General features: G+C 72.4%; 58 protein-coding genes (1 of these 58 running past the window's edge). 23 read left to right on the top strand and 35 right to left on the bottom strand.

What is annotated here, in order from left to right:
• On the bottom strand, positions 1-248 hold the 5' portion of the coding sequence (locus OG439_RS00855) for a DUF885 domain-containing protein (RefSeq protein ID WP_326947432.1). The gene continues 1,438 nt to the left of window position 1, outside the view; only the first 248 of its 1,686 coding nucleotides appear in the window; its start codon is at positions 246-248; its stop codon lies beyond the left edge, outside the window.
• 42 nt (positions 249-290) lie between these two features.
• Positions 291-1,175 (bottom strand): methylenetetrahydrofolate reductase, encoded by an 885-nt coding sequence (locus tag OG439_RS00850; RefSeq protein WP_326947431.1) that lies wholly within the window; start codon positions 1,173-1,175, stop codon positions 291-293.
• A gap of 135 nt (positions 1,176-1,310) precedes the next feature.
• Here OG439_RS00850 and merB point away from each other — a divergent pair, with 135 nt between their 5' ends.
• The 5 genes from merB to OG439_RS00825 are packed head-to-tail and all read left to right on the top strand — an operon-like array spanning position 1,311 to position 6,334.
• On the top strand, positions 1,311-2,000 hold the full coding sequence (gene merB / locus OG439_RS00845) for an organomercurial lyase (protein WP_326947430.1): 690 nt from the start codon (positions 1,311-1,313) through the stop codon (positions 1,998-2,000).
• 60 nt (positions 2,001-2,060) lie between these two features.
• The gene (locus OG439_RS00840; protein WP_326947429.1) at positions 2,061-3,152 is read left to right on the top strand and encodes a polyprenyl synthetase family protein; all 1,092 of its coding nucleotides are present in this window, start codon (positions 2,061-2,063) and stop codon (positions 3,150-3,152) included.
• Between the two features lies 1 nt (position 3,153).
• Positions 3,154-4,626, top strand: coding sequence for a phytoene desaturase family protein (gene crtI, locus OG439_RS00835; RefSeq protein WP_326947428.1), 1,473 nt, complete (start codon positions 3,154-3,156; stop codon positions 4,624-4,626).
• On the top strand, positions 4,623-5,549 hold the full coding sequence (locus OG439_RS00830; RefSeq protein WP_326947427.1) for a phytoene/squalene synthase family protein: 927 nt from the start codon (positions 4,623-4,625) through the stop codon (positions 5,547-5,549). Before crtI ends, OG439_RS00830 begins: the two co-directional genes overlap by 4 nt.
• Positions 5,546-6,334, top strand: coding sequence for an LLM class F420-dependent oxidoreductase (locus OG439_RS00825; RefSeq protein ID WP_326947426.1), 789 nt, complete (start codon positions 5,546-5,548; stop codon positions 6,332-6,334). Before OG439_RS00830 ends, OG439_RS00825 begins: the two co-directional genes overlap by 4 nt.
• A gap of 55 nt (positions 6,335-6,389) precedes the next feature.
• On the opposite strand, the gene OG439_RS00820 is transcribed toward OG439_RS00825, so the two are convergent.
• A complete protein-coding gene (locus OG439_RS00820) occupies positions 6,390-6,926 on the bottom strand; it encodes a CGNR zinc finger domain-containing protein (RefSeq protein ID WP_326947425.1) in 537 nt (178 codons plus the stop codon).
• 22 nt (positions 6,927-6,948) lie between these two features.
• Between OG439_RS00820 and OG439_RS00815 the strand changes: the two genes are divergently transcribed.
• Positions 6,949-8,169: an MFS transporter gene (locus tag OG439_RS00815; protein ID WP_326947424.1), complete on the top strand. Its 1,221-nt coding sequence runs from the start codon at positions 6,949-6,951 to the stop codon at positions 8,167-8,169.
• On the opposite strand, the gene OG439_RS00810 is transcribed toward OG439_RS00815, so the two are convergent.
• Positions 8,105-8,473: an Rv2175c family DNA-binding protein gene (locus OG439_RS00810; RefSeq protein ID WP_247062933.1), complete on the bottom strand. Its 369-nt coding sequence runs from the start codon at positions 8,471-8,473 to the stop codon at positions 8,105-8,107. The genes OG439_RS00815 and OG439_RS00810 overlap by 65 nt on opposite strands.
• 103 nt (positions 8,474-8,576) lie before the next feature.
• Between OG439_RS00810 and pknB the strand changes: the two genes are divergently transcribed.
• The 5 genes from pknB to OG439_RS00785 all read left to right on the top strand — a co-directional run bounded on the left by pknB (position 8,577) and on the right by OG439_RS00785 (position 14,704).
• On the top strand, positions 8,577-10,592 hold the full coding sequence (pknB, locus tag OG439_RS00805) for a Stk1 family PASTA domain-containing Ser/Thr kinase (protein WP_326947423.1): 2,016 nt from the start codon (positions 8,577-8,579) through the stop codon (positions 10,590-10,592).
• Positions 10,589-10,798: a hypothetical protein gene (locus OG439_RS00800; RefSeq protein WP_326947422.1), complete on the top strand. Its 210-nt coding sequence runs from the start codon at positions 10,589-10,591 to the stop codon at positions 10,796-10,798. Before pknB ends, OG439_RS00800 begins: the two co-directional genes overlap by 4 nt.
• Positions 10,799-10,853: 55 nt before the next feature.
• A complete protein-coding gene (locus OG439_RS00795) occupies positions 10,854-12,368 on the top strand; it encodes an SPFH domain-containing protein (RefSeq protein ID WP_326947421.1) in 1,515 nt (504 codons plus the stop codon).
• Positions 12,369-12,504: 136 nt separating this feature from the next.
• A complete protein-coding gene (locus tag OG439_RS00790; protein WP_326947420.1) occupies positions 12,505-13,206 on the top strand; it encodes a hypothetical protein in 702 nt (233 codons plus the stop codon).
• Positions 13,207-13,462: 256 nt separating this feature from the next.
• Entirely contained in the window at positions 13,463-14,704 is a 1,242-nt protein-coding gene (locus tag OG439_RS00785; protein ID WP_442792274.1) for a wax ester/triacylglycerol synthase family O-acyltransferase, read from the top strand.
• Between the two features lie 3 nt (positions 14,705-14,707).
• On the opposite strand, the gene OG439_RS00780 is transcribed toward OG439_RS00785, so the two are convergent.
• The 4 genes from OG439_RS00780 to gltB form a co-directional block, all read right to left on the bottom strand.
• On the bottom strand, positions 14,708-16,099 hold the full coding sequence (locus OG439_RS00780) for a class II 3-deoxy-7-phosphoheptulonate synthase (protein WP_247062925.1): 1,392 nt from the start codon (positions 16,097-16,099) through the stop codon (positions 14,708-14,710).
• Positions 16,100-16,650: 551 nt separating this feature from the next.
• On the bottom strand, positions 16,651-17,817 hold the full coding sequence (locus OG439_RS00770) for a macrolide family glycosyltransferase (protein WP_326947418.1): 1,167 nt from the start codon (positions 17,815-17,817) through the stop codon (positions 16,651-16,653).
• A 78-nt stretch (positions 17,818-17,895) separates the two neighbouring features.
• Positions 17,896-19,404, bottom strand: coding sequence for a glutamate synthase subunit beta (locus tag OG439_RS00765; protein WP_326947417.1), 1,509 nt, complete (start codon positions 19,402-19,404; stop codon positions 17,896-17,898).
• A complete protein-coding gene (gene gltB, locus OG439_RS00760; protein ID WP_326947416.1) occupies positions 19,397-23,950 on the bottom strand; it encodes a glutamate synthase large subunit in 4,554 nt (1,517 codons plus the stop codon). The genes OG439_RS00765 and gltB overlap by 8 nt, the downstream gene beginning before the upstream one ends.
• Before the next feature lie 333 nt (positions 23,951-24,283).
• On the opposite strand from gltB, the gene OG439_RS00755 reads away from it, so the two are divergent.
• Positions 24,284-25,069 (top strand): SDR family oxidoreductase, encoded by a 786-nt coding sequence (locus OG439_RS00755; RefSeq protein ID WP_326947415.1) that lies wholly within the window; start codon positions 24,284-24,286, stop codon positions 25,067-25,069.
• Positions 25,070-25,073: 4 nt separating this feature from the next.
• Here the strand turns inward: OG439_RS00755 and lgt are convergent, their stop codons facing one another.
• From lgt to OG439_RS00740, 3 genes are read right to left on the bottom strand one after another with little or no spacing between them, the layout of a single operon-like run.
• On the bottom strand, positions 25,074-26,102 hold the full coding sequence (gene lgt / locus OG439_RS00750) for a prolipoprotein diacylglyceryl transferase (RefSeq protein WP_326947414.1): 1,029 nt from the start codon (positions 26,100-26,102) through the stop codon (positions 25,074-25,076).
• Positions 26,103-26,128: 26 nt separating this feature from the next.
• Positions 26,129-27,304: a M20 metallopeptidase family protein gene (locus OG439_RS00745; RefSeq protein WP_326947413.1), complete on the bottom strand. Its 1,176-nt coding sequence runs from the start codon at positions 27,302-27,304 to the stop codon at positions 26,129-26,131.
• The gene (locus OG439_RS00740) at positions 27,301-28,425 is read right to left on the bottom strand and encodes an amidohydrolase family protein (RefSeq protein WP_326947412.1); all 1,125 of its coding nucleotides are present in this window, start codon (positions 28,423-28,425) and stop codon (positions 27,301-27,303) included. Before OG439_RS00740 ends, OG439_RS00745 begins: the two co-directional genes overlap by 4 nt.
• Before the next feature lie 101 nt (positions 28,426-28,526).
• Here OG439_RS00740 and OG439_RS00735 point away from each other — a divergent pair, with 101 nt between their 5' ends.
• Entirely contained in the window at positions 28,527-29,885 is a 1,359-nt protein-coding gene (locus tag OG439_RS00735; RefSeq protein ID WP_326947411.1) for a glutamine synthetase family protein, read from the top strand.
• On the opposite strand, the gene OG439_RS00730 is transcribed toward OG439_RS00735, so the two are convergent.
• The 8 genes from OG439_RS00730 to OG439_RS00695 form a co-directional block, all read right to left on the bottom strand.
• The gene (locus OG439_RS00730) at positions 29,877-30,530 is read right to left on the bottom strand and encodes a peptidoglycan recognition protein family protein (RefSeq protein ID WP_326947410.1); all 654 of its coding nucleotides are present in this window, start codon (positions 30,528-30,530) and stop codon (positions 29,877-29,879) included. The genes OG439_RS00735 and OG439_RS00730 overlap by 9 nt on opposite strands.
• 47 nt (positions 30,531-30,577) lie before the next feature.
• Positions 30,578-31,150: a Uma2 family endonuclease gene (locus tag OG439_RS00725; protein ID WP_326947409.1), complete on the bottom strand. Its 573-nt coding sequence runs from the start codon at positions 31,148-31,150 to the stop codon at positions 30,578-30,580.
• A gap of 134 nt (positions 31,151-31,284) precedes the next feature.
• Positions 31,285-31,665, bottom strand: a complete 381-nt coding sequence (locus tag OG439_RS00720; RefSeq protein ID WP_326947408.1) for a MerR family transcriptional regulator — start codon at positions 31,663-31,665, stop codon at positions 31,285-31,287.
• Between the two features lie 33 nt (positions 31,666-31,698).
• On the bottom strand, positions 31,699-32,490 hold the full coding sequence (trpA, locus tag OG439_RS00715; protein WP_326947407.1) for a tryptophan synthase subunit alpha: 792 nt from the start codon (positions 32,488-32,490) through the stop codon (positions 31,699-31,701).
• Positions 32,487-33,719, bottom strand: coding sequence for a tryptophan synthase subunit beta (trpB, locus tag OG439_RS00710; protein WP_326947406.1), 1,233 nt, complete (start codon positions 33,717-33,719; stop codon positions 32,487-32,489). Before trpB ends, trpA begins: the two co-directional genes overlap by 4 nt.
• On the bottom strand, positions 33,698-34,507 hold the full coding sequence (gene trpC, locus OG439_RS00705; protein ID WP_247062897.1) for an indole-3-glycerol phosphate synthase TrpC: 810 nt from the start codon (positions 34,505-34,507) through the stop codon (positions 33,698-33,700). Before trpC ends, trpB begins: the two co-directional genes overlap by 22 nt.
• 124 nt (positions 34,508-34,631) lie before the next feature.
• A complete protein-coding gene (locus OG439_RS00700) occupies positions 34,632-35,159 on the bottom strand; it encodes a Trp biosynthesis-associated membrane protein (protein WP_326951458.1) in 528 nt (175 codons plus the stop codon).
• A gap of 58 nt (positions 35,160-35,217) precedes the next feature.
• On the bottom strand, positions 35,218-36,777 hold the full coding sequence (locus OG439_RS00695; RefSeq protein ID WP_326947405.1) for an anthranilate synthase component I: 1,560 nt from the start codon (positions 36,775-36,777) through the stop codon (positions 35,218-35,220).
• Between the two features lie 78 nt (positions 36,778-36,855).
• Here OG439_RS00695 and OG439_RS00690 point away from each other — a divergent pair, with 78 nt between their 5' ends.
• Complete coding sequence (locus tag OG439_RS00690) at positions 36,856-37,488, top strand: TetR/AcrR family transcriptional regulator (protein ID WP_326947404.1); 633 nt, start codon at positions 36,856-36,858, stop codon at positions 37,486-37,488.
• Here OG439_RS00690 and OG439_RS00685 read toward each other — a convergent pair.
• The 8 genes from OG439_RS00685 to hisF form a co-directional block, all read right to left on the bottom strand.
• Positions 37,485-38,303 carry a DUF3592 domain-containing protein gene (locus tag OG439_RS00685; protein WP_326947403.1) on the bottom strand — a complete coding sequence of 273 codons (819 nt, stop codon included), beginning with the start codon at positions 38,301-38,303 and terminating at the stop codon, positions 37,485-37,487. The genes OG439_RS00690 and OG439_RS00685 overlap by 4 nt on opposite strands.
• 9 nt (positions 38,304-38,312) lie before the next feature.
• Positions 38,313-39,392, bottom strand: coding sequence for a DUF3592 domain-containing protein (locus tag OG439_RS00680; protein ID WP_326947402.1), 1,080 nt, complete (start codon positions 39,390-39,392; stop codon positions 38,313-38,315).
• Positions 39,393-39,486: 94 nt separating this feature from the next.
• Complete coding sequence (locus OG439_RS00675; protein WP_326947401.1) at positions 39,487-40,044, bottom strand: hypothetical protein; 558 nt, start codon at positions 40,042-40,044, stop codon at positions 39,487-39,489.
• 102 nt (positions 40,045-40,146) lie between these two features.
• The gene (locus tag OG439_RS00670) at positions 40,147-40,914 is read right to left on the bottom strand and encodes a hypothetical protein (protein WP_326947400.1); all 768 of its coding nucleotides are present in this window, start codon (positions 40,912-40,914) and stop codon (positions 40,147-40,149) included.
• Positions 40,915-40,958: 44 nt separating this feature from the next.
• Positions 40,959-41,321 (bottom strand): DUF1304 domain-containing protein, encoded by a 363-nt coding sequence (locus OG439_RS00665; protein ID WP_326947399.1) that lies wholly within the window; start codon positions 41,319-41,321, stop codon positions 40,959-40,961.
• The gene (hisI, locus tag OG439_RS00660) at positions 41,318-41,683 is read right to left on the bottom strand and encodes a phosphoribosyl-AMP cyclohydrolase (RefSeq protein ID WP_326947398.1); all 366 of its coding nucleotides are present in this window, start codon (positions 41,681-41,683) and stop codon (positions 41,318-41,320) included. The genes OG439_RS00665 and hisI overlap by 4 nt, the downstream gene beginning before the upstream one ends.
• A complete protein-coding gene (locus OG439_RS00655; RefSeq protein ID WP_326947397.1) occupies positions 41,680-42,057 on the bottom strand; it encodes a hypothetical protein in 378 nt (125 codons plus the stop codon). Before OG439_RS00655 ends, hisI begins: the two co-directional genes overlap by 4 nt.
• Positions 42,054-42,827, bottom strand: a complete 774-nt coding sequence (gene hisF / locus OG439_RS00650; RefSeq protein WP_326947396.1) for an imidazole glycerol phosphate synthase subunit HisF — start codon at positions 42,825-42,827, stop codon at positions 42,054-42,056. The genes OG439_RS00655 and hisF overlap by 4 nt, the downstream gene beginning before the upstream one ends.
• 38 nt (positions 42,828-42,865) lie before the next feature.
• Between hisF and OG439_RS00645 the strand changes: the two genes are divergently transcribed.
• The gene (locus OG439_RS00645) at positions 42,866-43,474 is read left to right on the top strand and encodes a TetR/AcrR family transcriptional regulator (RefSeq protein ID WP_326947395.1); all 609 of its coding nucleotides are present in this window, start codon (positions 42,866-42,868) and stop codon (positions 43,472-43,474) included.
• Between the two features lie 78 nt (positions 43,475-43,552).
• On the opposite strand, the gene OG439_RS00640 is transcribed toward OG439_RS00645, so the two are convergent.
• Complete coding sequence (locus OG439_RS00640; protein ID WP_326947394.1) at positions 43,553-45,181, bottom strand: hypothetical protein; 1,629 nt, start codon at positions 45,179-45,181, stop codon at positions 43,553-43,555.
• Positions 45,182-45,475: 294 nt separating this feature from the next.
• On the opposite strand from OG439_RS00640, the gene OG439_RS00635 reads away from it, so the two are divergent.
• Positions 45,476-45,973: a SigE family RNA polymerase sigma factor gene (locus OG439_RS00635; protein WP_326947393.1), complete on the top strand. Its 498-nt coding sequence runs from the start codon at positions 45,476-45,478 to the stop codon at positions 45,971-45,973.
• Complete coding sequence (locus OG439_RS00630) at positions 45,970-46,950, top strand: hypothetical protein (RefSeq protein WP_326947392.1); 981 nt, start codon at positions 45,970-45,972, stop codon at positions 46,948-46,950. Before OG439_RS00635 ends, OG439_RS00630 begins: the two co-directional genes overlap by 4 nt.
• On the opposite strand, the gene OG439_RS00625 is transcribed toward OG439_RS00630, so the two are convergent.
• Positions 46,940-47,887, bottom strand: a complete 948-nt coding sequence (locus OG439_RS00625) for a hypothetical protein (RefSeq protein ID WP_326947391.1) — start codon at positions 47,885-47,887, stop codon at positions 46,940-46,942. The genes OG439_RS00630 and OG439_RS00625 overlap by 11 nt on opposite strands.
• Positions 47,888-48,027: 140 nt before the next feature.
• On the opposite strand from OG439_RS00625, the gene OG439_RS00620 reads away from it, so the two are divergent.
• The 3 genes from OG439_RS00620 to OG439_RS00610 are packed head-to-tail and all read left to right on the top strand — an operon-like array spanning position 48,028 to position 49,872.
• Positions 48,028-48,741: an ABC transporter ATP-binding protein gene (locus OG439_RS00620; protein WP_326947390.1), complete on the top strand. Its 714-nt coding sequence runs from the start codon at positions 48,028-48,030 to the stop codon at positions 48,739-48,741.
• Entirely contained in the window at positions 48,738-49,472 is a 735-nt protein-coding gene (locus tag OG439_RS00615) for an ABC transporter permease (protein WP_326947389.1), read from the top strand. The genes OG439_RS00620 and OG439_RS00615 overlap by 4 nt, the downstream gene beginning before the upstream one ends.
• Positions 49,473-49,485: 13 nt before the next feature.
• A complete protein-coding gene (locus tag OG439_RS00610) occupies positions 49,486-49,872 on the top strand; it encodes a PPOX class F420-dependent oxidoreductase (RefSeq protein WP_326947388.1) in 387 nt (128 codons plus the stop codon).
• On the opposite strand, the gene OG439_RS00605 is transcribed toward OG439_RS00610, so the two are convergent.
• The 5 genes from OG439_RS00605 to OG439_RS00585 form a co-directional block, all read right to left on the bottom strand.
• Positions 49,856-50,332 carry a GNAT family N-acetyltransferase gene (locus OG439_RS00605; protein ID WP_326947387.1) on the bottom strand — a complete coding sequence of 159 codons (477 nt, stop codon included), beginning with the start codon at positions 50,330-50,332 and terminating at the stop codon, positions 49,856-49,858. The two genes, OG439_RS00610 and OG439_RS00605, sit on opposite strands and share 17 nt — an antisense overlap.
• 48 nt (positions 50,333-50,380) lie before the next feature.
• Positions 50,381-50,722 carry a DUF1330 domain-containing protein gene (locus tag OG439_RS00600; protein WP_326947386.1) on the bottom strand — a complete coding sequence of 114 codons (342 nt, stop codon included), beginning with the start codon at positions 50,720-50,722 and terminating at the stop codon, positions 50,381-50,383.
• A gap of 74 nt (positions 50,723-50,796) precedes the next feature.
• Positions 50,797-51,534: a bifunctional 1-(5-phosphoribosyl)-5-((5-phosphoribosylamino)methylideneamino)imidazole-4-carboxamide isomerase/phosphoribosylanthranilate isomerase PriA gene (priA, locus tag OG439_RS00595; protein ID WP_326947385.1), complete on the bottom strand. Its 738-nt coding sequence runs from the start codon at positions 51,532-51,534 to the stop codon at positions 50,797-50,799.
• Positions 51,535-51,570: 36 nt separating this feature from the next.
• Positions 51,571-52,191 carry an imidazole glycerol phosphate synthase subunit HisH gene (gene hisH, locus OG439_RS00590; protein WP_326951457.1) on the bottom strand — a complete coding sequence of 207 codons (621 nt, stop codon included), beginning with the start codon at positions 52,189-52,191 and terminating at the stop codon, positions 51,571-51,573.
• Between the two features lie 32 nt (positions 52,192-52,223).
• Positions 52,224-53,099: a hypothetical protein gene (locus OG439_RS00585; protein WP_326947384.1), complete on the bottom strand. Its 876-nt coding sequence runs from the start codon at positions 53,097-53,099 to the stop codon at positions 52,224-52,226.
• A gap of 171 nt (positions 53,100-53,270) precedes the next feature.
• Between OG439_RS00585 and OG439_RS00580 the strand changes: the two genes are divergently transcribed.
• The 3 genes from OG439_RS00580 to OG439_RS00570 are packed head-to-tail and all read left to right on the top strand — an operon-like array spanning position 53,271 to position 55,248.
• A complete protein-coding gene (locus OG439_RS00580) occupies positions 53,271-53,459 on the top strand; it encodes a hypothetical protein (RefSeq protein WP_326947383.1) in 189 nt (62 codons plus the stop codon).
• 48 nt (positions 53,460-53,507) lie between these two features.
• Positions 53,508-54,680, top strand: a complete 1,173-nt coding sequence (locus OG439_RS00575; protein ID WP_326947382.1) for an acyl-CoA dehydrogenase family protein — start codon at positions 53,508-53,510, stop codon at positions 54,678-54,680.
• Between the two features lie 37 nt (positions 54,681-54,717).
• On the top strand, positions 54,718-55,248 hold the full coding sequence (locus OG439_RS00570; RefSeq protein ID WP_326947381.1) for an NIPSNAP family protein: 531 nt from the start codon (positions 54,718-54,720) through the stop codon (positions 55,246-55,248).
• On the opposite strand, the gene OG439_RS00565 is transcribed toward OG439_RS00570, so the two are convergent.
• Positions 55,234-55,803 (bottom strand): NUDIX hydrolase, encoded by a 570-nt coding sequence (locus OG439_RS00565; protein WP_326947380.1) that lies wholly within the window; start codon positions 55,801-55,803, stop codon positions 55,234-55,236. The two genes, OG439_RS00570 and OG439_RS00565, sit on opposite strands and share 15 nt — an antisense overlap.
• Positions 55,804-55,876 lie beyond the last annotated feature (73 nt).

Here is a 55,876-nt window from a genome sequence, read left to right as displayed (position 1 = left end):
CCGATCCGCTCGGTGAACACGGCCTTCGCGGACCGCTCGCCGGCGTCGGCGGGCTCGGCCGCGGTCACCGCGGCGTGCGCCCGCGCGGCCAGCTCGGCGCGCTCGTCGAACCCGGCGGGCGAGTAGTCGGTCAGCCGGTGATCGTGGCCGATGATGCCGAAGGAGGTCGCGGCGACCGGGTCGGCGGCCGCGTAGTCGTCGACGTAGCGGTCGCAGATCCCGTGCACGCCATCGGAAGAAGAAGCCATGCGCCGCACGCTACCGGTCCACTGAGGGGGTGCGGTACGGACTTAAGTGCGGGCCGGCACCAAGCCCAGCCGCGCGATCACCTCGCGTGTCGCCTTCGACCGGTTGAAGGTGTAGAAGTGCAGGTTCGGCACGCCCTCGGCGATCAGCTTCTCGCACAGCTCGGTGATCACGTCGATGCCCGCGGCGCGGAACGCCTTGGGGTCGTCGGCGAGGGGTTCGAGCCGGTCGAGCAGCTTCGCCGGGGCCGGCGCGCCGGACAGCTTGATCGTCGTCTGCAGGGTCCGCAGCGTCGTCAGCGGCATCACGCCGGGCAGCACCGGGACGTCGCAGCCGGTCGCCGCGACACGGTCGCGCAGGCGCAGGAAGTCCTCGGCGTCGTGGAACAGCTGCGCGATCGCGAAATCGGCGCCCGCGCGCAGCTTGCGGACCAGGTACTTCGTGTCCGTTTCGAGGTCGGGCGAGCGGGGGTGGCCGTAGGTGGACGCCGAGACGCCGACGCAGAAGTCGCCCAGCTCCCGCACGAGCTGGACCAGCTCCTCGGCGTAGTTCAGGCCCTCGGGGTGCGGGGTCCACTCGCCGTAGACGTCGCCGGGCGGGTCGCCGCGCAGCGCGAGGATGTTGCGGACGCCGACCGAGGCGTACCAGCCGATCACGTTGCGCAGCTCGGCGACGGAGTGGTTGACGGCGGTCAGGTGCGCCATCGGCACCAGCGTCGTCTCGGTCGCGACGCGGGCGATGCTGCGGATCGTGCCGTCGCGGTTGGAGCCGCCGGCCCCGTAGGTGATCGACATGTAGGCCGGGTCGTACGGCTCGAGCTCCCGGACGGCCTTCCACAGGACGGCCTCGTCCGCCGTGTCCCGGGGTGGGAAGAACTCGATGGAGAACTTCGGCCCGTCTCCTCGCAACCGCTCGATCACCGACGTCATACCCGAATGTTAAGGGCCAGTGCCCGACATCCGGGAGCCCCCGTCCGCTTTCCGAGACGGAGAGTCGAGTGGTTTTCGAGTGTGGTTCGTGCGGGCGGCCCGACTAGACTGGGCAGCCACCGTGGGGAGCGAGCGATGAGGGACGACGCGAGCTGGGACGAAGACGTGCGCCTGGCCGTCTACCGCGCCTTCGCCGCCCATGGCCGCGCGCCGACGGCGCCGGAGCTGGCCGACGCCGCGGGCGGGTCGCTCGCCGTGGCCAAGCAGGCGCTGCACCGCCTCGCCGACGCCCACCACCTGGTGCTCGACGAGTCCGAGCACGTCGTGCTGGCGCACCCGTTCGCCGCGAAGTCGCTCGGCTTCTCCGTGATGGGCGCGCGCACGCTGTGGTGGGGCGGCTGCGCCTGGGACTCGTTCGCCATCCCCCACCTCGTCGACGACGAGCCGGAGGTGCTGGTCGCGACCCGGTGCCCCGGCTGCGAGCAGCCGCACGCGCTGGTCGTCGGCCGCGCCGAGCCGCCGGCGGGCTCCCAGGTGGCGCACTTCCTCGTGCCCGCCGCGCGGATGTGGGACGACGTGCTGCACACCTGCGAGCACCAGCGGCTGTTCTGCGACGAGTCCTGTGTGGACGAATGGCTCACCGCGACCGGGCAGGCCAAGGGGGACGTGCTGGACCTCGGGACGCTCTGGCGGCTCGCCCGCGGCTGGTACGCGGGGCGGCTGGAGCGCGGCTACCGGCGGCGCGAGCCCGGTAGCGCCGTCGCGTACTTCGCCGAAGCCGGGCTCACGGGCCCGTTCTGGGCGCCGCCCGCGACGAGAGTCTGATTCACCACATCCGGGCGCCCCGGCGGCCCGGCCGCGGCCGGGTTCGGCGAGGATGAGGGCATGAACGTGCCCGTCTCCGACGTCGATCTGCCCGCCAACGTCGAGCGCGCGCTGGCCGGGTTCCTCGGCCGGGCGGGCGAGCGGATCATCGAGACCGAGCCGACGGTGGCCGCCGGGATCGAGGCGCTCAGCGGGTTCGTGCTGACGGGTGGCAAACGTTTGCGGCCCACGTTCGCGTGGTGGGGCTGGCGCGGCGCGGGCGGCGACCCGGCCGGGCCGGACGCCGAGGGCGTGCTGCAGGCGGTGTCCAGCCTGGAGCTGATCCAGGCGTGCGCGCTGATCCACGACGACCTGATCGACTCCTCCGACTCCCGCCGCGGGTTCCCGACCGTGCACATCGCGGGCGCGAAGCTGCACGCCGACCGCGGCTGGCTCGGCTCCCCCGCGACGTTCGGCCTGGCCACCGCGGTGCTGGTCGGCGACCTGGCGCTGGCCTGGGCCGACGACATGTTCGCCGACGCCCCGCTGCCCGCCGAGACGCTCGCCGCGGCGCGGCCGGCCTGGCGCGCGATGCGCACCGAGGTGCTCGCCGGGCAGTACCTCGACGTCCGCACGCAGGCCACCGGCGACGCCTCCCCCGAGGCCGCGCTGAAGATCGACCGGCTCAAGACGGCCGCCTACACCGTGCAGCGGCCGCTGCACCTGGGCGCGGCGCTGGGTGGAGCGTCCCCCGAGCTGATCGAGACGCTGCTGGAGTTCGGCGGCGAGGTCGGCATCGCCTTCCAGCTGCGCGACGACCTGCTGGGCGTCTTCGGCGACCCGTCGGTCACCGGCAAGCCCGCCGGCGACGACCTGCGCGAGGGCAAGCGCACCCTGCTCGTCGCGCTCGGCCTGCAGCTGGCCGCCGAGAAGGGCGAGGAGGCGGCCGCCACGGTCATCGCGGACGCGATCGGCGACGCCGACCTGTCCGACGAGGGCGTCGAGACCGTCCGGATGGCGTTGCAGCAGGTCGGCGCGGTCGACGCGGTCGAGCACCGGATCGACGAGCTGACCACCGCCGCGATGGCCGCGCTCGAGCGCGCGCACCTGGCCGAGCCGGCGCCCGCCGCGCTGACCGGGCTGGTCGTCAAGGCCACCCAGCGGACGTACTGACGTGCGGCGCGTGGAGGGGCCGACCGACCACGTCGTCGTCATCGGCGCCGGGCTGGCCGGCCTGTCGGCGACCCTGCACCTGCTCGGCGCGGGACGGCGGGTGACGCTGCTGGAGCAGGCGGACACCCCGGGCGGGCGCACCGGGCAGCAGCGGTTCGGCGGCAACGCCGTGGACACCGGCGCGAGCGTGCTGACCATGCCCGAGCTGCTGGACGAGGCGTTCGCCGCGGTCGGCGAGCCGATGGCCAAGAACCTGCGCCTGACCCGGCTCGACCCGGCGTACCGGGCGCGGTTCGCCGACGGCAGCGCCCTGGCTCTGCACACCGACGGCGACGCCATGGAAGCCGAGATCCGCGCCTTCGCCGGCGCGCGCGAAGCCGCGGGCTACCGGGCGCTGCGGCGCTGGCTGACCGAGCTGTACGCGGTGCAGAAGGACCGCTTCCTCGGCACGAACTTCGACTCGCCGCTCGACCTCGCCCGGCCCGAGCTGGTGAAACTCGCCGCGCTCGGCGGGTTCGGCCGGCTCGGCCCGCGCGTCGCCCGGTACCTGCGCGACGAGCGCGTCCGGCGCCTGTTCTCGTTCCAGGCGCTCTACGCGGGCCTCGACCCGGCCCGCGCGATCGGCGCGTACGGCGTCATCTCGTACATGGACACCGTCGGCGGCGTGTACTACCCCGAAGGCGGGATGGGCGAGATCGGCCGGGCGCTGACCGGCGCGGCGACGCGGGCGGGCGCGGACGTGCGGTTCGGCACCGAAGCGGCGTGGCTCGAGCGCGTCTCGTCCCGGGTGCGCGCGGTCCGCACGCGTTCGGGCGAGCGGATCCCGTGCGACGCCGTCGTCCTCGCCACCGAGCTGAGCACGGCCTACCGGCTCATCGGCGCCCGGCCGAAGCGGCCGGTGCCATTGCGCTACTCGCCGTCCGCCGTCGTCCTGCACGGGCGGACCACGAAGGCGTGGGACCTGGGCCACCACACGATCTACTTCGGCGCCGCCTGGGAACGGACATTCGCCGAGATCATCCGCGAAGGACGGCTGATGAGCGACCCGTCACTGCTGGTCACGCGCCCGACGGCGACCGACCCGGGCCTCGCCGGGAACGGCGGCGAGATCGTCTCCGTGCTGGCGCCCGCGCCGAACCTGAACCGCGGGCCGATCGACTGGGCGCGCGTCCGCGGGCCGTACCGCGAAGAGCTGCTTCGCACGCTCGAAGCGCGGGGGCTGACCGGGTTCGGCGACGAGTTCACCGTCGACGAGACGCTCACCCCGGCCGACTGGGCGGCCCGCGGGCTCGCCGCCGGGACGCCGTTCTCGCTGGCGCACACGTTCACCCAGACGGGCCCGTTCCGGCCGGCGAACCTGGTGCGCGCGGCGGGCAACGTGGTGCTGGCCGGCTGCGGCACGACACCGGGCGTCGGCATCCCGCCGGTGCTCATCTCCGGACGGCTCGCGGCGGAACGGATCACCGGGAAGTGAACGAGCTCGACGCCGCCGGCATCACCGACCCGGCCCTGCGCGCCTCCTACGCCGCGTGCCGCCGGCTCAACGCCCACCACGGCCGCACGTTCTTCCTCGCGACGCGCCTGCTGCCGGCCCGCGCCCGGCCGGCCGCGCACGCGCTGTACGGCTTCGCGCGGATGGCCGACGAGCTGGTCGACAACCCCGAACCGGGCACGGACCCGGCGGCCGAGCTGGACCGCGTCGCAGCGATGGTCGAGGACGTCTTCGCCGGCGGCAGCCCGGACGACCCGGTGCTCGCGGCGCTGTCCGACACGGTCCACTCCTACGGCATCGCCCAGGACCTGTTCGACGCGTTCCTGCGCTCGATGCGGGCGGACCTGAAGCCGGTCGAGTACGCGACGTTCACCGATCTAAGTGCGTACACGTACGGGTCGGCGGCGGTGATCGGGCTGCAGATGCTGCCGGTCTTCGGCACCGTCGGACCGCTGGCCGACGCCGAGCCGGGGGCGATCGCGCTCGGCGAGGCGTTCCAGCTGACCAACTTCCTGCGCGACGTCGGCGAGGACCTCGACCGCGGCCGGCTGTACCTGCCGCTCGACGAGCTGGCCGCCTTCGGCGTCTCGCGTGAGCTGCTGGAAGCCCGCCGCCCGGACCCGCGGATCCGCGCGGCGATGGCGTACTTCGTGGCCAGGACGCGCGCGGTGTACCGGCGGGCCGAAGCCGGGGTTCCGTTGCTGCGCCCGGAATCCCGGCCGTGCGTGCGGACGGCGCTGACGCTGTACGAGGGCATCCTGGACGAGATCGCCGCACTGGACCACGACGTCCTCACGCGGCGGGCGGTGGTGCCGAAGACGCGCCGGCTGGCGGTCGCGCTGCCCGCGTTCGCCGCGGTCTGGGCGCGCGGGACCCTCGGGGCCGGTCGTAGGCTGCGATCATGACCTCAGCAGCAAAGCGACCGATCCGGATCGGGCTGCAGCTCCAGCCGCAGCACGCCGACTACGACACCATCCGGCGCACCGCGTCCGCCGCCGAAGAGCTCGGCGCCGACATCGTCTTCAACTGGGACCACTTCTACCCCCTCTACGGCGAGCCCGAGGGTCAGCACTTCGAGTGCTGGACCATGCTCGGCGCCTGGGCGGAGTCGACGTCGCGCGTGGAGATCGGCGCGCTCGTGACCTGCAACAGCTACCGCAACCCCGAGCTGCTGGCCGACATGGCCCGCACCGTCGACCACATCTCCGGCGGGCGGCTCATCCTCGGCATCGGCTCCGGCTGGTTCGAGAAGGACTACGACGAGTACGGCTACGAGTTCGGCACCGCCGGCGGCCGCCTCGACAACCTGGCGGAGTCGCTCCCGCGCATCGAGGCCCGCTTCGGCAAGCTGAACCCGGCGCCGACGCGCAAGATCCCGGTGCTCATCGGCGGTGGCGGCGAGAAGAAGACCCTGAAGCTGGTCGCCAAGCACGGCGACATCTGGCACGGCTTCGGCGACCCGGAGGTCGTCGAGCGCAAGGTCAAGATCCTCGACCAGCACTGCGCCGACGTCGGCCGCGACCCGGCCGAGATCGAGCGCTCGTGCGGTGTCCAGGGTGAGCCGGACGAGCTGGGCCCGAAGCTGCTGAGCCTGGGCGTCTCGACGTTCACCGTCGGCGTGGGCGGCCCGGACTACGACCTGGGCCTGCTCAAGTCGTGGATCGCCTGGCGCGACAAGAACAACGGCTGAGTCCTTTGGTCCGTGAAGGCCTCCTTACCGGCTCTTATGGCCGGGAAGGAGGCCTTCACGGCTTTCCGGGGTGCCGGCCGGCGCGGTGGGCGGCGACGCGCTCGCGCGTTGCGCAGCGGGGTGAGCAGTAGCGCTTCGGGCTGCCGCCGCCCAGGTGGGCGAACGGTTTACCGCACGACGGCGACGCGCACAGCCCGCCCGGCGGGCCTTGGCGGTCCGCGAGCAGCGTCGCCAGGCCCAGCGCCGACGACGTCACCAGCCAGCGGTCCCACGGGCCGTCGTCGGCCGCGTCGAGGTGCAGGTGCCAGCCGTAGCCGTCCTCGTGGTCCGTCAGGCGCGGCGGGCCCGCGTAGCGCGCGAAGAGGCGGTTGAGCGTCGAAGCCGCTTCGGTGACGTCGGACGCTGCGAAGACGTCACGGAGTTCTCGTGCTGCTTCGCGCAGCTTCGCCAGTTCGCTCGGTGAGAGCGTCGTGGCCGGTTCGCCGTGGGCCTGCAGGACGCGCTCGACGTCGGCCGCGCCGGTGTCCGGGGGCAGCAGCACGGCGAGGAGGTCGACTGCGCGCTGGACGGAATCCCGGTGCGGAAAGGCCATGCCTCACTGTAACGTCTCGATCATGTCGAGCCGTTACAGACTCGCCGGGTACCTCACCGGGGCGACGCTCGCCCGGACCGGCGACGAGCTGTCCGGGCCCGCGCTCCTGCTGCTGGGCCTGACCGCCGGCCCGCACGCGGGGGCGGCGCTGCTGGCGGGCCTGACCGCGGCGGCCGCGGCGGGTGGCCCGGTGTTCGGGGCCCTGCTGGACCGCAGCCCGGCGCCGGGAAGGCTGCTCGCCGTCGCGCTGGCCGGGTACGCGGGCGGGATAGCCCTGGTGACGGCGGTGTTCGGGCACCTGCCGCTGTGGTCGGTGGTCGCACTGGCGGCGCTGACGGGCCTGCTCAACCCGGCCATCGCGGGCGGCTGGACGGCTCAGCTGCCGTCGGTCGTGAGTGGCCGGTCGGCTCAGCTGCCCTCGGTCGCGGGACCCGTCCCCGCCACCGCCAGCCGTCTCGATGCGTTGACCTTCACCGCCGCGGCCCTCGCCGGACCCGGGCTCGCCGGTCTCCTGGCCACCCTCGCCGGTGCCCCGGTCGCCCTGGCCGTGGCGGTCGGCATGGTCGCCGCCGCGCTTCCGGTCGCCTGGACTCTCCCCACCAGACCCCGCCCGGCGACGACCCGGCTCGGGAAACAGCTCGTGGACGGCTTCGGCGTTCTCCTGCGCAACACGCCGCTCCGGCGGGCCACCTCGACGTCCACGCTCTCGTGCGCCGGGGTCGGGATGGTCACCGTCTGTTATCCCCTGCTCGGCGCCGCGCACCTCGGGAGCGCCGCGGACGGCACACTGCTCATGACCGTCCTCGCGGTGGCGTCACTGCTGGCCAACGCCGTCTTCGCCGGAAAACGGCTCGCACCCGACACGGTCGTCTGGGCGAGCACGCTGGTCCTGGCCGCGAGCTGCGTCGTCGCGGCGTCAGCGACCGACGGGAAACTCCTGGTCACGGCCGCGGCGCTGGCCGGATTCGCCGAAGGACCTCAGCTCACGGCCCTGTTCGCGATCCGGCACCGGGAGACGCCCGCACGCGTGCGGGCTCAGGTGTTCACGACGGCGGCGAGCGTCAAGATCACCGGTCTGGCCGCCGGGGCGGCACTGGCCGGCCCGCTGGCGGCGCGGTCGATCCCGGCGTGCCTGCTCACGGCCGCGGCCGTTCAGCTGGCGGCCGCGTTGTGCCAGGTCAGAAGGCCATCGCCTGGGCGCGCCGCTTCACCTCGGTGCCGTGGCTCGTGCGCAGCGCGTTGACCGGCGTGTTGCCCGGCAGCGACTCGTCGACGGTGAACAGCCAGCGGAGCATCTCGGTGCGGCTGAACCCGGAGTCGTCGAGCACGGTTATCGTGCCGGACAGGCCCTTGACCACGCCGTCCTTGACGAGGAACGCGCTCGGGACGCACAGCTCGCCGCCTCGTTTGAGGGCGATCAGCTCGCCCTCGCGCAGCAGCTGGCGGACCTTGTTGGTCGACGTCCCGAGGGCGGTCGCGACCTCCGGCAGCGGCAGCACCGCGATGTCGGCGGCCAGGACGTCTTCGGCGACAGGAATCCCACTCACAGGTGACACTGTGCCACATTCGCCCCCCTCTCCCGCTAGTGCGCACGGGTGACCCGCGAGGTCTCCTCCACGCGGCGTGCCGGGTTCCGTACGATCCCTACTCGTGACACGCACCCACCCCAGCCTGGTCGGCACGCTGCTCGAGCGGCGCTACCGGGTGGACCGGCTGCTCGCCCACGGCGGGATGTCGTCGGTCTACCAGGGGACGGACACCCGGTTGGACCGCCAGGTCGCGATCAAGATCATGGATCCGCGCTTCGCGGACGACCGGTCGTTCGTGGACCGGTTCGTGCGGGAGGCCCAGTCGGCCGCCCAGCTGCACCACCCGAACGTCGTGGCGGTGCACGACAAGGGCGAGGAGGGCGGCCTCGCCTTCCTGGTCATGGAGCTCGTCGACGGCGGCACCCTGCGGGACCTGCTGGACGAGAAGGGCCCGCTCGACATCGCGCTCGCGCTGAGCGTCGCCGAGCCCGTGCTGTCGGCGCTCGCCGCCGCGCACCGGGCCGGGCTGGTGCACCGCGACGTCAAGCCCGAGAACGTGCTGATCGGCCGGTCCGGGCCGCACACCGGCGGCGTCGTCAAGGTCGCCGACTTCGGTCTCGTGCGGGCCGTGGCCAGCGCCGGGACGACGAGCGCGAGCGTCATCCTCGGCACCGTCGCCTACCTCTCCCCCGAGCAGGTCACCACCGGCGCGGCCAACGCGCGCGGCGACGTCTACTCGGCCGGGATCCTGCTCTACGAAATGCTCACCGGCCGCGCGCCCTACACCGGTGACACCGCGATCTCGGTGGCCTACCGGCACGTCAACGACGACGTCCCGCGGGCGAGCGAGCTGCGCCCGGACCTGCCGGCCGCGCTCGACGACCTGATCACGCGCGCGACCCGGCGCGACCCCGAGCTGCGGCCCGCCGACGCCGGGGAGTTCCTCACCGAGCTGACCGCGGTGCGCGCGCAGCTGGGCCTGCTGCCGGTCACCGTGCCGGTCCCGGTGTCCCACGGCCAGGGCGACATCGCCGACACCGAGCGCACGCTGCCGCGGATCCCGCAGGTGCAGCCCGACACCGGGAAGACCATGCCGGTGCACCGCCCGAACGCGACGCGGGCGCTCAGCCACCCCGGCCACCCGGGCACCCCGCCGCCGGGGATCCCCGCGGCCGGGAACGTCCCGCCGCGCCCGCCCCGCCGGCGGGCCGAGCCGGAACCCGAGAAGCCGGCGGACAACCGCAAGCGGATCGCGCTGATCGCCGGGGCGGTGCTGCTGTTCGGCGGGCTGATCACGGCGTTCATCTTCATGCTGACCGACACCGGCGGCGACAAGACGTCGACGGTGCCGAAGCTCGTCGGGCTGAACCAGGCGGCGGCGGGTGACGCCCTGCGCTCGGCGAAGTTGACGCCGCAGTTCAGCCAGGAGTTCGACAACACGGTGCCGTCGAACACCGTGCTGCGCAACGAACCCCCCGAGGGCACCACGCTGACGCCGAACTCGACGGTGTCGGTCGTGCTGTCCAAGGGCCGCCCGGCCGTGCCGGACATCCGCCCGGGCACCGCGTTGCCCGACGCCGAGCAGGCGATCAAGACGGCGCAGCTGACCCCGGTCCGCGGCACCGACGACTTCGACGCCGACGTCCCGCAGGGCGCGGTGATCCGCACCGAACCCGGCGCCGGCAGCCAGCTGAACATCAACGGCCAGGTCACGATCATCGTGTCCAAGGGCCCGATCCCGCTGCCGCCGGTCCCGGACGTCGCCGGGAAGAGCAAGGACGAGGCGTTCCAGCTCCTGCAGCAGGCCGGGTTCGAGCCGTTCCAGGCGGGCGAGGAGTTCAACCAGAACGTCCCGGGCGGCGCCGTCACGCGGACCGATCCGGGGGCCAACTCGCAGGCGACAGCGAAGCGGATCGGCGTGTTCCTCAACAACGCCGTCCAGGTGCCGGACGTCCGGTTCCGCTCGTTCGACGACGCCCAGAAGCTCCTCGAGCAGGCCGGGCTGCAGGCCGACCGCGACGGCGGCCGCGGGCGCGGCGGGGGCGGCGGGTTCGACTTCGTCTTCCAGCAGGACCCGCAGCCGGGCACGTTCGTGCAAAAGGGCTCCAAGGTCAAGCTGAAGGGCTTCGGTGGATGATCGGCAGCCGCGGGCGCGTGACCGGCACGATCGGCCCCGGCCTCATCGGTGAGGTGCTGCTGAGCGTCCGCGGCGGCACCGAGGCCTTCTACGCCTACCCGATCGACCCCGAAGCGACCTTCGCCTCGGGCACGCAGGTGCTCGTCGTGGACTTCGAACCTCCCCGCACGGTTTATGTCGAACGGTGGCAACCACTGAGCCGTTAGCGGCGTCGAAGGGCTACCAACAACAGAAGACTGAACTGAGGGGTGTGGGAGGCCAATGAGCATCCTGCTGATCGTCGGCATCGCCGTCGTGGCCGTGATCGTGATCTTCGGACTGCTGCGGGTCCTGTACAAGGTCGCGGAGCCGAACGAAGCGCTGATCGTGTCCGGCTGGGGGATCCGGGTCGAACGCAGCGAGACCGCGGACAGCCTGGGCTTCAAGATCATCACCGGCCGCGGCGTGAACGTCATCCCCGGGTTCCAGACCGCCCGGCGGCTGTCACTGGACACCCGGGGCGTCAACCTGCAGGTGTCCTGCGTGACCCGGCAGGGGCTGCCGGTCACCGTGCGCGCCGTGGTGATCTACAAGGTCGGCGACGACTTCTCGTCGATCGCCAACGCCGCCCGCCGGTTCCTGGACCAGCAGAAGGGCATGAACGACACGATCCACGAGCTCTTCTCCGGGCACCTGCGCTCCATCGTGGGCGGGCTGACCATCGAGGAGATGATCCACAACCGGGACGCGCTCACCGGTGAGGTGCGCCAGTCCTCGGCCACCGAGATGATCAAGCTCGGCCTGATCGTGGACTCCTTGCAGATCCAGGAGATCGACGACGAATCGGGCTACATCCTCAACCTCGGCAAGCCGCACGCCGCCGCGATCGCCGCGTCGGCCCGGATCGCCGAGGCGCAGCGCGACCAGGAAGCCGCCCAGGTCGAGCAGGAGTCGGCGGCGAAGAAGGCGGCCGCGGTCCGCGCGAGCCAGATCCAGCAGGCCGGTTACCAGGCCGAGGTCGACCAGGCGCGGGCGAAGATGTCCCAGTCCGGTCCGCTGGCCGAGGCGACCGCGCGCCAGGAGGTCGTCGTCCAGGAGACGCGGGCGGCCGAGCTGGAGGCGGCGCTGGCCGAGCAGCGGCTGCAGTCGCAGGTCCGCAAGCCGGCCGACGCGAAGGCGTACGACACGCGCACGGCGGCCGACGCGGCCCGTGACGCTTCGATCGCCAAGGCCCAGGCCGAGGCGAAGGAGACCGAGCTGCGGGCGGCGGCGGACGCGACCCGCGTCAAGACCGCGGCCGAAGCCGAGGCGCAGGCGACGAAGGCCCGTGCGGAAGCGGCGGCCGGGGCGACCCGGGCGACCGGTGAAGCGGAGGCGGCCGCGGCGAAGGCCCGCGGTCTCGCCGACGCGGAAGCCGCGAAGGCGAAGGGTCTCGCCGAAGCCGAGTCGGCCCGGGCGAAGGGTCTCGCCGAGGCGGACGCCATCAAGGCGCGCGCCGCGGCGCTGGCGGAGAACCAGGAAGCCGTCGTCGCGCAGCAGCTGGCCGAGCGCTGGCCGGAGATCGTCGAGGCGGGCGCGAGCGCGTTCGGCAACATCGACCACATGGTCGTGCTCAACGGCGCGGACGGCATGTCCGACATGTTCGCCAAGGCGCTGTCGCTCGGCGGGACCGGTCTCGGCCTGGCCCGGCAGCTGATGGAGTCGATGGGCAAGCCGGCGGACAAGGAGCTCGACGAGAGCGCCGGCAAGAACGGCGAGCTGAAGCTGAGCGACCGGGACCTCAAGCTGAGCGACTGATCGCGCACGCTGCGTACGGCCCTTGTGTCCCGGATCACGGGAGACGAGGGCCGTACGCCCGTTCGGGGGCGGAAATTCCCGGGACGTTGCCTTACCGTGGGCGCATGGTGCCGGACAGCACGTCGCGGGCCGCCCGATGAACTTCTTCACCGGCGGTCCCCGCGAACGTCCCCTGTTCCCCGTTCCGGAGCAGGAGCTGTACGCCTTCAACGGCAGACACTGGACCGATCCCCCGCGCGAGCACATCGTCCCGGCCGTGCTGCCGTGGGCGCAGGCGCTGGGCCGGTCCGAGCGCACGATCGTCGCGCTGCGGGCCGTCGAGGTGTGGCCGGAGGCGGTCACCCTGCGGGTCACGGTGTACTCGCGCGACAGCCTGGTCGACGACCCCGCGGAAGGCCTGATCGACCACCGGCGGGTCCCCGACTACAACGGCCTGCTCATCGGCGTGCTCTACGCCGACGGGAGCCGGGCCAGCTCGGAGACCATTTCGGTGCCCTCGGCGAGCGAGCCGGACGGGCCGGTGCTGCGGGCGCAGGCGGTCGGCGGGACACGCTTCGCCGTCGAGCACGAGGTGTTCCTGTGGCCGCTGCCGTCGGCGGGGCCGCTCAAACTGGTCGTCCAGTGGCGCGGCCGGGGCATCGAAGAGTCCCGGACGACGCTCGACGGCGGCGCGATCCGCGCCGCGGCGAAGGACGCCGCGGAGATCTGGCCCGGGCTCGGCAAGCGCCACGCCGGTGCGTTGCCGGTGCGCCGCGTCGGCAAGCAGGTGGCGTTGACCCCCGACTGGGGGACCGCCACGGCCCGGGCGGACACGCCCGAAACCCCGCCCGGCGAATAAAAACCGGTTGATCTGTGACCCCGGGCACCGCTGCCCGGGGTATCTCGAATGGCTGAATGGGGTGGTTAGTTAGCGTCGACGAAACACTTCGACCACCCGCGCGTCACGTCGGGCTGGTGCAGTGGCTTTCTCCTCCCCTCGTCGCACGTGGCCGTGCAGACCCGCGAACGCCTGATGGGAAAGGTCGCTTATGGCAGGCTCGCCGCTCAGCGCACTCGACGTCGCTTTCCTTTGCCTGGAAAGCGAAAAGTCCCCGATGCACATGGGTGCGGTGATCACGTTCACCGCGCGACGGCCGGTGGATCCGCCGGCCTTGACCGCGATCCTCGCCGAACGCGCCGCCCGGCTCCCGAAGCTGCGCCAGCGGGCGCGCTCGGAGCTGTTCCCGCCCGGCGCCGCCCGCTGGACCGAAGACGCGGATTTTGTTGCCGCGGAACACATCCACCACGTCGAGCTCAGCTCGCTCTACGACCCGGACCCGCTGACGGCCTACGCGTCGCGGTGGATCGCCGAGCCGCTCGACACCGGCCGGCCGCTGTGGGACCTCACCCTGGTCACCGGCCTGCCCGGCGGGCAGTTCGCGTTGCTGATGAAGCTGCACCACGCGCTCACCGACGGTGCCGGGGCGTACGCGGTCGCGGCCGGGCTGCTCGACGGCGTCAAGCTGCCTGCCGCGCCGGCCCGCCGGATCCCGGCCCAGCGGTCCACTTTGGACACGGTGAAGGGCGCGCTCGGCACGGTCTGGGACCAGGCCAACGAAGCCGCCGGCATCGCCTCGTCGGTGGTGCGGGCCACCCGCCCGACGCTGTCCCCGGTGTCGGCGCCGGCCTCGGCCGAACGCCGGCTGGGGTTCGTGCGGCTGCCGCTCGCGGAGCTGCGCCGGGTGCGCCGGGCCCACGGCGGCACCACCAACGACGTCGTGCTGGCGGTGCTGTCCGGCGCGCTGCGCGAGTGGCTGGTGAACCGCGGCCACCGCGCCGACGGCCGCACACTGCGCGCGCTGATCCCGGTGAGCGTCCGCGGCCGCTCGGGTGACCAGCTCGGCGGCAACAAGCTGTCCGGCTACCTGTGCGACCTGCCGGTCGGCGAGGACGACCCGGTCGAGCGCCTGCGCGTCGTCCGACGCGCGATGAACCGCAACAAGGCGGCGGGCCCGAGCCGCGGTGCGGGAGCGCTGCCGCTGCTGGCCGACCGCGTCCCGGCCCTGCTGCACCGGCTGGGCACGCGCACCGCGGGCCAGGCCGCACCGCTGCTGTTCGACCTGGTGATCACCACGGTCCCGCTCCCCCCGGCCCGCCTCTCGATCGACGGCGCACCGCTGGCGGAGGTCTACCCGTTCGTCCCGCTGGCCCCCCGCCACGCGGTCGGCATCGCGGTGGCCACCTACCGCGACTCGGTCCACATCGGACTCCAGGTCAACGGCGAAGCGGTGCCGGACATCGGCTCGCTGCGGGACGCGGTCCTGAAGTCCGCGTCCCGCTTGCTCGACGCCTCCTGAGCCTCAGCCGCGGAGCATCTCCGCGACCAGGAACGCCAGTTCCAGGGACTGCTGCGTGTTCAGGCGCGGGTCGCACGCCGTCTCGTAGCGGCCCGAGAGGTCGATGTCCGAGATCTCCTGGGCGCCGCCCAGGCACTCGGTGACGTCCTCGCCGGTCAGCTCGACGTGGATGCCGCCCGGGTAGGTGCCGAGCTCGTTGTGGACCTCGAAGAAGCCCTGGACCTCGTCGACGATCCGGTCGAAGTGGCGCGTCTTGTACCCGGTGGACGACTCGTGCGTGTTGCCGTGCATCGGGTCGCACTGCCAGATGACCTTGTGCCCGGACGCCTCGACCTTCTCGACGATGCCCGGCAGCACGTCGCGGACCTTGCCGTTGCCCATCCGCGCGATCAGCGTCAGCCGGCCCGCCTCGACGCGCGGGTCGAGCCGCTCGACGTACTCCACGGCCTGCTCCGGCGTGGTCGTCGGGCCGATCTTCAACCCGATCGGGTTGGCCAGCAGCTCGGCGAACGCGATGTGCGCGCCGTCCAGCTGGCGGGTCCGCTCGCCGATCCAGAGGAAGTGCGACGACAGGTTGTACAGCTTCGGGTTCGACGCGTCGGCGTTGTCGAGCCGCAGCATCGAGCGCTCGTAGTCGAGCAGCAGGGCCTCGTGGCTGGCGAAGATCTCGGTCGACTGCAGCGACGTGTCGGTGACGCCGCAGGCCGACATGAACCGCAGGCCGCGGTCGATCTCGTTGGCCAGCGCCTCGAAGCGCTGCGCCGCCGGCGACGCCGACACGAAGTCCTTGTTCCAGTCGTGCACCTGGTGCAGGTCGGCCATGCCGGCGCCGGTGAGGGCGCGGACCAGGTTCATCGCCGCGCCCGCGTTCGCGTAGGCGCGGATCATCCGGCCGGGGTCGGGCACACGCAGCTCGGGCTTGGCGACCAGCGAGTTGATGATGTCGCCGCGGTACACCGGCAGGCCCAGCGCGTCCGTCGCGGCCGAGCGCGGCTTCGCGTACTGGCCGGCGATGCGGCCGACCTTGACCACCGGCAGGCTCGCGCCGTAGGTCAGCACGACCGCCATCTGCAGCAGGGTGCGCAGGTTGGCCCGGATGTGCGGCTCGGTGTTCGACTCGAACGTCTCCGCGCAGTCGCCGCCCTGGAGCAGGAACGCTTCACCGCGGGCGACCATCGCCAGCCGGCTCTTCAGCCGGTCGATCTCGGCCGGGACGGTGATCGGCGGCACGCTCTCCAGCACCCCGCGCACCCGGTTGGTGAGTTCCGGATCGGGCCACTCCGGCTGCTGGGCCGCGGGCCGGGCCAGGGCCGCGTCGAGGCGGGCCCGCAGCTCGGGCGGAAGCGGCGGCAGTTCGGGCAGTGTGTCGACGGGGACGTCCACAGTCCAGTTCACCCCTCCAGGATAAGGTTCGCGCTGTGCTTCGTTCCGCCAGGTGGGCCACCGAGCTCCTCGCTCCCTGGGTCTGGGTGCTCGCGTTGCCCCTCGCGCTCGCCTGGGACGCGACCGGCCACCGGTGGCTCTCCGCACTGAGCTGGGGACTCCTCATCGCCGTCACGGGCTCGCTGATCCCGATGGCCGTCATCGTCCGCGGGGCGAAGCGCGGCGAGTGGGACGGCCATCACGTGACGGCGCCGGGTCCCGCTGCCGATCGCCGGGCTCTCCGGTCGCCGATACCGGGCTGGTCAGCCCGCTGGTCACGGCAGGCGCGAAGGTCGAGATCTCCCCGCACGCGGTCGCGCCCGAGGTGCCGGCGCTCCCCCGCGGCCCGTCGGCGCTCCCACCGGTTCGGCTGGGTGGCGTGGTCGCGGCTCGCCGGGCCGACGATGGGCGTCGTCGTCGGTGGCGGCGGTTACTGGGCTCTGCTCACCGCGTTGACCGGCTGACGTTCCGCCCTCGCGAAGTCAGCAAGCCGGAAGAAACCGACTCGGCACGGTGCCCCGGAGTCAGGCGAGCAGCTCCTCGATCGTGTCAGCGCCGGCGCGCGGGCCGCCGGCCGCGCGCAGGTGGCGCGCCATCCGGGTCAGGTTCGCGCGGATCGCCGGGTCCGCCGCGACCTCGTCGACCGTCCGGCGCAGCTCCCGCGGGTCGAGCGGGCCGGTGAGCACCCGGCCCAGGCCCAGCTCCTCGACGCGGCGGCCGTTGACCGTCTGCTCCGGCGTCTGCGGGTAGGACACCAGCGGCACCTCGCACAGCAGCGCCTCCATCGTGGAGTTCATCCCCGTGTGCGACAGGAACACCGCCGCGTGCCGCAGCACGGCGGGCTGCGGGAAGTACGGCCGGACCTCGAAGTTCGCCGGGATCGGGCCCAGCCGGGCCGGGTCGACGCGCTCGCCGAGCGCCAGCACTACGGGCCGGCCGGTGCCGCCGAACGCCGTCACGCACGCGGCGAAGAAGTCGGGGCGGTCGTTGACGACCGTGCCCAGCGAGACGAACAGCACCGGGCCGGCCGCGGGCGTCCAGTCCGCGGCCCGGGAGCCGAACGACGCGCCGATGAACCGGTAGTCGGCCCCGAAGGTGTCACCGGCGATCTGGAACTCGCGCGGGAGGAAGACGAGCTTCCGGTCCGCGAGCCGGCCCACCGAGGCCGGCGTACCGGCCGGGACGCCGGCGGACGCGGCGAACCGGGCCTGGGCGGCGGCGTACTCGGCCAGCCGCGGGTGCCCCGGGTCGAAGTCGGGCGGGGCCAGCAGGGTCGTCGGGTCGAACACGTCGTTGCCCGCGAACGTCGGCACCGTCGCCACCGACGGGCTGCCGAGCCGGTGGGCCAGCACCGGCCCGAACGGCGTCAGCGAGTCGTAGCAGACGACGTCCGGCGGATCTTCGCGGAACACCTCCGTCAGCCGCGGCAGCACCGCGCGGGTGACGTCGAGTGCGCCGGTGAGCGTCTCGGCGACCTCCTCGGTGGTCCGGCTGCGCGCGGCGGCCACCTTCGCCCACGGCGCGTCCGGGACGACCGGCGCCGCCCCCGCCGCGGCGACGGCGTCCCGCAGCGCCGGGCCGGTGGCGTAGGTGACCCGGTGCCCGCGCCGGACCAGCTCCTCGACCAGCGGCAGGGTCGGGTTGACGTGCCCCGCCGCCGGAACCGCGAGAAACGCGATGTGTGCGCCCATGGTCGGAACGGACCCCCATTTCCCGACCATTGTGGCGGGCGCCGCTCGAATACGGAAAGGGCCCTTTCCGCAACGCGCTCAGACGACGGCGAGTGGCAACGCCGTCGGGTGCACCGGGGACGGCAGGTCGGACGCGCCGGTCAGGTACGTGTCGACCGCGTTGGCCACCGACCGGCCTTCGGCGATCGCCCAGACCACCAGCGACGCGCCGCGGTGGGCGTCGCCACAGACGAACACACCCGGTGTCTCGGTCTGCCAGTCCGCACCGCACGACAGCGTGCCGCGCTTGGTCAGCGACAGCCCGAGGCCGCCCAGCAGCGGCATGTCCTCGACGCCCTCGAAGCCGATCGCCAGCAGGACCAGGTCCGCCGGCAGCGTCTCGACGTCGTCGCCGACCGGGATGACCTCACGGCGTCCGGTCGCGGGGTCCTTCTGCACCTTCACCTGCTGCAGCTCGACCGCCGTGACGCGGCCGGCGTCGTCGCCGACGAACCGCTTGACCGCGACGGCGAACTTCCGCTCCCCCGCCTCCTCGTGCGCCGGGTAGGTGCGCAGGATGTAGGGCCAGGTCGGCCACGGCGAGCGGTCGTCGTCCCGGGTGGACGGTGGGATCGGGTACTGGTCCAGCTGGGTCACCGAAAGCGCGCCCTGGCGGGTCGCCGTGCCGTAGGAGTCGGCGCCGGTGTCGCCGCCGCCGATGATCACGACGTGCTTGCCGCGCGCGTCGACCGGCGACGGGCCGTCACCCTCGACGAACTTGTTGGCCGGCACCAGGTGTTCCATCGCCAGGTGCACGCCGGACAGCTCGCGCCCGGGCGTGGTCGTGTCGTCGCGGCCGCGCAGGGCGCCGACCGCGAGCACGACGGCGTCGTACCGCTCGCGCAGGTCCTCCACCGTCAGGTCGACGCCGACCTCGCAGCCGGTGACGAACTTGGTGCCCTCCTTCTGCAGCTGCGCGAGCCGCCGGTCGAGGACCTTCTTCTCCATCTTGAACTCGGGGATGCCGTAGCGCAGCAGCCCGCCGAGCCGGTCGTCCCGCTCGAAGACGGTGACCTCGTGCCCGGCGCGCGTCAGCTGCTGGGCGGCGGCGAGCCCGGCCGGGCCGGAGCCGACGACCGCGACCCGTTGCCCCGACGACACTTCCGCCACCTGCGGCTGGACGTAGCCCGCTTCCCAGGACTGGTCGGCGATCGTCTGCTCGACGCGCTTGATCGACACCGGCCCGCCCGAGAGCGGCGAGATCGACAGCACGCAGCCCGCCTCGCACGGCGCGGGGCACAGCTTCCCGGTGAACTCGGGGAAGTTGTTGGTGGCGTGCAACCGATCGCTGGCGGCGGCCCAGTCGCCGCGGCGGACGAGGTCGTTCCACTCCGGGATCAGGTTGCCCAGCGGACAACCGGACCCGCCGGAGTGGCAGAACGGGATGCCGCAGTCCATGCACCGCGACGCCTGCTTGCGGACGTCTTCGTTGCGCACGCCCGGATCGACGTCCACGTAGACCTCGCCCCACGAGTGGAGCCGGTCCTCTTTGGACTTCTTCTTGGGCTCTTCGCGGTCGTACTTGAGAAAGCCGGTCGGGTCAGCCACGAGCGGCCTCCATGATCGCCTCGTCGACGTCGCGGCCCGCGGCCTTCGCCGCCTTCGCCGCGTCCAGGACCCGCTGGTAGTCCCGCGGCATCACCTTGGTGAACGCCACGCTGCGGCGCGGCCAGTCGCCGAGCAGCGACGCGGCCACCGCGGAGCGGGTGAGATCGTAGTGCTGCTGCACGGTCTTCTTGAGCCAGGCCAGGTCGTCCGCGGTCGGCTTGAGCAGGTCCACCATGTCCTGGTTGACCTTCTTGCGGTCGACGTCGAGCAGGAACGCGATGCCGCCGGACATGCCGGCCGCCAGGTTCCGCCCGGTCGGGCCGAGCACCACGGCGCGGCCGCCGGTCATGTACTCGAAGGCGTGGTCGCCGACACCCTCGGCGACGACGGTGGCGCCGGAGTTGCGGACGCAGAAGCGTTCGCCGACCTGGCCGCGCAGGAACAGCTCGCCGCCGGTCGCGCCGTAGGCGATCGTGTTGCCCGCGATCGTCTGCGCCTCGGCGGCGAAGGACGCGTCCGGGTCGGGGCGGACGATGATCCGCCCGCCGGACAGGCCCTTGCCGACGTAGTCGTTGGCGTCGCCGACCATGTCGAGGGTGATGCCGCGCGGCAGGAACGCGCCGAGCGACTGGCCCGCGGACCCGGTGAGCAGGACGTGGATCGTGCCCTCGGGCAGGCCTTCGCCGCCGTAGCGGCGGGTGATCTCCGAGCCGAGCAGCGTGCCGACGGTCCGGTTGACGTTGCGCACCGGCAGTTCGAGCCGCACCGGGTGCGCGTCTTCCAGGGCCGCCTCGGCGAGCTGGATGAGCGTGCGGTCCAGGGCGTGCTCGAGGCCGTGGTCCTGGCCGCGGGTGCGCCGCTTCGCGCCGCCGTACGGCGTCTCGGCCGGCATCTCGAAGATCGGCGACAGGTCCAGACCGGACGCCTTCCAGTGGTGCACGGCCTCGTCCGTGTTCAGCAGCTCGGCGTGCCCGATGGCCTCGTCGAGCGTGCGGAAGCCCAGTGCCGCCAGGGTTTCCCGTACTTCCTGGGCGACGAACTTGAAGAAGTTCACGACGTGCTCGACCTGGCCGGTGTAGCGCTTGCGGAGCTCGGGGCTCTGCGTGGCGACGCCGACCGGGCAGGTGTCGAGGTGGCAGACGCGCATCATGATGCAGCCCGCGACGACGAGCGGGGCCGTCGCGAAGCCGTACTCCTCGGCGCCGAGCAGCGCCGCGATGACGACGTCGCGCCCGGTCTTCATGGCGCCGTCCACCTGCACGGTGATCCGGTCGCGCAACCCGTTGAGCAGCAACGTCTGCTGGGTCTCGGCGAGGCCGATCTCCCACGGCGTGCCGGCGTGCTTGAGCGAGTTCATCGGGGACGCGCCGGTGCCGCCGTCGTGCCCCGAGATGAGCACGACGTCCGCGTGCGCCTTGGACACGCCCGCCGCGACCGTGCCGACACCGAGCGAGGACACCAGCTTCACGTGGATGCGGGCGTGCTCGTTGGCGTTCTTGAGGTCGTGGATCAGCTGGGCGAGGTCCTCGATGGAGTAGATGTCGTGGTGCGGCGGCGGCGAGATGAGCCCGACGCCCGGCGTGGAGTGCCGGGTCCGCGCGATCCACGGGTACACCTTGTTCGGCGGCAGCTGGCCACCCTCACCGGGCTTCGCACCCTGCGCCATCTTGATCTGGATGTCGTCGGCGTTGACGAGGTACTCGCTGGTGACGCCGAACCGGCCCGAAGCGACCTGCTTGATCGCGCTGCGGCGCTCGGGGTCGTAGAGCCGCTCCGGGTCCTCGCCGCCCTCGCCCGTGTTGGACCGGCCGCCGAGCCGGTTCATCGCGATGGCCAGGGTTTCGTGTGCCTCGGCGGAAATCGAGCCGTACGACATCGCGCCGGTGTTGAAGCGCTTGAAGATCGCCTCGGCCGGCTCGACCTCGTCGAGCGGCACCGGCTCGCGGACGCCGTCGCGGAAGGCGAACAGCCCGCGCAGCGTGCCGCCCTCGCGGTAGAGGCGGTGCACCTCGTCGGTGTACTTGCGGTACACCTCTTCGCGGCCGGTCTTGGACGCGTGCTGCAGCAGGAACACCGTCTCCGGCGAGAACAGGTGCAGCTCGCCCTCGCGGCGGTAGGCGTACTCGCCGCCGGTGTCGAGTCCACGGTGGACGCGGTCGGTCGGGTTGTCCGGGTACGCGCGGCGGTGCCGGACGGCGACCTCTTCGGCGAGCACGTCGAGCCGGACGCCGCCGAGCTTCGACGACGTCCCGGTGAAGTACTCGTCGAGCAGATCCTGGGCCAGGCCGAGGGATTCGAAGACCTGGGCGGCGGTGTACGCGCCGACCGTCGAGATGCCCATCTTGGACATGATCTTCAGGACGCCCTTGACGAGCGCCTGCACGTAGTTGCGGATCGCCTTGCCGGACTCGATGCCCGTGACGGCGCCCTGCCCGATCATGTCCTCGATGGTCTCGAAGGCCAGGTACGGGTTCACCGCGGCGGCGCCGTAGCCGAGCAGCAGCGCGATGTGGTGCACCTCGCGGGCGTCGCCGGATTCGACGACCAGCGCGACGCGCAGGCGTTCCTTCGTGCGCACCAGGTGGTGGTGCACCGCGGAAACCAGCAGCAGCGACGGGATCGGCGCCATCCGGTGGTCGGAGTCGCGGTCGGACAACACCAGCGTGCGCGCCCCGGCCGCGATCGCCTCGGACGCCTCACGCCGGACGCGCTCGACCGCCGACGCCAGCGCCTCGGCGCCGCCGTCCACTTCGTACAGTCCGGAAAGGACACTGCACGCGAAGCCCGGCAGGTCGCCGTCGTCGTTGATGTGGATGAGCTTGGCGAGCTCGTCGTTGTCGATCACCGGGTACGGCAGCTTCAGGTGCCGGCACGACGCCGGTCCCGGGGCCAGGAGGTTGCGCTCCGGGCCCATGATCCGCGCCATGCACGTGACGAGCTCTTCGCGGATCGCGTCCAGCGGCGGGTTGGTCACCTGCGCGAAGTTCTGCTTGAAGTAGTCGTAGAGCAGCCGAGATCGCTGGGACAGCACCGCGACCGGGGTGTCCGAGCCCATCGAGCCGATCGGCTCGGCGCCCTTCTCGGCCATCGGCGCGAGCAGGATCTTGAGCTCTTCCTCGGTGTAGCCGAAGGAAAGCTGGCGCCGCAGCACCGAGTCGTGGCTCTGCACGACGTGGTCGCGGTCGGGCAGCTCGGCGAGCTTCAGCAGGCCGGCGTGCAGCCAGCCCTCGTACGGCAGGTCCTTGCCCAGCTCGGACTTGACCTCTTCGTCGTCGACGATCCGGCCGGCCGCGGTGTCCACCAGGAACATCCGGCCGGGCTTGAGGCGGCCCTTCGCGACGACGTCCTTCGGGGCGACGTCCAGGACGCCCGCCTCGCTGGCGAGCACGACGCGGTCGTCGGCGGTGCGCCACCAGCGCGCCGGGCGCAGGCCGTTGCGGTCGAGGACCGCGCCGACCAGCGTGCCGTCGGTGAAGGTGACGCAGGCCGGGCCGTCCCACGGTTCCATCAGACTCGCGTGGAACTGGTAGAAGGCGCGGCGCGCGGGCTTCATCGTGGCGTGGTTCTCCCACGCCTCCGGGATCATCATCAGCACCGCGTGCGGCAGCGACCGGCCGCCCAGGTGCAGCAGTTCCAGGACCTCGTCGAACGAGGCCGAGTCCGACGCGTCCGCCGAGCAGATCGGGAACAGCCGGGTCAGGTCGCCGGGGATGAGGTCCGATTCGAGCAGCGCTTCGCGGGCCCGCATGCGGTTGCGGTTGCCGCGGATGGTGTTGATCTCGCCGTTGTGGGCCACGAACCGGAACGGGTGCGCGAGCGGCCACGACGGGAACGTGTTGGTGGAGAAGCGGGAGTGGACCAGCGCGATGGCGCTCGCCAGCCGCTCGTCGCGCAGGTCGCCGAAGAACGCGGGCAGCTGCTCCGGCGTGACCATGCCTTTGTAGACGATCGTCCGCGAGGACAGCGACGGGAAGTACGTGCCGCAGCCCGCGATCCCGCTCTCGTGCTCGGTGCGCTTGCGCAGGCAGAAGGCCAGGCGGTCCAGCTCGAGGCCCGCGGCACCGTCGCCGGCGACGAAGAGCATCGCGAAGTGCGGCATGACCGAGCGGGCGGACGGGCCGATGTCGGCGCGGTCGGCGTCGACCGGGACCTCGCGCCAGCCCAGGACTTCGAGTCCTTCTTCGACGGCGATGCGTTCGGCCAGCTCGACGGCCTTGCGGCGCTGCTCGGCGTCGGCGGGCAGGAAGGCGATCCCCGCCGCGTACCGGTGGTGGCCGTTTTCGTCGGGTTCGGGCAGCTCGAAACCGGCTTCCGCACGCAGCAGCTCGTCGGGCAGCTGCAGCAGGATGCCGGCGCCGTCGCCGCTGGTGGGTTCGGCACCGGCGGCGCCTCGGTGGTCCAGATTGGTCAACGCGGCGAGGCCGTCGGTGACGATGCCATGGGAGCGGCGGCCGCGGATGTCGGCCACCATGGCCACACCGCAGGAGTCCTGTTCGGTCTCCGGATCGTAGAGACCCTGCTTGCCGGGAATGGCGGAGAAGATCATGAAGGGACCTCCTTCGTCGTCTGTTCGTGCTGGCCGGGCTAGCGGCCGGGGAGCGCACGGGACGACGATGGCCCGCTCGTTAGCGCGACTTTAACACCTGGGAAACATGCCAGCATCAATTCAGAGCGCCCCGAACAACGTCGGACGGTAACGATCTGGCCGCGCGGAACGACGTAGTTCCTGATGAGTTCCCGGTAGTTCGCTCTGCTAAGTATACGACCCGGAAACCTGCGTCAAGTCTAACGTGACGCGGCCGACGCCGCCCGGTCCGATGGCCGCAACGCCCCCTTCGAGGCGTTCCCGCATGTTAGTAGAACGTGTTACATTTCCCGCATGATCCTCGACCGGTTCCGGCTGCCCGGCCAGGTCGCGGTGGTCACCGGCGCCGGACGCGGGATCGGCGCGGCCACCGCCGTGGCCCTCGCCGAAGCGGGCGCCGACGTGGTCATCGCCTCCCGGACGGCAGCCCAGCTCGAAGAAGTGGCCTCCCGGGTGTTCTCGGCGGGCCGGCGCGCCCACGTCGTCCCGCTCGACCTCGCCGACCCGGCCGCCGCCGCGACGCTCGCCGCGGTGGCCGTCGAGCAGTTCGGGCGCCTCGACCTGGTGGTCAACAACGTCGGCGGCACCTACCCGCGGCCCCTGCTCGAGACGACGCCTGAGTTCCTCGAGGAGGCGTTCCGCTTCAACGTCTCGACGGCGCACGCACTGACCGTCGCGGCGGCGCCCTCCCTCGTCAAGACGGGCGGCTCGGTCGTCAACATCTCGTCGATCATGGGCCGGGTCGGCGGCCGCGGCTTCGTCGCGTACGGCACGGCGAAGGCCGCGCTGGCCCACTGGACCCGCCTCGCGGCGGCCGACCTCGCACCACGCGTGCGGGTGAACGCGATCTCGGTGGGCTCGGTGGCGACGTCGGCGCTGGAGATCGTGGTCGGCAACCCGGAGCTCAAGGAGAAGATGGAGTCCGCGACGCCGTTGCACCGGATCGGCGAGGCGGAGGACATCGCGGCGACCGTGGTCTTCCTGGCCTCGCGGGCCGGCGGCTACATCACCGGCAAGATCCTCGAGGTCGACGGCGGGCTCCAGTCCCCCAACCTGGACCTGGGCCTGCCGGACCTCTGACGCGTCAGTCGTCGGTCTTCTTCGGTTCGTCCACGACCGGGGTTTCTTCCGCAGGCTTCTCGACCGGGGCCTCCGCGGGCACCTTCACGGCGTCTTCGTCTTCGTCTTCGTCCTCGGCCGCAGCGTCCGCTGCGGGCACCGCGAGCGCGTCCTTGCCCGCCAGCAGTTCCGGGGCTTCCCGCGGCCCGCGCCGGCCCGCCAGCACGAAGTAGATCACCGCGGCGAGGAACAGCAGGATCGACGTCCACACGTTGACCCGCAGGCCGAGGATGTGGTTCGCGGTGTCGGTCCGCATCATCTCGATCCAGCCGCGGCCCACCGTGTAGCCCGCGACGTACAGCGCGAACACCCGGCCGTGGCCGAGCTTGAACTTCCGGTCGGCCCAGACGATCAGGCCGGCGATCAGCAGGTTCCAGATCAGCTCGTACAGGAACGTCGGGTGGACCGGGCTCTCCGGCAGCGGGATGTGGCCCGTCGCGACGCCGTTGAGCAGGTTCTCCGGGTCGTCCGGGTTGAAGCGCTGGTAGACCTCCAGGCCCCACGGCAGGTCGGTGTGCGCGCCGTAGAGCTCCTGGTTGAAGTAGTTGCCGAGGCGGCCGATGGCCTGCGCGACGATGATGCCGGGGGCGATCGCGTCCGCCATCGCCGGCAGCGGGACGCCCTTGCGGCGGCACGCGATGAGCGCGCCCACCGCGCCGAGCGCGATGGCGCCCCAGATGCCGAGGCCGCCGTCCCAGATCGCGAAGGCGTTCCAGGGGTTCTTGCCCTCGGTGAAGTACAGCTCGGGGTCGGTGATCACGTGGTACAACCGGCCGCCGACCAGGCCGAACGGCACGGCGTACACCGCCATGTCGATGATCGTGCCCTTGGTGCCGCCCCGGGCGACCCAGCGCCGTTCACCCCACCAGATCGCGACGATGATGCCGGCGATGATGCACAGGGCGTAGGCGCGGATCGGGATGATCCCCAGGTGCCAGACCCCGCGGTCGGGGCTGGGGATCGTCGCGAGGAAGGCGGCCGAGGCGGAAATCACGGGGCCACCGTAGCGCGTCTCCCGAGCTAGCGGGACTCCGCCTCCGTCGCGGCCAGGTAGCCCGCCACCAGCGCGTGCGCGACGCGGGTGACGGCGTCGTCGCCGGGGAGGAACACCTCGTCGTGCAGGCTGGGCGCGCCGGCGGTGTCGCCGAGGCCGACGAACAGCATCAGGCCACGGGTTTCGCCGCCGCAGTAGTGCGCGAAGTCGTCGGCGCCGAACGAGCGGAACTCGTGGTCGACGCGGGCGCCGCTGTGCACCAGCCAGCGCTGCGCTGCCGCGGCCAGGGCCGGGTCGTTGTGCAGCACCGGCTCGCACGGGCTGATCCGCAGCTCGGCGGTGCAGCCGTGGGCCGCCGCGGTGCCGTGCACGATCTGCGCCAGCGCTTCGAGCGCGCGCTCACGGTCCTCCGCGCGCATCAGCCGCAGCGAGCCGGCCGCGCTCGCGGAGTTCGGGACGACGTTCGCCGCGGTGCCGGCCTGGATCCGGCCGACCGAGCAGACCGCGCCGAACACCGGGTCGATCCGGCGCGACGCCAGCTGCTGCAGGCTCACCACCAGCTGCGACAGCGCGAGGATCGGGTCGCGCAGCATGTGCGGGTAACCGGCGTGCCCGCCCTGGCCGTGCAGGACGACCTCGAACTCGTCGGTGGACGCGTTGACCGGGCCCGGCACGGCCGACACGGCCCCGTCCGCGAGCCGGGGCTGGACGTGCGCGCCGATCACGGTGTCCACCCGGTGCTCGGCGAGCAGCCCGGACTCGACGACGTCGAGCGCGCCGGAGGGTGAGGTCTCCTCCCGCGGCTGGAGCAGCGCGAGGATCGGGCGCGGCACCTCGACCCGCACCGCCGCACGGGCCACCGCGACCAGCGCCGCCAAGTGCACGTCGTGGCCGCACGCGTGCATCAGGTCGGTCTCCGACGCCCACGGCACGCCGGTGCGCTCGGTGACCGGCAGCGCGTCCAGCTCGGCGCGCAGGGCGACCGCGGGGCCGTCGGCCGCCGCGCCGGGCAGCGGGATCGCGCGGCCGGTCTTGGCGACGCGGACGCCGTCACCCGCGCCGATCGCCGCGGTGACCAGCCGGGCGGTGTCCTCCTCGTCGCCGGAGCCGCGCGGGTCGGCGTGCACGGCGTGCCGGAGGGCGACGGCGGCGGGCAGTTCGTCGTCGATCGCCCGGGTCCACCGGGTCCACAGGTCGGTCACACGTGCTCCAAGCGGTAGATCCTCTTCGCGTTCTCGTGCCCCACCAAAGCACACAGCCGGACGGCGTCCACTTCGGACATCGCGTCGGCGGCGAGCGCGGCGCGCACGAAGTCCGACAGGCCGCGCCGGAACAGCGCCGTGCCCAGGTGGTACAGCTCGGCCAGGCCGAACGCGTCGGTGGCGAACAGCACCTTCCCGAACGGCGCGATCTCCAGCAGCTCGGCCAGGATCGCGGGCGCCCGGAACCCCGCGTTGTGCGTGATCAGGCCGGCGTCGACGAAGACGTGCTCGAAGACCTGCGCGAGGTAGGCCGCCTGGCGGTGGAACGGGTAGTTGTGCAGCAGCAGGATCGGCACGCCGCGGTCGCGCGTCGCCCGCAGGAAGCCGGTGAGCAGCAGCGGGTCGCAGCGGTGCAGGTCGACGTCGGAGTCGCCGTACCCGACGTGGAACTGCACCGGCAGGCCCAGGTCGAGCCCGGTCCAGACGAGGTGGCGGTGCAGCACCTCGTCGGCCAGCCGGACGTCTCCGGAGCGCAGCCAGCGTTCCGCCGCGGCCGTCACTTCGGACGGCGACGGCCGCTCCCCCGCCAGGCCGAGGCCGACGCGGTAGGCGGCGATCGACTTGAGCCCGACGGCCGTCGCGGCGCGTTTCCCCAGCTCGCCGGCGAAGGCCGCGGCGAACCCCGCCGCGGTCGTGCCCGCGATCACCGCCTCCGCGACCTGCTCCAGCCGGACGACGTCGTGCGCCCGGGTCGCGGCGAGGGCGCCGAACTCCGGCGTCGACGTCACGGACTCCGGGAGGAACCCGCCGTCCAGCAGGAAGTCGGTCGTGCCGGTGGCCCGCAGGAACCGCCGCGCCACCTCGGCCGCGCCCAGCTCGGCGCGGCGGTCGAGGTAGACGTCGGCGGGCGCGTGCTTCGGCAGGTCGAGCACGGGCGCGCAGCGTTCGCGCACGGCCAGGCCGATGAGCGAGTCGAACAGGCTGGTGCCGAGCGGCGACGTCGTGTCGGCCTCGGTCAGCAGGGCCTCGAAGTCCGCGCGGACCACGTCCCGGGTGAGGACGCCGTGGCCGTGGTGGTCCACGAGCGGCAGGTCCGCCACGAACGGGAGCAGCCCGGTCATGCGCGGCCCGCCGCTGGACGGGTTTCGACGGCGTCTGACACGATCTCCTCCACTTTCCCAAGGTATCCGGTTTCTCGGGGTATCCAGTGAACAGGAGCAGGATGAGCCGGCTCGATCGGGCAGAACTCGCGCAGCAGGGCGCCATCCGGGCCGACGGCCTGCGCGCCGCCGGGGTGGAGCTGGTCGCGCTGACCTTCGTGGACAACAGCGGCATCACCCGGACGAAGGCCGTCCCGGTGGACCGGCTGTGGTCGGCGGCCGCGTGGGGCGTCGGCGCGTCGAACTCCTTCGACTTCTTCCTGGCCACCGACGAGATCGTGGACGGCACCTACTCGCGCGGCCCGGTCGGCGACCTGCGGCTGCACCCGGACCTCGACGCGCTCGTCCCGCTGGCCGCGCAGCCCGGCTGGGCGTGGGCGCCGGCGAACCGCTACGACCAGGACGGCGTCCCCCACCCGCAGGACTCCCGGGCGCAGGCGGCCGCGGCGACGGCGCGGCTCGCGGCGCTGGGCTACGACGTCCGGACCGCGTTCGAGATCGAATGGGTGATCACGACGGCGGACGCGCCGGACGACCCGCGCTCGGCGACGGCGGGCCCGGCCTACGGTTACGCGCGGCTTTCCGCGCAGGCGCCGTACCTGCGAGCGCTGGTGTCGGCGCTGGCCGCGCAAGGTGTTGCGGTGGAACAGATCCACCCGGAGTACGCGGCCGGGCAGTTCGAGCTGTCGGTGGCAGCGGACGACCCGGTGCGCGCGGCCGACATCGCGGTGCTGACCCGCGAGACGATCCGGGCGGTCAGCCAGCAGCACGGGCTGCGCGCGTCGTTCACGCCGAAGTTCGCGCCGGACGGCGTCGGCAACGGCGGTCACGTGCACCTGAGCCTGTGGCACGGCGAGCGCAACCTCTGCGCCGGCGGCGACCGCCGGTTCGGGCTGACCTCGACGGCGGAGGCGTTCGGCGCCGGGATCTTCTCGCGGCTGCCCGCGTTGCTGGCGATCGGCGCGCCGTCGGTGGTCAGCTACCTGCGGCTGGAGCCGCACCACTGGGCGGGCGTGTTCCTGGCGTGGGGCCTGGAGAACCGCGAGGCGCCGCTGCGGCTGGTGCAGGGCGTGGCCGGCCAGCGCGACCGGGCGGCGAACTTCGAGGTCAAGTGCTTCGACCTGACCGCGAACCCGTACCTGGTGGTGGCCGCGCTGCTGTTCGCCGGCCTGGCCGGCGTGGACGCCGACGCGACGCTGCCGGAGCCGGTCGACGTCGACCCCGGGACGTTGCCCGCGGCCGAGCGGCTGCCGAAGACACTCGCCGAAGCCGTCACGGCGTTCGAAGCGGACGAAGCGCTGACGAAGGCGTTCGGCCCGGAACTGGCGACGACGCTGGTGGACGTCCGCCGCGGCGAGATCGACCGGTTCGGACGCCTGTCGCCGGCGGAGCTGTGCGCCGTGATGCGGTACCTACACTAGGGCGTTCGCGACCTCTGTCCGCAGTTGCGGCAGCTTGGCGTAGAGGCGATCGCCAGGGCATTCGGTGTTGTAGTAGTCGCGGTGGCCCTTGATCTCCGCGACCGGGATGCCGTACTGGCGGCAGATGTAGGCGCAGAACACGACGAGCGAGTCCCACTGGGTCTGCGGCGGTTCGACGCTGGTGTAGAGGCCTTCGTTCTCGATGCCGATGGCGTTGGTGTTCTGGCCGGGGCAGTGCGCGCCCTGGATCATGGTGGTCCGGCCGCGCAGCGCGTCGAGGCTGCCGTGCCGCCCTTCCAGCCGGTAGCCGCCGCGGCTGACGGTGAAGTGCTGGCCGGTGTCGGACCAGTCGTTGTTGTCCATGTGGTCGTGCTGATCGTCGCGGGCGACCTGGAAGGCGTGGTCGAGGGAGTAGTCGGTGCTGTTGGCGCTGGCGATGTGGTGGATGAGGATCCGGTTCGCCGGATGGTCGAGAGTGACGAGTTCGTCCGACGGCGGCCGCGCACCCCACTCGGCACAGCTGTAGATCCGCGGCGCTTGCGCGGCCCTGGCCACGGCGGGCAGAAGCAGGCCGCCCGCCCCGGCGACGGCGAGGCCGGTGGCACCGCGAAGGAAGGTACGCCGCGGAAGGTGTCCGATGTCCATGCACCGGACCCTCCCGCGGCCGCGTACAGCTTTTGTACAAAGCCCGGTCAGGCCAGGGTGATCTCGGCTTCGAAGGGCCGGGTGAAGGTGAGCTTCCCGGCTTCGCTCTTGGCGATGGGTTCGTACTCGCCGCGTTGGAGTTCGAAGAGGGTCGCGGTGTCCGGCTCGCCCGGCTCGACCAGGAGGTAGAACGGGATCAGGGCTTCGGCGTAGACAACCCGTTTGAGGATCCGGTCCTGCACCCTGGAGGACGGCGACACGATCTCGACGACAAGAACGACCTGCTTCTCGGTCAGGCTCACGCCCGTCAGACCACACTCGTCGGCCACCACGAGATCCGGTATCAGCAGGCGGTTACCGCGGTTCCCGAGTACGACATTCGCTCCGGGGAAGACTTCGAACTGATCTCCAGCCCCCGCAGAGAGCTGGCCCCACAGGATACCGACAAGACGCTGGTGCTCCAGCCGTGGCCATGGGCTCACGAGGAGTGCCCCGTCCACGAGTTCGATCCGCTGGAGTGAGGTCTGATCCTCCGGCAGTGCGAGGACTTCGTCGACCGTCCAGCCGTCGGGGTGCGGTGGGATGCTGAGCCCGGAATCGGGTTCAGTCGGTGCTGCCATCGCGCTTCACCTCCGCTCGCGCCGATCGCCGTCGGTCTGCTCCAGTGTGGCATGTCCGCTCGGTCCCCTCGTTGTGGATCATCACACGGGGAGTATGCGGATCACCACCGACAGTTCTGAGCCGGGTGATGGCGTCACGAGGATGCGACAGCCAGTTCCGATGCGCCGCTGTAGAGCTTGATCTTGAACTGGATGTGCTCCTGGTGCTCGCGCAGCCGGTCGATCTGGGCCTCGACGCGGGCCTCGTGCTCGCGGAGGACCTCCAGGCGCTCGTCCTGCGTTGCGTCGCCCGAGCGCAGCAGCTCCACGAAACGCAGCATCTCCGCGACTGGCATGCCCGTGTACCTCAAGCAGCGCAGGAGCTGAAGGAACTCCACGTCCTGATCGGTGAACGTACGGCGGCCGCCCGCGGTGCGGCCGACGTGGTGCAGCAGGCCGATGCGCTCGTAGTACCGCAAGGTGTCGATGGTGAAGCCGGTCTTTTCGGTCACCTGGGCCGGGGTGTAGGACGTCACCGGCCCAGCCTGGCACCTGGAGTGCGGTCCAGGTCAAGCCGTGGCGACGGCCCGGCGTACCCCGTCGGCCAGCTCCGCAGACAGCCGGTGCACTCCCGAAGGGCCGTCCGCCGCCGCCGTGACCAGGGCCGAGCCCACGATCACCGCGTCCGCGAACGACGCCACCTCGGCCGCCTGGTCGCCCGAGCGCACGCCCAGGCCGACGCCGATCGGGAGCTTCGTGTGCGCCCGCGTGCGGCGCACCAGCTCCTCCGCGCCCGCGCCGACCTGGTCACGCGCGCCCGTCACGCCCATCACCGCGGTCGCGTAGATGAACCCCGAGGCCGCGTCCACCGTGCGGGCGAGCCGCTCCTCCGACGACGACGGCGCCACCAGGAAGGTCCGGTCGAGGCCGTGGGCCTTCGACGCGGTCATCCACTCGCCGGCTTCGTCCGGGATCAGGTCCGGGGTGATCAGGCCGAGCCCGCCCGCCGCCGCGAGGTCGCGCGCGAAGCGGTCGACGCCGTAGCGGTGCACCGGGTTCCAGTACGTCATGACGACCGCGCGGCCGCCGCGGGCCGAGATCGACTCGACGACCTCGAAGACGTGCTTGAGGCGGAAGCCGTTGTCCAGCGCGGTGACCGACGCGGCCTGGATGGTCGGGCCGTCCATCACCGGGTCGGAGTACGGGACGCCGACCTCGATGAGGTCCGCGCCGCCGTCGATCGTCGCCGCGATCAGGTCCTTCGAGGCCTCGACGGTCGGGAAGCCGGCCGGCAGGTACCCGATCAGGGCGCCGCGGCCCTCCGCGCGCGTCGTGGCGAAGAGGTCGTCGAGCCCGCTCACTTGTCCACCAACCCGAACCACTTCGCCGCTGTGTCCATGTCCTTGTCGCCGCGGCCGGACAGGTTGACCACGATCAAGCCCTCCGGGCCCAGCTCGCGCCCCAGGTCCAGCGCGCCGGCCAGCGCGTGCGCCGACTCGATCGCCGGGATGATGCCCTCGGTGCGCGAGAGCAGCATGAACGCGTCCATCGCCTGGGCGTCGGTGATCGGGCGGTACTCGGCGCGGCCGGTGTCCTTCAGCCACGCGTGCTCCGGGCCGACGCCGGGGTAGTCCAGCCCGGCCGAGATCGAGTGCGACTCGACCGTCTGGCCGTCGTCGTCCTGCAGCAGGTAAGTCATCGCGCCGTGCAGGGTGCCCGGGGTGCCCTTGGTGAGGGTCGCGCCGTGCCGGTTGCCGTCGATGCCCTCGCCGCCCGGCTCCAGGCCGACCAGCCGCACGGACGGGTCGTCGTAGAAGCCCGAGAAGATGCCGATCGCGTTCGACCCGCCGCCGACGCAGGCCGCGACGACGTCGGGCAGGCGGCCGGCCTGCTCGAGGATCTGCGCGCGGGCCTCGGTGCCGATGATGTGGTGGAAGTTGCGGACCATCGTCGGGAACGGGGCCGGGCCGGCCGCCGTGCCGAACAGGTAGTGCGTGCTGTCCGCGTTGGTCACCCAGTCGCGCAGCGCCTCGTTGATGGCGTCCTTCAGCGTCCGCGAACCGGTCTTGACCGGGATGACCTCGGCGCCGAGCAGCCGCATCCGGGCCACGTTCAGCGCCTGGCGCTCGGTGTCGACCTCGCCCATGTAGACGACGCAGTCGAGGTCGAGCAGCGCGCACGCGGTGGCCGTGGCCACGCCGTGCTGGCCCGCGCCGGTCTCGGCGATGACGCGCTTCTTGCCCATGCGCTTGGTGAGCAGCGCCTGGCCCAGCACGTTGTTGATCTTGTGCGAGCCGGTGTGGTTCAGGTCTTCGCGCTTGAGGAACACACGCGCGCCGCCCGCGTGCTCGCCGAAGCGCTTGGCCTCGGTGAGCAGCGACGGACGGCCGGCGTAGTCGCGAAGCAGGCGGTTGAACTCGTTCAGGAACTCGGGGTCGTGCCGGGCCTTCTCGTACTCGGTGGCGACCTCGTCGACGACGCCGATCAGCGCCTCCGGCATGAACCGGCCGCCGTACGGGCCGTAGTAGCCACGCTCGTCCGGGTCGTGTTCGGTGTTGGGCTCTTTGCTCACCGCGACGGCCTCGGGCACGCGGGGTGCGATCCGGCGGTGACCAGCTTGACCAGGGCGCCCTTCGGGTCGCCCGAGGCGACGAGGCCTTCGCCGACCAGCACCGCGTCGGCGCCGTGCCCGGCGTAGGACATCAGGTCGCCCGGCCCGCGGACACCCGACTCGGCGACCTTGTAGACGTCCATCGGCAGGCCGGGGGCCAGCCGCGAGAAGACGTCGCGGTCCACCTCGAGGGTGTGCAGGTTGCGCGCGTTGACGCCGATGACCTTGGCGCCCGCCTCGAGGGCCCGGTCGGCCTCCTCGGCGTTGTGGATCTCCACCAGCGCGGTCATGCCCAGCGACTCGACGCGGTCGAGCAGCGCGGCGAGCGCGTTCTGCTCCAGCGCGGCGACGATCAGCAGCACCATGTCGGCGCCGTGCAGGCGAGCCTCGTGCACCTGGTACGGGCTGACGACGAAGTCCTTGCGCAGCACCGGGATGTCCACGGCCGCGCGGACGGCGTCGAGGTCGGCCAGCGAGCCGCCGAAGCGGCGCTGCTCGGTGAGCACGCTGATCACCCGCGCGCCGCCGTCCTGGTAGTCCTTGGCCAGCGCGGCGGGGTCGGGGATGTCGGCCAGGTCGCCCTTGGACGGGCTGCGGCGCTTCACCTCGGCGATCACGCCGATGCCGGACTCGCGCAGCGCGGTCATCACGTCGCGGGGCGGCTGCGCGGCGGCCGCGCGGATCTTCAGCTGGTCGAACGGCAGCGCGGATTCCCGCACGGCGAGGTCTTCCCGCACGCCGGCGACGATCTCTTCGAGCACGCTCACCGGGCGCCCCCGCCCGGGCTCGTGGTCACGGTTTCACTCGCAAGGTCGCTCACAAAAACCTTCCCCTTCCCGCCGAAACGATGCTAACCCCCGCATCCGAAGAGCCCGGTTCCGGGTGTGCGCGTTACTCCGAATGCCGTCCGCCACCCTCCGTGGGATCCTCGCCCTCCGACAGCGCTTCCCACAACTCGGCGTCCGGATCACGCACCTTCTTCCGGGTGGCCGGGGCCGCGTACTTCGCGCCGAGCCGGGCACTCCGCCCGGCACCCTTGATCGCTGCCAACCCGCCGGCGGCGACCAGAATTCCCCCGAGCACGGCCAGGCCGCGCCCGAGCAGCATCTGCGTCACCGGCAGCCCGTCGGCCCAGCCGGTGAACCGGACCCCCGCCACGCCGGCCCACACGGCCGCCACACCGGCCAGCGCCAGCACGACGCCCAGGACGCGCCGGGCCCAGCCGCCGGTGGCGATCAGGCCGGCCACCCCGGCGAGCGCGAGCAGCGCCAGCGGCACGAGCGCCGTCGCGCGCTGCTCGCCGGTCTCGCGGTAGAGGACCGTGCCGCGGACGCCGCCGTCGCGGAACTCGGCGTACCAGGTCAGCTTGGACGCGCCCCACAGCGCGAGCGCGCCCAGCAGCAGCGCGACCACCATCATCCACAGTGGACGCCGGGACGGCCGCGCCGTCGCGGTTTCGGGGTCCGCCACCTCCGGCTCAGACACGAGCGGCGTCCGCGGCCGGGTCGAGCTTGCCCGCTGGCACCATGGTCTGGGCCGCGGCGACCGCGGACAGCACGGTCCGCGCCTTGTTCAGCGACTCGGTGTCCTCGTAGTCGGCCACCGAGTCGGCGACCACCCCGCCCCCGGCCTGGACGTGCGCGATCCCGTCCTTCATCAGCGCGGTGCGGATCGCGATCGCCGTGTCGGCGTCCCCGGCGAAGTCGAGGTAGCCGACGACGCCGCCGTACAGCGCGCGGCGCACCGGCTCCAGCTCCTCGATCAGCTCCATCGCGCGGACCTTCGGCGCGCCGGACAGCGTCCCGGCCGGGAAGCACGCGGTGACCGCGTCGAAGGCCGTCTTGCCCTCGGCCAGCTCGCCGGTGACGGTGGAGACGATGTGCATGACGTGGCTGTAGCGCTCGATCTGGAAGAAGTCGACGACGCGCACGGTGCCCGGCTTGCAGACCTTGCCCAGGTCGTTGCGGCCGAGGTCGACGAGCATCAGGTGCTCGGCGCGCTCCTTCTCGTCGGCCAGCAGGTCCTTGGCCAGCTGCGCGTCCTCCTCCGGGTCGGCGCCGCGCCAGCGGGTGCCCGCGATCGGGTGCGTGGTCGCCTTGCCGTCCCGCACGGTGACCAGGGACTCGGGGCTGGAGCCGACGATGTCGAAGCCGTCGAGCCGCAGCAGGTACATGTACGGGCTGGGGTTGGACGTGCGCAGCACGCGGTAGACGTCGAGCGCGTCGGCGCCGGTCGCGATCTCGAAGCGTTGCGAGGGCACGACCTGGAACGCTTCGCCGGCCTTGATCGCCTCGACGGCCTTGTCGACCGCGGCGTGGAAGTCCTCCTTGGACCGCTTCCGGGTGAACTCCGGCTCGGGCCGGTCGAACGCGGCGACGGTGGCGGGCGCGGGCACCTGCAGCTGCTCGGTCATCGCGCCCAGCCGGGCGACGGCGTCGTCGTAGGCCGCGTCCACGCGCTCGGGCGAGTCGTCCCAGTTGACGGCGTTCGCGATGAGCGTGACCGTGCCCTCGTGGTGGTCGAACGCGGCCAGGTCGGTGGCCAGGAGCATGGTCAGCTCGGGGATGTCGAGGTCGCGCTCGGCCAGCTCGGGCAGCTTCTCGAGCCAGCGGACGGCGTCGTAGCCGATGTAGCCGACCATCCCGCCGGTGAGCGGCGGCAGGCCGGGCAGCGCCTCGGTGTGCAGCGCCTCGATGGTCTCGCGGAGCACGTTCAGCGGGTTGCCCTCGGTCGGCAGGCCGACCGGCGGGGTGCCGGTCCAGACCGCTTCGCCGTCGCGGACGGTGAGCGCCGCCGGGCTGCGGACGCCGATGAACGACCAGCGCGTCCAGGAGGCGCCGTTCTCCGCGGACTCGAACAGGAAGGTGCCCGGCCGGTCGGCGGCGAGCTTGCGGTACACCCCGATCGGCGTCTCGCCGTCGGCGAGCACCCGGCGCACGACCGGGATCACGCGGCGGCTCTCGGCGAGGGCGCGGAAGTCCTCGCGGGACGGGCTGACCGAGCCGGGGCCGGTGGAACCGGCGTAAGCGCTGACCATGGAACTCATTGTGCCGCCCCGCGTGAACCGGGCCGCGTGGGGTCCCGAATTCAGCAAATGTTGAATTCAGGATCGCGGATGAGTCATGATGGGGCGGTGAGCACCACCGACAACCCCGAGACTACGGCGCGCCGCCGCGGCCGCCGGCCCGCGGGCCAGGACACGCGCACGGCCCTGATCGACGCCGCGCGGTCGGTGTTCGCCGAGAACGGCTACGACGGCGCGACCGTCCGCGCGATCGCCACCCGCGCCGGCGTCGACGCCGCGATGGTCAACCACTGGTTCGGCAGCAAGGAGGGCCTGTTCGCCCGCGCGGTGCTCGAGCTGCCGTTCGACCCCCTGGAGCTGCTGGAGACCCTGCGCGACGGCCCCGACGAGGAGTTCGGCGAGCGGATCGTCCGCACGTTCCTCACCCGCTGGGACAGCGCGGGCGGCGGCGTGTTCGTGGCGCTCATCCGCAGCGTCGCCGGCCACGAGCAGGCGGGCCAGGTCCTGCGCGACTTCTTCCAGAAGTTCTTCACGCACGTGCTCTCGTCGGTCGGCTCCGACCAGATCCCCTTGCGCACCACGCTCTGCGCGTCCCAGCTGGTGGGCATGGGCATGATCCGCTACGTGGCGAAGTTCGAGCCACTGGCCGCGGCGGACGTCGAGACGCTCGTGGCCGCGGTGGCGCCGAACGTGCAGCGCTACATCAGCGGCGACATCGGTTAGGGCACGCGCCGGCCCATCTCGGCGCGCGACGTCCGCCCGAACGCCGGGACCGCGTACGGCCGGCGCAGGTCGCCGCGCGAGAAGAGGACGACCATGTCCGGCCCCGCCCCGCCGACCCACGCCGGTCGTGCGGGCCGGTGCCACAAGTACGTGCTGCCGTGGCACGACATCGAGGCCCTCAGCTCGGCCCGGCTGCCGTCGCGGTACTCGACGAGCAGGTCCGGCAGGTGCCGTCCCCGGCGGACCGGGTAGTCGGGCCGCACGGTGACCGAAGCCGGCCGCCAGCCGGTCCGCAGCACCGCCGCGTGCCGCCGGCGCCACCGGAGGGCAGCGGCCAGGCTCACGCCGGCGAACGTCAGCACGAACAGGCCGAGGATCCAGAACAAGGCGGACACCCGTCCGTCCAGGCGGTCTTCCAGCAGCGTGCGCGCCCGGCCCGGGTTCGCGGGGTCGTAGATCACCGTGAGCGTCCCGCCCACGATGTAGCGCCGTCCCGACGTCACGGGGATGGTGGCGTAGCCCGGTTCACCCCGCACGTCGTAGGAGACGCGGATCGCCTGCTCTCTCGGGTGGTCGTCGAACCACAGCACCTTCCCGGTCACGTGGACCCCGTCGCGCAGGAGCGCGCGGGCGGGGTACTCGTACACGACCAGGCCGGCGAACACGCCTCCGGCGGCGACCAGCAGGAGCAGCGCGATGGCCAGCGCGCGCCGGCCGTACCCCGGCAGCCGGGCGATCTGGGCGGCCGGATCCGGCGGTGCCCCGTCCGGTGCGGTTTCGTCCTCTTCCGGCAGCCAAGCCGCGTCTTCCCCCATCGACCCAGATTACGCGGCCGGAGGCCGCCGCCGCGGCGAAATCGCGCGCGCCGGGACGGCGAGCGCCCGCTTGCGCAGCGGCGCGTCCGGGAACAGCACGACCATGGCCCGGCCCCAGCCGCCGACCCACGCCTCGCGGTCGCGCCGGCCCTGGAACCCGGTGGCGCCGTGCGTCGACGCGACGGCCCGCAGCACCACGCGGGAGTCGTCGCCGTAGCGGACGTGGAGGTCCGGCAGGTGCCGTCCTTTGCGGATCGGGTAGTCGGGCACGACGCGCACCTCGGCGACGCGCCAGCCGGTGTGCCGGACGGCGCGGTACCGCCGCCACCAGCCCGCGGCGGCCACCAGCGACCAGGGCACCGCGACGCAGGCGAGCAGCATCGGCACCACGAGGACCCCCAGGAGGCCCTGGTCGGCGTTGGGCTCCGCAGCCGTCCGGACGTGCGCCGGGTCGGCCCGGTCGTACACCACCGTCACCGCTTCGCCGACCGCGTACGCGCGTTCGGTGTCCCGGACGATCTCCGCGGTCCGGGACACGCCGCCTGCCGGGTAGCGCACCCGCATCGACGACGCGCCGCTGCCGTGCCTCGTGTCGTGGACGCTCACCACCTCGCCCGCGGTGCGGGCCCCTGTCGCCAGGAGGTGCTCGGCCGCGTCGTCCACCAACGTGAGCCCGGTGGTCGCGGCGGCCAGCACGCCGAACCAGAGCAACGCGATCCCCACCGCCCGCACGCCCAGGCCGCGCAGCCGGCGGGTTTCGGCCGCGAAGCGCTCCTCGTCGCCGAGCGGCACCACGGGCGGGAGCCAGCTGCCGGTGCCCATCCGCGTGAGCACGTCGCCGGTCCGGCGGTCGCCGGCGCGGATCCGGAAGACGGCGAAGCCGGACAGCGCCCCGGAACCGGCGAGCACCCCGAAATCGGCGGCGAGCTCACCGTCGTCGAGGCCGTAACCCGGGTCGAGGACCGAGTAGGCGGTGCCGATCACGAAGACCACGAACACCAGCGCCCCCACCGCACCGGCGACCACCCAGGCCGCTCTGCGCCGCGTGAGCCGTCGCAGCACGGCCGCGTAGTCCCGTTCCGGATCCATCCGCCGAATGTAGGGCGGAAACCCTGGTGCCGGCGGGGTTCGGGAGGTAACCGACACGCGGGCAACCGAACGCGGCGCCCGCGCGTGCAAGCGGTCATGGCTCAGGCGTCCAGCGGTGGGTCTCGGCCTTAGCCGCCAACACGCGGGGCCGCGTCCACCACGGCGGCCGCGGCAGTACCAGCAGGACCATGACCGAGCCATGGCCGCCGACGAGCGCGGGCAGGCCGGGCAGCTCGGACAACGCCCGGACCGTCCACCCGCTGTCGGCCGTCCGCAGGTCGATCCGGCTGCCGTCGGCGAACTTCACGGCCACCGCGGGGCCCCGCGACCCGGGCCCCACGTAGCCGATCGTCGCGGTCGCGTCGCGCCAGCCCGTGACGCGCACCGCGCGGTAGCGGCGCCGCCACCGCACCAGGGTGCCCACGCAGCCCGCGACACCGATCGCGCCCACGAAGAAGAGCACGGTGCCGGCCCCGACGCTCGCGAGCGACACCGGCGCGGCGCCCAGCAGCATCGCGGCCGACAGCACCACGAAGAACGCCGAGCGGTCGCCCTGTTCGCGCACCAGCCGGGTGTACTCCGGCACGCCCGCCACCCGGGCCCCGCGCCGGGGCAGCGAGTCCGCGATCTTCCGCCGTCGCTCCAGGTCCATTCCCGCAATGTAGAACGGAAAGCCGCGGTTCGGCGGCGTTCGGGACACAACCGACTCCCGGGCAACCGGACGTCGCGCCCGGGCGTGCAAGGGAGCAGGGCTTCAGCTCTGTGCCGTCGGACGGGCGCCCGGCTTCGGCTCGAGTGACCTCACCGGGACCGCGTACGGGCCGTTGCGGAAGAGGCCGCGCGGGAACAGCACCACCATCGAGCGGTCCGCCCCGCCGAAGCGCACCGGGGTGCCCGGGAAGTCCGTCATGTTCGCGGCGCCGTGCGTCGAACCGATCGACTGGGTGCGGATCCGGGTGTCGTCGCCGAGGGTCAGGATGACGGTGCACGGGCCGCTGCCGCGGGTCACCGTGGCCGTCGCCGGACGCCAGCCGGACGCCGTCACCGCGCGATGACGGCGTCGCCAGTTGACCGCGGCCGCGACCGAGAACCCGAACCCCATCAGGGCGAAGACGATGACCACCAGCGGCGTGGCCGCGGCGATCTCGGGCGGCGAATCGGTGCCGGACGACGCGGGATCCCGCGTCAGCACCACGGCGGCAGCGACACCCGCCACGACGGTGACGACGGCCCAGAGCACCGCGAACCCGGTCGCGCGGAGGCCGAGCGCGCGCACGCGGGTGGTCTGGACGTCGAGGTCGACGTCGTCCCAGCCGGGCGGCACCACACCCGTGGCCGCCGCGTACCGGCGGCCGAGCCGGCGGGCCCAGCCCGCGCACAACGCCGACAGCGCCGCGAAGGGCACCACCAGCGGCATGTACGGCTCGCCCGCCACCAGCGCCAAGAGCAGCGCGGCGACCGCGACGAGCCCCAGCAGCACACTCCCGGCGACCAGCGCCGCCTTCCCCCGCCGCAGCCCCACGGCCGCCCCCTTCCCCAGGGGACGGAGCGTAGACCGGACGGTGGTTACCTGGCCAGCAGCAGCGCGATCAGCGTCAGCACGCCCGGCACCACCTGCACGAACAGGATCCGCTTGTTCGCCGTCGCCGCGCCGTAGATGCCGGCGATGATCACGCAGACGATGCCGTAGAGCTTCAGCTGGTAGCCCGTGGGGTCGGTGGCGATCAGGCCCCAGACCAGCGCGAGGGCCAGGAAACCGTTGTACAGCCCCTGGTTCGCGGCCAGCGGCGCGCTCTCCTTGGCGAACTCCTCGGTGGTCCCGAACGCCGCGCGTCCGCGCGGGGTGTTCCAGAGGAACATCTCCAGGACGACGATGTAGACGTGGATCAGGGCGACCAGCCCGACCAGGATGTCGGCGGCGATCTTCACGCGGTGTGCTCTTTCTCGTCGGCCAGGAGCAGGCGCTCCTCGGTGTCGAAACAGGTGTGGGTGCCGGTGTGGCAGGCGGGACCGGTCTGGTCGACGCGCAGCAGGACGGTGTCGCCGTCGCAGTCGATGCGGACCTCGCGGACGTGCTGGTAGTGCCCGGACGTCTCGCCCTTGACCCACAGCTTCTGCCGGCTGCGGGAGAAGTACGTGCCCCGGCGGGTGGACAGGGTCGCCGCGAGGGCGTCGTCGTTCATCCAGGCCATCATCAGCACGTCCGAGGTGGCGTGTTCGACGACGACCGCGGCGATCAGGCCGTCGGCGTTGCGCTTGAGGCGCGCCGAGACGCCCGCGTCGAGGTTCATGCTTCGGCTCCCAGCAGGTGCCGCTTCAGCGGCATGGAGTTCAACAGGACGAACGCGTAGCCGTAGCCGAAGAAGGACAGGCCGGAGAACACCTTGTTGAACCACAGCTCGGCGCCCAGCAGCAGGAACGCGTGCAGCAGCGCGAACACCACGGTGACGACCAGGCCGCCGATCCGGGCGCTGCCCATCTTCACCGCCAGCCCGGTGGTCACGACACCGCCGAGGATCAGGGCGAGCGCGGGCGTCCGGTAGATGGCCAGGCTCGAGCCCGCGCTCAGCACGGGGATCAGGTCGAGCAGGGCCCACGCCACCGGCAAGCCGATCAGCAGGGCGGCGACGACCTTGACCTCGACGGGTGCGCGCCAGGACTTCATCGGACCTCCACCCCGCCGTCGCGCAGCGCGGTCTTGACCTCGCCGATCTTCAACTGTCCGAAGTGGAACACGCTGGCGGCGAGGACGGCGTCCGCGCCGGAGCGCACCGCGGGCAGGAAGTGCTCCAGGGCCCCCGCTCCCCCGCTGGCGATCACGGGCACCCGCACGGCCTTGCGGACCAGGTCGATCAGCTCGAGGTCGAAGCCGTTCTTGGTGCCGTCGGCGTCCATCGAGTTCAGCAGGATCTCGCCGACGCCGAGCTCCTCACCGCGCGCGGCCCACTCGACGGCGTCGATGCCGGTGCCGCGGCGCCCGCCGTGGGTGGTGACCTCGAAGCCGGACGGCGTCGCTTCGCCGCCTTCGGGCACGCGGCGCGCGTCGACCGAGAGCACGATGCACTGGGCACCGAACCGGCGCGAGGCCTCGTGGAGGAACTCCGGCCGGGCGATCGCGGCGGTGTTGATGCTCACCTTGTCCGCGCCGGTGCGCAGCAGCCGGTTGACGTCGTCGTTGCTGCGGACGCCGCCGCCGACGGTCAGCGGGATGAACACCTGCTCGGCGGTCCGGCGGACGACGTCGTAGGTGGTCTCGCGGTCGCCCGAGGACGCCGTGACGTCGAGGAACGTCAGCTCGTCGGCCCCCTCGGCGTCATACCGCCGGGCCAGCTCGACGGGATCGCCGGCGTCGCGGAGGCCGGCGAAGTTGACACCCTTCACGACCCGGCCCGCGTCGACGTCGAGACAGGGGATCACCCGCACCGCGACAGACATGACCGCAAGCGTAGTCAAGGGCGTTCTAAGCTCGGGCAATGGCACAGGCGGGGCGGCGGCCGGGGCGGACGGAGACGCGGGAGAAGATCCTCGACGCGGCCCGGCACCGGTTCGCGGAGCTGGGGTACGACGGCGCGACGGTCCGCGGGATCGCCGCCGACGCCGGGGTGAACGCGGCGCTGCTGCACCACTTCTTCGGCAGCAAGCAGCAGCTTTTCGCGGCGTCGATGAACCTGCCGGTGAACCCGGCTTCACTGGTCCCGACGATCCTCACGGGCCCGCGCTCGGGCGTGGGCGAACGGCTGGTGCGCGCCTTCCTGGCGCTCTGGGCCGCGCCGGAGGGGCGGACGCCGTTCCTCGCGATGCTGCGCGCCGCGGCGACGAACGAGCAGGTCGCGCTCATGATGCGCCAGTTCATCGAGCGCACGGTGCTGGCCGAGGTCGCCAAGGCGCTCGACGTGCCGCCGGTGCGCGTCACCGGGATCGCCGCGCAGATGATCGGCGTCGCGCTGCTGCGCTACGTGATCAAACTGCCCCCGCTGGCCGAGGCGGACGACGAGGAACTGGTCGCCCTGCTCGCCCCGGTCGCGCAGTACTACCTCGACCCGGCACCCGGCGGTCAGGGCCCGGCCACCCGATCCGTCTAGCTCACCCAGGCGCGCGGGCTGCTCCCGGCGGCCGGCCGTGAGGGTTCCGCCCCTCCTGGACACTCACGACCGCCGCCGTCACCAGACGAAGATCCGCGGCATGCTCACCCGTGGCAGTGGCGCGATCCGGGGTACCCGGGCGATCTCCGGGGGCACCCGGAACGTGTCCGGCGGGGTGTAGCCGTGCAGGCCGTAGTCGCGCGTTCCGTAGCTGCCCAGGCCGTAGTCGTACGGGTACCGCAGGCTGTAGTACTCCGGCGGTGGCAGCCGCAGCGACTCGATGTCCGGCAGAGTGAGCTTCAGCTTGCCCGACGGGTCGTACTCCGGCGGTGGCCGCCGTGCGTCGATCACCTCCGTGACCTTCCGGTCCAGCTGGACCGGGGCGTCCCGCAGCGCCGACACCGTGGCCGAGAACGTGCGCGCCAGGTCCTGCGCGCGCGGCGTGGCGTGCGCGACCGGCTTGTCGACGTCCGTCTGCCGGACCAGGTCCGCGGCCTCGCGGTCGACCGCCGCGCCGAGGTCCTGCGGGGCACGCAGCACCAGGTCGGCCAGGCGGTCGTACGCCCGGGCGAGCCGGTCCTGCAGGCCCTTGTCCGCCGCCTCGACGAACGCCTGCACCAGCGGGTCCAGGAACGGGACGGCGTCCGTCACCGGTTTCGTGAGCGCCGCGATCCGTTCGGTGGCCACCTTCTCGACCTGCAGCGTCACCTTCTTCCGGCTGTCGGCGACCAGGTCGATGCCCGGCTCGGCCGGCCGCGCGTCGACGACCGCCCGCGCGGCTTCGACCTGCTCCGGCGTCACCTCGCCGGGCGTCGCCCGGCCGGTGGCCTCGACCCGCAGCTCCGGCCCGATCCCCGCGGCCTTGTCGCGGCTCACGGTCTCCGCACGGACGGCGTCGTCGACCGCGGGCAGGCTGACGTCGTACGGCTTGGCGCTCGCCGCGCTGCTCCGCGCGGTGTCGAGCAGGTTCGGCAGCTGCGTGGCCCGCGCCGCGAGCGCGTCCCGGTAGGACTGCGGGAACGCCGCTTGGACCTTGTCGTAGAGCTTGCCGGCGACGCGCTCGGTCAGGCCCGCCTCGAGCTTCTTCGTCACCTCCGCGTAGCCCTGCTGCGCCACCTTGAACTTCACCTGCAGGTCCGTGGCCGGCACGCCCACCTGCATGCCGAACAGCGTCAACGAGGCGAGCGTGGCCAGGCCGGCGGCCGCCGGTCCGCTGTACTTCGTGTAGAAGTCCGCGGCCCGCCCCAGCCCGGCTGCGGTGCGCCCGCGCCACGGCCCGGCGTCCCGGCGGGCGAGCAGCAGGCAGGTCAGCAGGTAGACGCCGATCAGCACGGCGAACACCGAGAACTCGCTCAGCTTCAGGTGGTCCGAGAAGAACCGCGACACCGTCTCGAAGAACCGCTGCAGTGAGATCAGCCAGCCGACGCCCGACGTGTCGCCGAACCACCGCAGGTACGCCGACAGCAGGAAGTACGCCGTCGCCGCCACGCCGATGGGCACGAGGTAGAGCACCCCGAACGAAGCCAGGTGGTACCGGAACCCCGGGCCCTCCCGCACCTGCTCGGCCGTGAACCGCCGCGGGTAGCCGCGGCCGAACCGCACCAGCCCCCAGATCACGCCCACGACCAGCGCGAACGGGCCGGCCACGAACGCCGCCACGAGCACCGCCGAGACGGCCAGAGCCGCCCGCTGCTTCCCCGCCGTCATCTCCCCCTCCGATCTGTCCGGTTCAGGAAAGCACGGCCCACCGACAGGTTTTCCGAGGCGATCCACGGCACCGCCGAAGGCCGGGAACGCAGCGGAGCCGCCACTCACCCGGACTCGTGAACGAACGCGACGGAGCAAGACCGAACCGCCCGGCATCTGCCGCTCAGTGACGGACAAGGCTCACGAGCTGGGCCGAACCGGTGAACTCCGTCACGAAAGAAACTTCCCGGCCGCGTGCATCAACTCGGCCGTCCCGGACGTCCATGAAGGTGACAGGCGGGCGAAGGGACGTACGTGGGCTTCGAAGAGTTCGTGGCGGAGCGGCTGGACGGGCTGCTCCGCTACGCGACCGTCCTGACGAACGACCCGCACCTCGCGCAGGACATCGTCCAGGACGTCCTGCTGCGCGCGCAGCAGCGCTGGGACGGCATCGACGCCCCGCCGACCTACGTCCGCAAGATGGTCACCAACGAGTACCTGTCGTGGCGCCGCCGGGCCGTGCGGCGGATGGTGCCGAGCAGCCACGAGGTCCTCGACGCGCTGTCCCCGCCCGAGGCCGACCCCGCCACCGCCTACGACGAGCGGGACGCGATGCTCGCCCTGCTCGCCACGCTCCCCCGCAAGCAGCGCGCCGCGGTCGTGCTGCGCTACTACGAGGACTACTCGGACGCCGAGATCGCCGCCGTCCTGCGGTGCGGCACCTCCACCGTGCGCAGCCAGATCTCCCGTGCCCTGGCCACCCTCCGGGACGCACCCCACCCCGCGCCCCTGACCACCGGAGCCCCCGAATGACCCGCAGCGACCACGAGACCGAGACGCTGATCCGGGAGAGCCTCGACCGCCTCGCCGCCCGCGCGCCGGACGGCCACGCGGTCCGGGACGCGCTCGCGGACGCCCGGCGCCGTCGCCCGGTCGCGCGGCTGACGCTGGTGGCCGCCGCCGTGGTGCTGCTGGTGGCCGGGGTCTTCGTCGGCACGCAGGTGCTCACGAGCCCGCCGGTGCTCGACCCGGCCGCGGGCCGCCCGGTGCTCGGGTACACCCCCGGCTGGCTGCCCAACGGCTTCACCGAGCAGAGCCGCGAAGGCGGCCCGGGCCTCACGCCGCAGGTCCGCCGGTGGTTCGCCGGGCCGGCGGAGGTCACGCTGTCGGCGTATCCGACGGCCGATCCCGAGTGGTCGCGGACCGCGCTGAAGATCGCGTCGATCAAGGACCAGATCGTGGTGCACGGCCGGGTCGCCATGGTCACCGGCGACACCGGCACCGCCGCCCTGCTCACCTGGCTGGCCGACGACGACCACGTGCTCACCGCCCGGGTCGGCGGGGTGCCGGACGCCCGCGCGGTCGCCCAGCGGATCGCCGAGTCGGTCGAGGCGACCCCGGTCGGCGTCCGCGGCGAGCTGCGGCTCGGGCCGCTGCCGGCGGGGCTGGCGGAACGCTCGGCCGCCGTCCGGGGCACCGGCCCGGACGACGCGAGCACCGAGCTGACGGCGGCCGACCCGGCCCGCCCGTCGGTCCCGGCCGTGACGGCCGCCGTCGGCGCCGGCTCGCCCGGGATCGGCGGCGCCGCAAGCATTTCCGTGCGCGGCGGCCCCGGGTTCTACTCCGCGCCGAAGCCCGGCGAACCCGCGCTGGTCGCGGTCCGGCTGCCGTCCGGGCGCTGGCTGACGGTGACCGGGCCGCAGCCGGAGGCCGTGCTGGTCGCCGTCGCGGACGGCGTCCAGCTCGACCCTTCGCCCGACTACCGCTGGCTCGGGCGGCCTACCAGCTGACCGTCGGGAACCAGATGATCCCGAGCCGGCCGAGCACGCGCACGTCCCAGTAGAGCAGCGTGAACGTGCCGCCGACGAGCAGCGCCGCGCCCGTCACGGCGGCGATGCGGCCCGGCTTCGCGGCCAGCCAGCGCTGCACGCGCCCGCCCGTCGCGTGCGTCAGGATCAGGAACAGCACGCCCATGATCACGATGTTGCCGAGTGACTGCAGGGCGAACGCGGCGGCGCCGTAGAAGACGTTGTGCTGCTCGGCGGCGCTGCGGAACATGATCCGGAACAGCGGGTAGGGCCGGCCGATGAGGAACCCGCCGATCAGCGCGCCCATCAGGACCAGTGGCGCGGCCGGGTGCCGCCGGGTCAGCGCGCCGATCGGGTTGCCGATCACGCCCACCGAAGCCAGGCCCAGCACCAGGAACACCAGGCCGACGACGCCGAAGGCGACCATCGACTGGATGCTGCGCGGCGTCAGCCCGCTGGCCGGCGCGGTGTCGAACTGCGGCATCCGGGTGCCGACCAGCGCGACGATCACGCCGTAGACGATCGACACGGTGAGCATGCCCGCCGCGATCCAGCCGAGCGGCTTGAGCGTCGTCGCGAACCGCCGTTTCCCGCCCGCCTCGCCGCCGACCAGCGGCGCGACCGCGCCGAACGCGGCGATGTTGCAGGCGGTGAACGAGCCGGCGAGCCCGGAGACGAACGCGAACAGCGTCCCGGCCAGCACGCCGCCGATCGGGGTGGCCTTCGCGTCGTAGCCGAGCAGCGTGTTGGCGACGCTGTCGCCGATGACGGAGTCGACGAACGGCGCCGACCAGAGCGCCGTCAACGCGAACCCGGCGAGGACCGCGATGACCACGACCCGCGCCCGGTGCTCGGGATACGGGCCCGAGCCGAAGAAACCCGCTTGCGGATGAACCGGAACCTGCTGTGTGACGGCCATCTACACCCTCCAGTGTGCGGGAAACCCAGCCCGCAAAGCGTTGCAAATATTCCGTTGAAGCGCTTCCGCCGAACTGCGCCTCCGCGTTGGGCCGGAAGCCCGCTTGACGCCGTGACCTCGGCGAGCGCAGAATTAATCGCATGACTAATTCTGCCGTCGAGGTCACCGGCCTGCGGATCCGCCGCGGCGGGCGGCCGGTGGTGCGCGACGTGAGCTTCGCGGTCCCGCGCGGTGTGATCACCGGGCTGCTCGGCCCGAGCGGCTGCGGCAAGACGACGCTGCTGCGCGCGATCGTCGGCGTGCAGCTCGTCGAGAGCGGCACCGTCACCGTGCTGGGGCTGCCCGCGGGCAGCCCGCCGCTGCGGCGCCGGATCGGCTACGCGACGCAGAACCCGGCGATCTACGCGGACCTGACCGTCCGGGAGGCGCTGCGCTACTTCGCCGCGGTGCTGCGCGCCCCGGTGTCCGATGTGGACCGGGTCATCGGCGAGGTCGGCCTGGGCGACCACGCCGGGAAGCTCGTCGGCTCGCTCTCGGGCGGGCAGCACAACCGCGCGAACCTCGCCGTCGCGCTGCTCGGCAAGCCCGAGCTGCTGGTGCTCGACGAGCCGACCGTCGGGCTCGACCCGGTGCTGCGAGACGAGCTGTGGGCGCTGTTCCGCCGGCTCGCCGAAGGCGGCGCCACGCTGCTGGTGTCCAGCCACGTCATGGACGAAGCCGCGCGCTGCGACCGGCTCCTGCTGATGCGCGAGGGCGTCCTGCTGGCCGACGACGCGCCGGCGGAGCTGCGACGGCGTACCGGCGCCGCCGACCTCGAGCAGGCGTTCCTGCGGCTCGTGCGAGTCGCGTCGTGAGCCCCGCGCTGACGCTCGCCACCACGCGGCGCATCCTGACCCAGCTGCGGCACGACCCGCGCACCGTCGTGATGCTGGTCCTGGTGCCGACGCTGCTGATGATCCTGCTGCGGTACGTCTTCAACTCGACGGTGGTGTTCAGCCACGTCGCGCCCGCGCTGCTCGGCGTCTTCCCGTTCCTGATCATGTTCCTGATCGCGTCGATCACGACGTTGCGCGAGCGGACCACGGCCACCCTGGAGCGGCTGATGACGCTCCCCCTCGGCCGGCTCGACCTGCTTTTCGGCTACGCGCTGGCGTTCGGCGTGCTCGCCGTCGTCCAGGTGGCGCTCGCGACGGCCGTCTCGCTGTCCTGGCTGGGCCTCGACCTGGCGGGCCCGGTCGCGCTGCTGCTGGTGATCGCCGTCCTCGACGCGCTGCTCGGGATGGCGCTCGGGCTGTTCGTCAGCGCGTTCGCGCGCACCGAGTTCCAGGCCATCCAGTTCATGCCGGTGTTCGTGCTGCCGCAGATCCTGCTGTGCGGCCTGATCGCGGCGCGCGAGGACATGGGCCGGCCGCTGCGGTGGCTGTCCGACGTGATGCCGCTGTCCTACGCGGTCGAGGCGCTGAACCGCGTCACGGCTTCCTCGACGGTGGACGCGGTGATCCTGCGGAACCTGGCGGTCGTCGCCGGCTGCGCGCTGCTGGCGCTGGTCCTCGGCGCGGCGACGCTGCGGCGCCGGACGCCCTGACTACCGTGGACGCATGGCATCCGAAACGGATCGGCTCGCGGCCGAGCGCTACGTCGTCCTGACCACGTTCCGCAAGGACGGCCGCGCCGTGCCGACCCCGATCTGGGTCGCCGGCGACGGCGGCGAGCTCGTCTTCAACTCGGTCCGGGACGTGGGCAAGGTCAAGCGGATCCGCAACAGCGGCCGCGTCGAAGTCCAGGCCTGCGACCTGCGCGGCAAGAAGACGCACGGCGCGGTGGCGAGCGGCCAGGCCCGGCTGCTGGACCTCGAGGAGACCAAGCGGGCCCAGCAGGTGATCGGGCGCAAGTACGGCGTCGTCGGGCGGGTGTCGATGTTCTTCTCGAAGCTGCGCGGCCCGGCCGACCGGACGGTCGGGATCGCCGTCAAGCTGAGCGAGTGAAGCCCCGGAACCCCCGCCGCAGGTAGTTCGGCAGGGCGTTCGGGTGATCGAGGGTCGAGGTGTGCAGCCAGACCCGGCGCGCGTCCGGCACCGTCCACGCGGCCGCGACGACGAGCGTGAGCGCGTACCCGCCGAGCCCCTTCCCGACGAACTCGGGCAGCAGCCCGAACGTCGTGATCTCGACGTCGTCGCCGGGCTGCGGCTCGAAGTCGGCGGCGCCGGCGATCTCCCCGCGGTACTCGACCAGGCGGTAGCGCCGGTGCGGCTCGGCGAGCCAGCGCGCCCAGTCGTCGTCGGTCCGGGACGCGCTCGGCCAGCGGTAAGGCGTCCCGATCCGGACGTGCAGCTCGCGGATGAGCGGCGAGGCCTCGACGGTGCGCAGGGTCACCCCGTCGACCGGCGGCGCCGGGGTGAGCTGGCCGGCCGCGGTCATCTCGAGCTGGGTGACGATCTCCTCCACCGCGGCAACCTAGTGGTTCGGCGTGGTCCTGTCAGCCGCTTTTCGGCGTCAACCCGCCGCGCGCAGCGCCGCCGCCATGGCCGCCGAGTCGTGGTCCGGCCCGCAGCCCTCGACGATGACCAGGTCACCCGGGATGTGGTCGGCGCGCAGGCGCAGGATCGCCTGGTAGGCGGGCGAGTCGTACCACTCGCGAGCCACCGCGGCATCCGGGAACTCGATCACCACGAGCGCGCCGGGCCACTCGCCTTCCAGCACCTGGACGTCGGCGCCGTGCACGACGAACCTGCCGCCGTACGGATCGAGCGTGGCCTGGATGCGTTCCAGGTACCGGAAGACGTCCTCCGGCAGCACGGCGGGCGGCCGCAGGTGCGCGACTCCGTAGGCGGTCATGGTGGTCCTTTCGTTGTCCTGAAAGGAACTCTGCCCGCCCACGCGCACCGCGTCGATTACCCCGGAGGTAATCCTCAGACCCGCGCGACCGCCGCCAGCGCCTCGGGCAGCGTGAACGCCCCCGCGTACAGCGCCTTGCCGACGATCGACCCCTCGACGCCGTCCGACTCCAGGCCGGCCAGCGCGACCAGGTCGTCCACACTGGACACGCCGCCGGACGCGATCACCGGGGCGTCGGTGCGGGCGACGACCTCGCGCAGCAGGTCGAGGTTCGGGCCCTTCAGCGTGCCGTCCTTGCTCACGTCCGTCACGACGTAGCGGGACGCGCCGTCGCGGTCGAGACGGTCCAGGACCTCCCACAGGTCACCGCCGTCGGACGTCCAGCCGCGGGCCGAAAGCCGGTGGCCGGCCTCGGTGATGCGGACGTCGAGGCCGATCGCGACGCGGTCGCCGTACTCGCCGATCACGCGCGCGGTCCACTCGGGATCCTCGAGCGCGGCGGTGCCGAGGTTGACGCGGCGGGCGCCGGTGGCCAGCGCGGCCTTCAGCGAGGCGTCGTCGCGGATGCCGCCGGAGAGCTCGACCCGCACGTCGAGCCGGCCGACGACCTCGGCGAGCAGCTCGCGGTTGCTGCCCTTGCCGAACGCGGCGTCGAGGTCGACCAGGTGGATCCACTCGGCACCGTCGCGCTGCCAGGCCAGCGCCGCCTCCAGCGGGCTGCCATAGGAGGTCTCGGTGCCGGCCTCGCCCTGGACGAGTCGCACGGCCTGGCCATCGGCCACATCAACGGCGGGAAGCAGCGTGAAAGTCACGCCGGTAACTCTAGGGCGGCGACCCGCGTCACCCGGTCAGAGGGTCGCGAGCCAGTTGCGCAGCAGCTGGGCACCGGCGTCACCGGACTTCTCGGGGTGGAACTGGGTCGCCCAGAGCGGGCCGTTCTCCACCGCCGCGACGAAGTCCTCGCCGTGGTTGGCCCAGGTGACCTTCGGCTCGCGGCCGGGCAGGCCCGACTCCAGCTCCCACGTGCGGGCGGCGTAGGAGTGCACGAAGTAGAAGCGCTCCTCGGGATCGAGGCCCGCGAACAGCTGAGAGTCTGCCGGTGCGCGCACGGTGTTCCAGCCCATGTGCGGCAGCACGTCGGCCTTCAGCCGGTCGACCGTGCCGGGCCACTCCCCCGTGCCTTCGGTCTCCTCGCCGTGTTCGACGCCGCGCTCGAAGAGGATCTGCATGCCGACGCAGATGCCCAGCACGGGACGGCCGCCGGCGAGGCGCTTGCCGATGATCCGCTGCCCCCTGACCGACAGCAGGCCGGCCATGCAGGCGGAGTAGGCGCCGACGCCGGGCACGACCAGGCCGTCGGCTTCGACGGCGGCGTGCGGGTCGGCGGTGACCTCGACTTCGGCCCCGGCGCGCGCCACAGCGCGTTCGGCGGAGCGGAGGTTGCCGGAACCGTAGTCGAGAATCACCACACGAGACACGCCACACAGCGTAGCCGGAGGGCTCAGCGGCGCTCGAACGAATAGACGTCGGTCACCGTGTTGCACGGCGACGGCGGCACGACCTCGACCCGCAGGACCCCCGTCGGCGCGTCGTAGTCGACGCCTTCCGGGGTGAACGTGCCGGTGCAGGTGCTGACCAGCGGCACCTGGCCGAGCTCGCGCACCTTCGCCGTGACGTCGTGACCGTTGAGCGGCCGCGCCAGGTCGACCTGCAGCAGCTGCAGGTTCGTCGGGTACAGGTCGTTGTTCGGGTCCGACGTCGCGCAGACCAGCCGCGTCGAGCTGACGAAGTCGCAGCCCTGGGCGCTGCGGATGTGGTGGTCGAGGTGGATGCGGGCGGCGATCGGCAGGTCACCGGCGACGCTCGGGGCGCGCGGGTTGAGGAACGGCGTCGGCGAGACGTAGAGCCGGTCGATCTCGCCGAGCGGGCCGGAGACCAGCCACTGGCCGTCGGGAGTGGCCGCGACCTGGGCGTTCGCGTTGACGGCCGGCTCGTCGGCCTGCAGCGGGTGGACGAACTCCGTCGTCGTCCCGTCCGGCTTGGTGACCAGGTACATCTTCTTCGTCGGCGTCGGGGTGACGGTGTCCTGGTAGACGTCGAAGACGTAGCCGCGCAGGGAGTCGGGGTCGCCGACGTGGCCCCAGCCCTCGTCCTTGAGCGGCTGCGGGATGGTCGCGCCGTTGCGGTAGACGGTCTCGGGGGCCTGCCCGGGCAGCCGGAGCGTCGTGATGCCCTCGCCGCTCACGCGGTTCTCGGCGGTGGTGTGGCCGACCTGGTGCCACGGGTTGCCCTGGGCGGCGGCAACGCCGGTGCCGGCGCCGCCGAGCAGGGCTGTGGTGGTCAGGGCGAGCAGACTTGCCGTCCGCAGTGCGCGCATGTGCGCTCCTCGGGAGTTGAGGCCATGGCGGCGGCGACGCGATTCTGCCATGGGTGGGTGACGCGCCGGAAGAATCTTGAAGACCTGTGTTTCGGCGTCCCGGTCGCTGGGTATCTAGCCACCCGATCGTGTGAGCGCGCTTCCGCGCGCCCGAAACGCCAGGAGGCGGAGATGGCCGAGAACGATGTGCTGTCCCAGATGCTCGACGCCTGGCGCGACGACGTCGAAAGCGTCCCGTTCCCCCAGTTCAACGAGCTGCTGATCCCGCGCCAGCAGGTCCGGCCGCGGGTCGAGCGGCGCTGCACCGCGCGTCCTTCTGTCGCCCGCGTGACGAACGCCACGCAGGGGACAGACGCCTGACTGTGGTTTCCTGCGGGGACCGCACCGACGCGTCCCCTTGGAGCCCTCATGAGCCGCACCCCGGATCCGCACGACTTCCTGGACCTCGACGCCGGGCTCGCCGAGGAGGAACGCGCCATCCGCGACGCGGTCCGCGCGTACGCGAAGGACAACCTGCTGGACCGCGTCGCCGGCTGGTACGAGACGGGCGCGCTGCCCGCGTCGGAGCTGGCGAAGGAGTTCGGCTCGCTCGGCCTGCTGGGCATGCACCTGGAGGGGTACGGCTGCGCCGGCACCAGCGCGGTCGCGTACGGCATCGCGTGCCGTGAGCTGGAAGCCGTCGACTCGGGCCTGCGGAGCTTCGTGTCGGTGCAGGGCTCGCTGGCGATGTACGCGATCCACAAGTGGGGCAGCGAGGAGCAGCGCCAGGAGTGGCTGCCCCGGATGGCCACCGGCGACGCGCTGGGCTGCTTCGGCCTGACCGAGCCGGACGCGGGCAGCGACCCGGGCTCGATGCGCACGCGCGCGGTGCGCGACGGGTCCGACTGGGTGCTGTCGGGCACGAAGATGTGGATCACCAACGGAACCGTCGCCGACGTCGCGGTCGTCTGGGCCCAGACCGACGACGGCATCCGCGGCTTCGTCGTCCCGACGTCGACGCCGGGCTTCACGGCGAACGAGGTCAAGCACAAGCTGTCCCTGCGGGCGTCCCTGACGGCGGAGCTGGTCCTCGACGGTGTCCGGCTCCCCTCGTCGGCGATGTTCCCCGAGGTCAAGGGCCTGCGCGGGCCACTGTCCTGCCTGAACGAGGCCCGCTACGGGATCTTGTTCGGCGTCGTCGGCGCGGCGCGCGCGTGCTACGAATCGGCGTTGGAGTACACGCTGTCGCGGGAGCAGTTCGGGAAGCCGCTGGCGGGTTTCCAGCTGACCCAGCGCAAGCTGGCCGACCTGCTCGTCGAGGTCAACCGCGCCGGCCTGGTGGCGATGCAGATCGGGCGGCTCAAGGACAGCGGGCAGCTGCACCACAACCACGTCAGCTTCGGCAAGATGGCCAACGTCCGGTCGGCGATCGAGGTGGCCCGCACGGCCCGGACGATGCTGGGCGCGAACGGGATTTCGCTGGAGTACCCGGTGATGCGGCACATGGCGAACCTCGAGACGGTGCTGACGTACGAGGGCACCGAGGAGATGCACGCGCTGTCCCTCGGCCAGGCGGTCACGGGGCTGGCCGCGTTCCGCTGATCCTTTTTTGTCGGTGGTGCCGGGTAGCTTTCGCCTCGTGACTTTCACCGAGTACGAAACGGTCCTGGAGCTGCGGCGCTACACGCTGCACCCAGGGCGTCGCGACGAGCTGATCGAGCTGTTCGAGCGCGAGTTCGTCGAGCCACAGGAAGCCGCCGGCGCGCACCTGTTCGGCCTGTTCCGCGTGCCGTCTTCCCCGGACGAGTTCTGGTGGCTGCGCGGATTCCGGTCGATGGAGGCCCGGAAGGAGGCACTGGAGGCCTTCTACTTCGGCCCGGCGTGGAAGGCCCACCGCGACGAAGCGAACGAGACGATGATCGACTCGGACAACGTCCTGCTGCTACGCCCGGTCCAGCGTGGTCTGACGGCACCGCCACCGGGCTCGGAGCTGTACTTGTCCCTTTCGGCGCCGCCTACAGCTTTTGCCACTTTCGAGACGGAGCCATCCCCGAACACCTTCCCCCAGCTGCCGGTCCGCGAAGACGGCCCATTTTCGGTGTCGTTCAGCCGCTCTGCTTCGCCTTCGGGGGTGTTGCTGGAGCCGACGACGCGGTCACTGCTCCGGTGAGAGCAGCTCGGTGAGCCCCGTGGGGTAGAGGATCTTGCTGCCATCGCGAAAGTCCGCGACGTCGACCCACCGCGCGGTGGAGTCGTCGTCGAGGATCTTGAACTCTTCCCGGGCATAGAAACCGCGATCGGCGAACGCGGCGTCGTAGAGGAAGACGATCTCGTGCCCGGTCCGCCCTTCCGAGACGAAGACGTTCTCGAGCACCTCGATCCGCGCGCCCACCTCGACATCGGCGTCGAGTTCCTCCCGGAACTCCCGCCGAAGGGCCTCCGCACCGGTTTCGCCGAACTCGATCCCCCCACCGAGCGGCCGGTAGAAGGTCTCGTCCTTGACTCCGTCATGCCCTTCGAAGACGAGCAGAGCGCCCCCACGCCGAATGACCCCGAGCGCGAGCGGCCGGATGGTTGACCCCATACCGCTCACGCTAGCGGGCTCGCGGTCCCGAAGCACGACCCAACCGAGCATCCCCACTCCACCGGCCACCACCACCCCGAAGGCCAGCCAGGCCCACCCACTCCCGAACACCCCGGCAACGGCGACCACCACGATGCCCACAGCAGGCCCCACCCAGGGCGAAACCCCCATCCCCACCCCGCCTCACGCAGTCGACTGCGCCTGAATGCTGGCC

This window comes from Amycolatopsis sp. NBC_01307, from assembly GCF_035975215.1.
Taxonomy (GTDB): Bacteria; Actinomycetota; Actinomycetes; order Mycobacteriales; family Pseudonocardiaceae; genus Amycolatopsis.
The sequence above is the reverse complement of the archived record's forward strand: the minus strand, read 5'-3'. Positions and strand labels throughout refer to the sequence as shown.

Coding starts and splice junctions, on each gene's coding strand:
- OG439_RS00850 (WP_326947431.1), bottom strand. CDS start 1,175: ATGACGTCGGTGATCGAGCGGTTGCGAGGAGACGGGCCGAAGTTCTCC.
- merB (WP_326947430.1), top strand. CDS start 1,311: ATGAGGGACGACGCGAGCTGGGACGAAGACGTGCGCCTGGCCGTCTAC.
- OG439_RS00840 (WP_326947429.1), top strand. CDS start 2,061: ATGAACGTGCCCGTCTCCGACGTCGATCTGCCCGCCAACGTCGAGCGC.
- OG439_RS00825 (WP_326947426.1), top strand. CDS start 5,546: ATGACCTCAGCAGCAAAGCGACCGATCCGGATCGGGCTGCAGCTCCAG.
- OG439_RS00820 (WP_326947425.1), bottom strand. CDS start 6,926: ATGGCCTTTCCGCACCGGGATTCCGTCCAGCGCGCAGTCGACCTCCTC.
- OG439_RS00815 (WP_326947424.1), top strand. CDS start 6,949: ATGTCGAGCCGTTACAGACTCGCCGGGTACCTCACCGGGGCGACGCTC.
- OG439_RS00800 (WP_326947422.1), top strand. CDS start 10,589: ATGATCGGCAGCCGCGGGCGCGTGACCGGCACGATCGGCCCCGGCCTC.
- OG439_RS00795 (WP_326947421.1), top strand. CDS start 10,854: ATGAGCATCCTGCTGATCGTCGGCATCGCCGTCGTGGCCGTGATCGTG.
- OG439_RS00790 (WP_326947420.1), top strand. CDS start 12,505: ATGAACTTCTTCACCGGCGGTCCCCGCGAACGTCCCCTGTTCCCCGTT.
- OG439_RS00785 (WP_442792274.1), top strand. CDS start 13,463: ATGCACATGGGTGCGGTGATCACGTTCACCGCGCGACGGCCGGTGGAT.
- OG439_RS00770 (WP_326947418.1), bottom strand. CDS start 17,817: ATGGGCGCACACATCGCGTTTCTCGCGGTTCCGGCGGCGGGGCACGTC.
- gltB (WP_326947416.1), bottom strand. CDS start 23,950: ATGATCTTCTCCGCCATTCCCGGCAAGCAGGGTCTCTACGATCCGGAG.
- OG439_RS00755 (WP_326947415.1), top strand. CDS start 24,284: ATGATCCTCGACCGGTTCCGGCTGCCCGGCCAGGTCGCGGTGGTCACC.
- OG439_RS00740 (WP_326947412.1), bottom strand. CDS start 28,425: ATGACCGGGCTGCTCCCGTTCGTGGCGGACCTGCCGCTCGTGGACCAC.
- OG439_RS00735 (WP_326947411.1), top strand. CDS start 28,527: ATGAGCCGGCTCGATCGGGCAGAACTCGCGCAGCAGGGCGCCATCCGG.
- OG439_RS00730 (WP_326947410.1), bottom strand. CDS start 30,530: ATGGACATCGGACACCTTCCGCGGCGTACCTTCCTTCGCGGTGCCACC.
- OG439_RS00725 (WP_326947409.1), bottom strand. CDS start 31,150: ATGGCAGCACCGACTGAACCCGATTCCGGGCTCAGCATCCCACCGCAC.
- OG439_RS00700 (WP_326951458.1), bottom strand. CDS start 35,159: ATGATGGTGGTCGCGCTGCTGCTGGGCGCGCTCGCGCTGTGGGGCGCG.
- OG439_RS00695 (WP_326947405.1), bottom strand. CDS start 36,777: ATGGTCAGCGCTTACGCCGGTTCCACCGGCCCCGGCTCGGTCAGCCCG.
- OG439_RS00690 (WP_326947404.1), top strand. CDS start 36,856: ATGAGTCATGATGGGGCGGTGAGCACCACCGACAACCCCGAGACTACG.
- OG439_RS00685 (WP_326947403.1), bottom strand. CDS start 38,303: ATGGGGGAAGACGCGGCTTGGCTGCCGGAAGAGGACGAAACCGCACCG.
- OG439_RS00680 (WP_326947402.1), bottom strand. CDS start 39,392: ATGGATCCGGAACGGGACTACGCGGCCGTGCTGCGACGGCTCACGCGG.
- OG439_RS00675 (WP_326947401.1), bottom strand. CDS start 40,044: ATGGACCTGGAGCGACGGCGGAAGATCGCGGACTCGCTGCCCCGGCGC.
- hisI (WP_326947398.1), bottom strand. CDS start 41,683: ATGAACCTCGACGCGGGCGTCTCGGCGCGCCTCAAGCGCAACGCCGAC.
- OG439_RS00655 (WP_326947397.1), bottom strand. CDS start 42,057: ATGAAGTCCTGGCGCGCACCCGTCGAGGTCAAGGTCGTCGCCGCCCTG.
- hisF (WP_326947396.1), bottom strand. CDS start 42,827: ATGTCTGTCGCGGTGCGGGTGATCCCCTGTCTCGACGTCGACGCGGGC.
- OG439_RS00645 (WP_326947395.1), top strand. CDS start 42,866: ATGGCACAGGCGGGGCGGCGGCCGGGGCGGACGGAGACGCGGGAGAAG.
- OG439_RS00640 (WP_326947394.1), bottom strand. CDS start 45,181: ATGACGGCGGGGAAGCAGCGGGCGGCTCTGGCCGTCTCGGCGGTGCTC.
- OG439_RS00630 (WP_326947392.1), top strand. CDS start 45,970: ATGACCCGCAGCGACCACGAGACCGAGACGCTGATCCGGGAGAGCCTC.
- OG439_RS00625 (WP_326947391.1), bottom strand. CDS start 47,887: ATGGCCGTCACACAGCAGGTTCCGGTTCATCCGCAAGCGGGTTTCTTC.
- OG439_RS00620 (WP_326947390.1), top strand. CDS start 48,028: ATGACTAATTCTGCCGTCGAGGTCACCGGCCTGCGGATCCGCCGCGGC.
- OG439_RS00610 (WP_326947388.1), top strand. CDS start 49,486: ATGGCATCCGAAACGGATCGGCTCGCGGCCGAGCGCTACGTCGTCCTG.
- OG439_RS00600 (WP_326947386.1), bottom strand. CDS start 50,722: ATGACCGCCTACGGAGTCGCGCACCTGCGGCCGCCCGCCGTGCTGCCG.
- OG439_RS00585 (WP_326947384.1), bottom strand. CDS start 53,099: ATGCGCGCACTGCGGACGGCAAGTCTGCTCGCCCTGACCACCACAGCC.
- OG439_RS00580 (WP_326947383.1), top strand. CDS start 53,271: ATGGCCGAGAACGATGTGCTGTCCCAGATGCTCGACGCCTGGCGCGAC.
- OG439_RS00575 (WP_326947382.1), top strand. CDS start 53,508: ATGAGCCGCACCCCGGATCCGCACGACTTCCTGGACCTCGACGCCGGG.